Origin of the sequence: Arcicella sp. LKC2W (assembly GCF_034931005.1) — a bacterium.
In the GTDB taxonomy this organism is placed as follows: domain Bacteria; phylum Bacteroidota; class Bacteroidia; order Cytophagales; family Spirosomataceae; genus Arcicella.
On record NZ_JAYGIN010000003.1, the window covers coordinates 57,672 to 115,342 of the forward strand.

General features: G+C 35.1%; 48 protein-coding genes, 2 tRNA genes and 1 riboswitch (1 of these 51 only partly in view). Of the genes, 20 read left to right on the plus strand and 30 right to left on the minus strand.

What is annotated here, in order from left to right; translation table 11 throughout:
- On the plus strand, positions 1–1,465 hold the 3' portion of the coding sequence (locus VB796_RS03240) for a 3-hydroxyacyl-CoA dehydrogenase NAD-binding domain-containing protein (protein WP_323345072.1). Its footprint begins 689 nt before the window's first position; only the last 1,465 of its 2,154 coding nucleotides appear in the window; its start codon lies beyond the left edge, outside the window; the stop codon is at positions 1,463–1,465.
- Between the two features lie 50 nt (positions 1,466–1,515).
- On the opposite strand, the gene VB796_RS03245 is transcribed toward VB796_RS03240, so the two are convergent.
- A complete protein-coding gene (locus VB796_RS03245) occupies positions 1,516–2,391 on the minus strand; it encodes an Rpn family recombination-promoting nuclease/putative transposase (protein WP_323345073.1) in 876 nt (291 codons plus the stop codon).
- A 180-nt stretch (positions 2,392–2,571) separates the two neighbouring features.
- Here VB796_RS03245 and VB796_RS03250 point away from each other — a divergent pair, with 180 nt between their 5' ends.
- Positions 2,572–4,953 carry a S9 family peptidase gene (locus VB796_RS03250; RefSeq protein ID WP_323345074.1) on the plus strand — a complete coding sequence of 794 codons (2,382 nt, stop codon included), beginning with the start codon at positions 2,572–2,574 and terminating at the stop codon, positions 4,951–4,953.
- 65 nt (positions 4,954–5,018) lie between these two features.
- Here VB796_RS03250 and VB796_RS03255 read toward each other — a convergent pair whose 3' ends face one another.
- The 4 genes from VB796_RS03255 to VB796_RS03270 form a co-directional block, all read right to left on the minus strand.
- Complete coding sequence (locus VB796_RS03255; RefSeq protein ID WP_323345075.1) at positions 5,019–6,245, minus strand: porin; 1,227 nt, start codon at positions 6,243–6,245, stop codon at positions 5,019–5,021.
- A 106-nt stretch (positions 6,246–6,351) separates the two neighbouring features.
- Complete coding sequence (locus VB796_RS03260) at positions 6,352–7,806, minus strand: inorganic phosphate transporter (protein WP_323345076.1); 1,455 nt, start codon at positions 7,804–7,806, stop codon at positions 6,352–6,354.
- A 286-nt stretch (positions 7,807–8,092) separates the two neighbouring features.
- A complete protein-coding gene (locus VB796_RS03265) occupies positions 8,093–8,563 on the minus strand; it encodes a thioredoxin family protein (RefSeq protein WP_323345077.1) in 471 nt (156 codons plus the stop codon).
- Positions 8,564–8,739: 176 nt separating this feature from the next.
- On the minus strand, positions 8,740–10,977 hold the full coding sequence (locus tag VB796_RS03270) for a peptidoglycan-binding domain-containing protein (RefSeq protein WP_323345078.1): 2,238 nt from the start codon (positions 10,975–10,977) through the stop codon (positions 8,740–8,742).
- Positions 10,978–11,439: 462 nt separating this feature from the next.
- On the opposite strand from VB796_RS03270, the gene yihA reads away from it, so the two are divergent.
- The 3 genes from yihA to VB796_RS03285 all read left to right on the plus strand — a co-directional run bounded on the left by yihA (position 11,440) and on the right by VB796_RS03285 (position 13,897).
- Positions 11,440–12,036 (plus strand): ribosome biogenesis GTP-binding protein YihA/YsxC, encoded by a 597-nt coding sequence (gene yihA, locus VB796_RS03275; protein WP_323345079.1) that lies wholly within the window; start codon positions 11,440–11,442, stop codon positions 12,034–12,036.
- 191 nt (positions 12,037–12,227) lie between these two features.
- The gene (locus VB796_RS03280; RefSeq protein ID WP_323345080.1) at positions 12,228–12,671 is read left to right on the plus strand and encodes a DUF5606 domain-containing protein; all 444 of its coding nucleotides are present in this window, start codon (positions 12,228–12,230) and stop codon (positions 12,669–12,671) included.
- A 251-nt stretch (positions 12,672–12,922) separates the two neighbouring features.
- The gene (locus VB796_RS03285; protein ID WP_323345081.1) at positions 12,923–13,897 is read left to right on the plus strand and encodes an NADPH:quinone oxidoreductase family protein; all 975 of its coding nucleotides are present in this window, start codon (positions 12,923–12,925) and stop codon (positions 13,895–13,897) included.
- A 172-nt stretch (positions 13,898–14,069) separates the two neighbouring features.
- Here VB796_RS03285 and VB796_RS03290 read toward each other — a convergent pair whose 3' ends face one another.
- Together VB796_RS03290 and VB796_RS23770 are read right to left on the minus strand one after the other, a co-directional pair.
- On the minus strand, positions 14,070–14,675 hold the full coding sequence (locus VB796_RS03290; RefSeq protein WP_323345082.1) for a DUF4230 domain-containing protein: 606 nt from the start codon (positions 14,673–14,675) through the stop codon (positions 14,070–14,072).
- Positions 14,676–14,741: 66 nt separating this feature from the next.
- Positions 14,742–14,936, minus strand: coding sequence for a helix-turn-helix domain-containing protein (locus tag VB796_RS23770; protein ID WP_416233511.1), 195 nt, complete (start codon positions 14,934–14,936; stop codon positions 14,742–14,744).
- 399 nt (positions 14,937–15,335) lie between these two features.
- Here VB796_RS23770 and VB796_RS03295 point away from each other — a divergent pair, with 399 nt between their 5' ends.
- The 4 genes from VB796_RS03295 (at position 15,336) to VB796_RS03310 (ending at position 19,748) form a co-directional block, all read left to right on the plus strand.
- Entirely contained in the window at positions 15,336–15,866 is a 531-nt protein-coding gene (locus tag VB796_RS03295; RefSeq protein WP_323345083.1) for a hypothetical protein, read from the plus strand.
- Between the two features lie 228 nt (positions 15,867–16,094).
- Positions 16,095–16,556, plus strand: a complete 462-nt coding sequence (locus VB796_RS03300; RefSeq protein ID WP_323345084.1) for a hypothetical protein — start codon at positions 16,095–16,097, stop codon at positions 16,554–16,556.
- A complete protein-coding gene (locus VB796_RS03305) occupies positions 16,553–18,868 on the plus strand; it encodes a TonB-dependent receptor (RefSeq protein WP_323345085.1) in 2,316 nt (771 codons plus the stop codon). Before VB796_RS03300 ends, VB796_RS03305 begins: the two co-directional genes overlap by 4 nt.
- A gap of 4 nt (positions 18,869–18,872) precedes the next feature.
- Positions 18,873–19,748, plus strand: a complete 876-nt coding sequence (locus VB796_RS03310; protein ID WP_323345086.1) for a DUF4249 domain-containing protein — start codon at positions 18,873–18,875, stop codon at positions 19,746–19,748.
- 71 nt (positions 19,749–19,819) lie between these two features.
- Here VB796_RS03310 and hemA read toward each other — a convergent pair whose 3' ends face one another.
- The 7 genes from hemA to VB796_RS03345 all read right to left on the minus strand — a co-directional run bounded on the left by hemA (position 19,820) and on the right by VB796_RS03345 (position 29,825).
- Positions 19,820–21,097: a glutamyl-tRNA reductase gene (gene hemA, locus VB796_RS03315; RefSeq protein ID WP_323345087.1), complete on the minus strand. Its 1,278-nt coding sequence runs from the start codon at positions 21,095–21,097 to the stop codon at positions 19,820–19,822.
- Positions 21,098–21,562: 465 nt separating this feature from the next.
- Positions 21,563–22,396: a group 1 truncated hemoglobin gene (locus tag VB796_RS03320; RefSeq protein ID WP_323345088.1), complete on the minus strand. Its 834-nt coding sequence runs from the start codon at positions 22,394–22,396 to the stop codon at positions 21,563–21,565.
- 177 nt (positions 22,397–22,573) lie between these two features.
- Positions 22,574–22,999, minus strand: coding sequence for a hypothetical protein (locus VB796_RS03325; protein ID WP_323345089.1), 426 nt, complete (start codon positions 22,997–22,999; stop codon positions 22,574–22,576).
- Positions 23,000–23,143: 144 nt separating this feature from the next.
- Positions 23,144–25,603, minus strand: a complete 2,460-nt coding sequence (locus VB796_RS03330) for a TonB-dependent receptor (RefSeq protein ID WP_323345090.1) — start codon at positions 25,601–25,603, stop codon at positions 23,144–23,146.
- 72 nt (positions 25,604–25,675) lie between these two features.
- Positions 25,676–25,774: riboswitch (TPP riboswitch) on the minus strand.
- 103 nt (positions 25,775–25,877) lie between these two features.
- Entirely contained in the window at positions 25,878–26,561 is a 684-nt protein-coding gene (locus VB796_RS03335) for a response regulator transcription factor (protein WP_323345091.1), read from the minus strand.
- 148 nt (positions 26,562–26,709) lie between these two features.
- Entirely contained in the window at positions 26,710–27,939 is a 1,230-nt protein-coding gene (locus VB796_RS03340; RefSeq protein WP_323345092.1) for an ATP-binding protein, read from the minus strand.
- A gap of 146 nt (positions 27,940–28,085) precedes the next feature.
- Positions 28,086–29,825: a HAMP domain-containing sensor histidine kinase gene (locus tag VB796_RS03345; RefSeq protein ID WP_323345093.1), complete on the minus strand. Its 1,740-nt coding sequence runs from the start codon at positions 29,823–29,825 to the stop codon at positions 28,086–28,088.
- 290 nt (positions 29,826–30,115) lie between these two features.
- Here VB796_RS03345 and VB796_RS03350 point away from each other — a divergent pair, with 290 nt between their 5' ends.
- Positions 30,116–30,955, plus strand: coding sequence for a T9SS type A sorting domain-containing protein (locus tag VB796_RS03350; protein ID WP_323345094.1), 840 nt, complete (start codon positions 30,116–30,118; stop codon positions 30,953–30,955).
- Positions 30,956–31,036: 81 nt separating this feature from the next.
- Here VB796_RS03350 and VB796_RS03355 read toward each other — a convergent pair whose 3' ends face one another.
- Positions 31,037–31,756, minus strand: coding sequence for a DUF2490 domain-containing protein (locus VB796_RS03355; RefSeq protein ID WP_323345095.1), 720 nt, complete (start codon positions 31,754–31,756; stop codon positions 31,037–31,039).
- Positions 31,757–31,988: 232 nt separating this feature from the next.
- Here VB796_RS03355 and VB796_RS03360 point away from each other — a divergent pair.
- Positions 31,989–32,061 (plus strand) — tRNA-Gly (locus VB796_RS03360).
- A gap of 66 nt (positions 32,062–32,127) precedes the next feature.
- A tRNA-Leu gene (locus VB796_RS03365) sits at positions 32,128–32,214 on the plus strand.
- Positions 32,215–32,264: 50 nt separating this feature from the next.
- On the opposite strand, the gene VB796_RS03370 is transcribed toward VB796_RS03365, so the two are convergent.
- The 12 genes from VB796_RS03370 to VB796_RS03425 all read right to left on the minus strand — a co-directional run bounded on the left by VB796_RS03370 (position 32,265) and on the right by VB796_RS03425 (position 45,947).
- Positions 32,265–33,917 (minus strand): LlaJI family restriction endonuclease, encoded by a 1,653-nt coding sequence (locus VB796_RS03370; protein WP_323345096.1) that lies wholly within the window; start codon positions 33,915–33,917, stop codon positions 32,265–32,267.
- The gene (locus VB796_RS03375) at positions 33,914–35,737 is read right to left on the minus strand and encodes an McrB family protein (protein WP_323345097.1); all 1,824 of its coding nucleotides are present in this window, start codon (positions 35,735–35,737) and stop codon (positions 33,914–33,916) included. The genes VB796_RS03370 and VB796_RS03375 overlap by 4 nt, the downstream gene beginning before the upstream one ends.
- Positions 35,734–36,789: a DNA cytosine methyltransferase gene (locus VB796_RS03380; RefSeq protein ID WP_323345098.1), complete on the minus strand. Its 1,056-nt coding sequence runs from the start codon at positions 36,787–36,789 to the stop codon at positions 35,734–35,736. Before VB796_RS03380 ends, VB796_RS03375 begins: the two co-directional genes overlap by 4 nt.
- Positions 36,789–37,664, minus strand: a complete 876-nt coding sequence (locus VB796_RS03385; RefSeq protein ID WP_323345099.1) for a site-specific DNA-methyltransferase — start codon at positions 37,662–37,664, stop codon at positions 36,789–36,791. The genes VB796_RS03380 and VB796_RS03385 overlap by 1 nt, the downstream gene beginning before the upstream one ends.
- Positions 37,665–37,676: 12 nt before the next feature.
- On the minus strand, positions 37,677–38,015 hold the full coding sequence (locus VB796_RS03390; RefSeq protein WP_323345100.1) for a helix-turn-helix transcriptional regulator: 339 nt from the start codon (positions 38,013–38,015) through the stop codon (positions 37,677–37,679).
- A 171-nt stretch (positions 38,016–38,186) separates the two neighbouring features.
- Positions 38,187–38,435: an acyl carrier protein gene (locus VB796_RS03395; protein ID WP_323345101.1), complete on the minus strand. Its 249-nt coding sequence runs from the start codon at positions 38,433–38,435 to the stop codon at positions 38,187–38,189.
- Positions 38,436–38,605: 170 nt separating this feature from the next.
- The gene (locus VB796_RS03400) at positions 38,606–41,656 is read right to left on the minus strand and encodes an efflux RND transporter permease subunit (RefSeq protein WP_323345102.1); all 3,051 of its coding nucleotides are present in this window, start codon (positions 41,654–41,656) and stop codon (positions 38,606–38,608) included.
- Between the two features lie 21 nt (positions 41,657–41,677).
- Positions 41,678–42,718, minus strand: coding sequence for an efflux RND transporter periplasmic adaptor subunit (locus VB796_RS03405; RefSeq protein ID WP_323345103.1), 1,041 nt, complete (start codon positions 42,716–42,718; stop codon positions 41,678–41,680).
- A gap of 205 nt (positions 42,719–42,923) precedes the next feature.
- Positions 42,924–44,267: a TolC family protein gene (locus tag VB796_RS03410; protein ID WP_323345104.1), complete on the minus strand. Its 1,344-nt coding sequence runs from the start codon at positions 44,265–44,267 to the stop codon at positions 42,924–42,926.
- Positions 44,268–44,432: 165 nt separating this feature from the next.
- Positions 44,433–44,873 (minus strand): PaaI family thioesterase, encoded by a 441-nt coding sequence (locus VB796_RS03415; RefSeq protein WP_323345105.1) that lies wholly within the window; start codon positions 44,871–44,873, stop codon positions 44,433–44,435.
- Positions 44,866–45,480: a TetR/AcrR family transcriptional regulator gene (locus tag VB796_RS03420; RefSeq protein ID WP_323345106.1), complete on the minus strand. Its 615-nt coding sequence runs from the start codon at positions 45,478–45,480 to the stop codon at positions 44,866–44,868. The genes VB796_RS03415 and VB796_RS03420 overlap by 8 nt, the downstream gene beginning before the upstream one ends.
- 44 nt (positions 45,481–45,524) lie before the next feature.
- Positions 45,525–45,947 carry a DUF2147 domain-containing protein gene (locus VB796_RS03425; protein ID WP_323345107.1) on the minus strand — a complete coding sequence of 141 codons (423 nt, stop codon included), beginning with the start codon at positions 45,945–45,947 and terminating at the stop codon, positions 45,525–45,527.
- A gap of 361 nt (positions 45,948–46,308) precedes the next feature.
- Between VB796_RS03425 and VB796_RS03430 the strand changes: the two genes are divergently transcribed.
- Both VB796_RS03430 and VB796_RS03435 read left to right on the plus strand, forming a co-directional pair.
- Positions 46,309–47,070, plus strand: a complete 762-nt coding sequence (locus VB796_RS03430; RefSeq protein WP_323345108.1) for a phosphosulfolactate synthase — start codon at positions 46,309–46,311, stop codon at positions 47,068–47,070.
- Between the two features lie 282 nt (positions 47,071–47,352).
- Positions 47,353–47,994 carry a VTT domain-containing protein gene (locus VB796_RS03435; protein WP_323345109.1) on the plus strand — a complete coding sequence of 214 codons (642 nt, stop codon included), beginning with the start codon at positions 47,353–47,355 and terminating at the stop codon, positions 47,992–47,994.
- Between the two features lie 208 nt (positions 47,995–48,202).
- Here VB796_RS03435 and VB796_RS03440 read toward each other — a convergent pair whose 3' ends face one another.
- Positions 48,203–49,018: a phytanoyl-CoA dioxygenase family protein gene (locus VB796_RS03440; RefSeq protein WP_323345110.1), complete on the minus strand. Its 816-nt coding sequence runs from the start codon at positions 49,016–49,018 to the stop codon at positions 48,203–48,205.
- 531 nt (positions 49,019–49,549) lie between these two features.
- Complete coding sequence (locus VB796_RS03445; RefSeq protein ID WP_323345111.1) at positions 49,550–50,266, minus strand: phosphatase PAP2-related protein; 717 nt, start codon at positions 50,264–50,266, stop codon at positions 49,550–49,552.
- A gap of 129 nt (positions 50,267–50,395) precedes the next feature.
- Between VB796_RS03445 and msrA the strand changes: the two genes are divergently transcribed.
- From msrA to VB796_RS03465, 4 genes are all read left to right on the plus strand, one after another.
- Positions 50,396–51,061 carry a peptide-methionine (S)-S-oxide reductase MsrA gene (gene msrA / locus VB796_RS03450; protein ID WP_323345112.1) on the plus strand — a complete coding sequence of 222 codons (666 nt, stop codon included), beginning with the start codon at positions 50,396–50,398 and terminating at the stop codon, positions 51,059–51,061.
- Between the two features lie 245 nt (positions 51,062–51,306).
- Positions 51,307–51,861 (plus strand): sigma-70 family RNA polymerase sigma factor, encoded by a 555-nt coding sequence (locus VB796_RS03455; protein ID WP_323345113.1) that lies wholly within the window; start codon positions 51,307–51,309, stop codon positions 51,859–51,861.
- Between the two features lie 54 nt (positions 51,862–51,915).
- The gene (locus VB796_RS03460) at positions 51,916–52,572 is read left to right on the plus strand and encodes a peroxiredoxin-like family protein (RefSeq protein WP_323345114.1); all 657 of its coding nucleotides are present in this window, start codon (positions 51,916–51,918) and stop codon (positions 52,570–52,572) included.
- A gap of 183 nt (positions 52,573–52,755) precedes the next feature.
- The gene (locus VB796_RS03465; RefSeq protein WP_323345115.1) at positions 52,756–54,891 is read left to right on the plus strand and encodes a protein-disulfide reductase DsbD family protein; all 2,136 of its coding nucleotides are present in this window, start codon (positions 52,756–52,758) and stop codon (positions 54,889–54,891) included.
- A gap of 153 nt (positions 54,892–55,044) precedes the next feature.
- Here VB796_RS03465 and VB796_RS03470 read toward each other — a convergent pair whose 3' ends face one another.
- Positions 55,045–55,155, minus strand: coding sequence for a T9SS type A sorting domain-containing protein (locus VB796_RS03470; protein WP_323345116.1), 111 nt, complete (start codon positions 55,153–55,155; stop codon positions 55,045–55,047).
- Positions 55,156–55,212: 57 nt separating this feature from the next.
- Here VB796_RS03470 and VB796_RS03475 point away from each other — a divergent pair, with 57 nt between their 5' ends.
- Both VB796_RS03475 and VB796_RS03480 read left to right on the plus strand, forming a co-directional pair.
- A complete protein-coding gene (locus tag VB796_RS03475) occupies positions 55,213–56,049 on the plus strand; it encodes a TdeIII family type II restriction endonuclease (RefSeq protein ID WP_323345117.1) in 837 nt (278 codons plus the stop codon).
- A gap of 7 nt (positions 56,050–56,056) precedes the next feature.
- Entirely contained in the window at positions 56,057–57,613 is a 1,557-nt protein-coding gene (locus VB796_RS03480) for a DNA (cytosine-5-)-methyltransferase (protein WP_323345118.1), read from the plus strand.
- Positions 57,614–57,671 lie beyond the last annotated feature (58 nt).

The following is a 57,671-nucleotide window of genomic DNA, read 5'->3' on the forward strand; positions in this document are numbered from 1 at the left end:
TATTTTAACGCCCAAAGGTTTACAATTAATGATGGGTGGAACAGCCATGACTTTGGGCAAAACGCAAGGAAATTACCCTTCGCCAATTGCCATTATGTCTTGCGTTTACGAGGGACTTTTGGTGAATATTGATAGAGGAATTGAAATTGAAGCCCGTTATTTTGTGAAAGTTGCCAATTCATCCGTTGCCAAAAACCTAATTCGAACTATGTTTTTTGGTTTGAATGAAGTCAATAAAGGTGTTGGTCGCCCGAAAGGAATTGACAAAACTGATGTCAAAAAAATAGGTATTTTAGGTGCGGGAATGATGGGAGCGGGTATCGCCTACGTATCGGCAATGGCAGGAATTCAAGTCGTGTTGAAAGACGTGTCAATGGAAGCCGCCGAGAAAGGAAAAGCCTATTCAAAAGGAATTTTGGATAAAGCGATTTCGAGAGGGAAAATGGATTCCTTGAAAGCGGAAGGCGTTTTGAATTTAATAAAACCAACCGATAATTATGCCGATATTGAAGGAGCAGATTTAATCATCGAAGCCGTTTTTGAGAATCGTGAATTGAAAGCAACGGTAACTAAAGATTCCGAACCATTATTGGCTTCGGGTGGTGTTTTTGGTTCAAATACTTCTACTTTACCGATTACAGGCTTGGCAAAAGCTTCGGCAAAACCTGAGAATTTTATCGGAATTCACTTCTTTTCGCCCGTTGATAAAATGCAATTGGTAGAAATCATCATGGGTAAAGAAACCTCTGATTATGCTTTAGCGGTGGCAATGGATTACGTAAAGAAAATTCGTAAAACGCCAATTGTGGTGAATGATTCGAGAGGATTTTATACTTCACGAGTGTTTGGAACTTATACTTCGGAAGGTATTGAATTATTGAAAGACGGCGTAAATCCAGTGGTAATTGAGAACGTAGCCAAACAAATTGGAATGCCCGTTGGACCTTTAGCGGTTTCGGACGAAGTGGCTTTGGATTTAGCCTACAAAATTTCGGGTTCAGCCGTAAAAGATGGCGTACTTTCAGAAACTGACACAACCTATCAAGTAAGCAAACAATTTACCGAAATGGGGCGTTTGGGAAAAAAAGCCAAAGCAGGTTTTTATGAATATCCAGAAGGAGGTAAAAAGCATCTTTGGAGTGGATTAGCTGAACTTTTCCCCGTAAAAGAAGAGCAAATTGTTACCAATGACATCAAGCAAAGATTACTATATCGTCAGGTTTTAGAAACCGTGAAGTGTGTAGAAGAAGGCGTAATTCGTACCAATTTAGATGCCGATTTAGGTTCAATCTTCGCTTGGGGATTCCCTCCATATTTAGGCGGAACGCTTTCATTTGTGGACACAGTAGGGATAAAAACCTTCGTTTCAGAATGTGATAGATTAGCCGATACTTATGGCGAACGTTTTAAACCGACCGCAAAATTGCGGGAGATGGCGGAAGCTGGGGTTGGGTTTTATGTGTAGGGGTTAAATGGAAAAGGCGAGTCGTGAGGCTCGCCTTTCCTTTTAGCTCTTTATTTTGGGGAATTAATTTCTAGTTGTACTGTATTGACAAAATCAACTGATGTTCCACTAAAATTTGCAATATCCTCGATTGAAAACTGCTTACTTGCAAGCATTTTTTTCACAGTTTCATATTTGATTCTTAATTCCGCTTCTTCAATTTTCTTTTTCTCATTCTTAACTGCCAAAGCATTTGCTGAAATAATCATTTCATAGTTCAATCGCTGTTCGGGAGTCATCGCTTTTTTGTCTAATTCTTGAATAGCTACATTCAGCCATTCTTCATTCCAAAACATTGGAAATTGCGTTTGCTCAGTAATTGTATGTAAATTTTTCATGGTAAAAATCAATTTATCCAAGTCTGTTTTTATCTCAGCTAATGGCGTATCGAATTTAGCTAATTCTACAGTAACGAACGTCATTTGGTCGTCAATTAGTTCCCCTTTTTCATTTCTTAAAACGGCAACGTTATGATAATCAAAGATATGTGAAAAAATGTCATTTGCTAAAATACCTATACAGTAAATTTTCTGTAAGCCTTCAAAGGTATATTTTCCTTTCTTAACAAGCGTATTAAAACGATAAAGTGCGTAAAATTTCATTCGCTGAATAAACTCAGGGTATTCACTCAATTGCATTTCAACGATAAAATGATTGTCGTTTTCATCGGTACAAGCTAAGTCATAAATACCGCTTCGACTATCCAAAGTTATGGCGGTCATTTCATTTTTGATAAATTCAATTTCTCTAATAGCTACGGGTGATTTTATCAAAGCTTGCAACGCTTTTTTCAAAAAAGTGGTATCACTTTCGTTGCCAAAAGTCGCTTTAAATCCGTAGTCTGAAAGAATAGAAATAAATCTTTCATTGTCATTGTAGAGTTCCATGATGTAAATTGTATGTTTTGATTTTGATAGAACAAAATTGTTATTGAAACCAAGTTTGTAGCTTAGTTGATTTCCCTCAAAGATATGACTTCATTTGAATGTCTTGCCAATCAAATCACTCTTTCTGCGTATATTTAAAGGCAAGTTCACAAGAACTTGCCTTTTTAATTGACCAAATCCATGAAAAAAACACTACTAACACTTCTAACAAACGTCATCATTTTTACGCTTTCTGCTCAACAACTTTCCGTTGAGCAAATTATGCAAGACCCTAAATTTACGGTGGGTGCTTTGCCTTCAAATATCTTTTGGGCGGAGGATTCTAAAACGGTTTATTTTAGTTGGAATCCCGATAAAAATAAAGCTGATTCACTTTATGGGGCTTCGGTGGCTGAGAAAAAACCGTTTAAGATTTCGCCACAAACTCGTAGAGCTTTGCCGTCAATTAACGGAAATTATTCGGCTGATTTTAGTAAAAAAGTTTATGCTAAAAACGGTGATTTATTCTTATTAGATTGCCGTACAATGGCAATTCGTCAACTTACGAATACGATTGAAAATGAGTCTAATCCAAATTTTAATGGTAAGGACGATAAAATCATTTTTACGAAAGGTAGTAACCTTTTTAGCTTCACGATTAGCAATGGTGAAGTTGACCAATTAACTAATTTTCAGACTGGAACGAAGAAACCAGAACCGAAATTGAGCGAGCAAGAAAAATGGCAAAAGCAAGACCAATTAAGTCTTTTTGAAGTCTTGAAAGAAAGAGCCGATAAGAAAAAAGAAGGTGATAAAATCCAGAAAGCTGATTTGCCAAAACGTGCCAAAGAGATTTTCGTAGAAGATAAATCGGTGGATGCCCAAACGCTTAGTCCCGATGAAAAATACATTACCTATCGTTTAGTAAAATCTGTAACGGGAGCAAAAACGGCAATCGTACCCAATTATGTAACTGAATCGGGTTTTACCGAAGATATTCCTGCTCGTACAAAGGTTGGTGCGGCTCAAACGGCTTATGAATTTTGGGTTTATGACATCAAAAAAGACACTTCGTTACAGGTTTCCATTAAAGATATTGAAGGAATTTACGACGAACCTGATTATTTGAAGGATTACGTTAAAAAATCGCTTGTGGTAAAAAGAGATACTGTAAAGAAAAAGCCAGAGCCAAGAAAGGTGATTTTTAGCAATGTCGTTTGGTCGGAAGATGGGAAATATTGTGTTTTGGTTGTGAAAAGTCAGGATAATAAAGACCGTTGGATTATGCGTCTCGACCCTGCTACACGTAAGTTGCAAACCATAGACCGCCAGCGTGATGAAGCTTGGATTGGTGGACCTGGCATTGGTTTTGGCGGCAATGCAGGAACTTTGGGTTTCTTGGGAGATAATCAAACGCTTTATTTTCAGTCGGAAGTGGATGGCTATTCTCATCTTTACACGTTTAATTTGGCAACCTCCGTTCGTAAACAATTAACTAAAGGAAAATTTGAAGTTCAGTCGGTGCAATTATCTCGTGACAAGCAAAATTTTTATATTACAACGAATGAAATTCACCCTGGAGAACAACATTTTTATCGTTTGGCAGTGGCAGGAGGAACACCAATACGTTTAACTAAAATGGTGGGTTCAAATCAAGTGGTTTTGTCCCCAGATGAAACCAAATTGGCTTATTTGAATTCATATTCAACTCGTCCTTGGGAGGTATTCATTCAAGAAAATGAAGTAAATGCAACCGCTACGCAAGTAACAAAATCACAAAGCCGCCAATTTAAGGAATACAAATGGCGTGAACCCGAAATTATCACTTTCAAAGCTGAAGATGGACAAACCGTTTATGCTCGTTTATATGCTTCAAAAACGGGTGAAAAAGGTAAGAAACCTGCGGTAGTTTTTGTACACGGGGCGGGTTATTTGCAAAACGTACATAAATGGTGGAGTCAGTATTTTAGAGAATATATGTTCCATAATATGTTGGTGGATAATGGCTATACCGTTTTGGACATTGATTATCGTGCTTCGGCGGGTTACGGGCGTGATTGGAGAACGGGAATTTATCGTTTTATGGGTGGAAAAGACCTTTCTGACCACGTGGACGGAGCAAAATATTTGGTAGAAACTCAAGGTATCGACCCTAAGAAAATCGGTATTTATGGTGGCTCTTACGGTGGATTCATTACGCTGATGGCAATGTTTACCAAACCAGATGTTTTTGCGGCGGGTGCAGCTCTTCGTCCTGTTACGGATTGGGCGGCGTATAATCACCCATATACCGCTAATATTTTGAACGAACCACAAACCGATTCAATTGCTTATCATAGAAGTTCACCGATTTATCACGCTGAAGGTTTGAAAGGAAATCTGTTGATTTGTCACGGAATGGTGGATGTAAATGTGCATTATCAAGATGTAGTTCGACTTTCTCAGCGACTTATTGAGCTTAGAAAAGATAATTGGGAATTGGCTTCGTACCCGATGGAAGACCACGGTTTTGTAGAACCAACTTCGTGGATGGATGAATATAAGCGGATTTTTAAGTTGTTTGAAACTACTTTGAAGAAGTAAATTAGTAGATTTTCAGATTGATAAATAAACATTAGCGTTTATTTATCAATCTGAAATAATTATCATTAAAAATTGAATTGTGCCTGCAAACGTAATAAATTTCCTGTCTGATTATTGATTGGTAAAGCTGCATCTTCAAAAGTTCTGTCAGAAGTGGTATAAATGGCGGTCAATTCAAAAAAGTCTTTTAATTGCCATTCTGCCCCGATTTCTAAATCTTTCACAATATATCTTCTTGCATCAATTTCGTGTTTTTTTCCTCCATTATAGTACTGATATTTTACAAATGGTGTAATATGATTTTCACCAACCTTCTTTCTGTACATAAGTTGTGCATATCCTCCATTCAGGCTTTTTATTTCCGTTTTCATCGTTGTTGGATTAAACTCTGGCCCTTCACCAATATTGTATTCTGCCTGAAAACCAAATGGCTGTGGATAAATTACGAGAGAACCTGCCATACGACGGTCAATATATTGGGTTTCGGTAGCTTTATTTTTTGTCGCCGTTTTTTCAATCACAAATTTACCTGTATATGCTTGCACCGAAGTTTCAATAATTTGCCCTGATTTCAGTTTGAATGGGTAAGTAATTCTTGAAACGATATGAGGTTCATTATTTAATTCAGCTTTGTTGGCATTTTGCCCATTATAAGCACCAAAAGCAAATACACCATAATCTCCACTTCCTTTTAAGCCAGAATTTACTAAATATTTGAAACGCTCACGGATTTCAGCAGGAGCGTAATAGAAAAATACTCCTAAATCACGTTCATTTGATACTGGGCTATTTGTTCCATCGGCACGGTCAAGTGCAAGACGATTTTGTGAAGATTGCATATTTTCAAAGCCATAAGGAACTTTACTTTGTCCAAAACGAAGACGATACTCCTTTTTAGTATCCAAAGCTAAGTCAAAATAAGCATCACGGATTTGAAAACTGTGTTGAAATGAGTTGCTAACGTTTGAAGCAAAGTCGGGTTGAATGTAAATATACAAACGGTCTGAAATATCTCCTGAAAAAACTAAACGACCACGACGCATGAAAAAACCACCGTTTTCTCCCCAAGACTTATCGCATTGTTCACATTTGAGTTTTTCATTTGTTTCTAACAAACGATTGTATCTTATTTGGGCATAACCTCTCAACGAGATTTTATCATACCATTTCTTTGAAGGTTGAACCTCTTTTTTTTCTTCTTTTTTAGGTTCTGAGATTGGATTTTGGCAAAAAGTAGTTAGGCTAATGGCACAGATAGCCATTAGACATGAAAGTCCCTTGAAAGTGGTCATTGTTTTTAGATTTTCTATATTGGTAGTTGGTACTAAAAGTTGTATTAAGTCTCAAGTATTAAAAAATTATATTTTTCTTAATACTTGAGACTTAATACTTGAAATATTATCCCAAAAGAGTACGGAATAAATAGAATAAAGTAGCTGATAATAAGATGGTTACAGGTAAAGTTAATACCCATGCCATTACGATATTTTTAACGGTACCACCTTGTAAGTTTTTGATACCTTTTGAAGCAACCATTGAACCCGCAATACCCGAAGACAATACGTGAGTTGTTGAAACTGGCCATTTATAAGCCGTTGCCAAACCGATAGTAATTGAAGCAACTAACTCTGCAGAAGCACCTTGAGCATAAGAAAGGTGTTGCTTTCCGATTTTCTCACCAACGGTTACAACAATACGCTTCCAGCCAATCATTGTTCCTAAACCTAATGAAAGTGCAATCATCCACATAACCCAGTTTGGTGCAAAATCAGTCAATGAAGAAAGACCATTGTTTGCATTTCCGAAGGTAAAGAATGGAGGTTTTTCACCAGCAGTGGCTTTTTTCAAGGCTTTTTTGTCATCAGCACTTAAAGTAACAGCATCGCTTTCCATTAATTTTTTCGAGTGCTTATTGATATTTAAAACGTCTTTACGAATTTCTAACTTCGTTTCAACCGTTAAATTTTTAGCATTTAACGTTTTATCTGCAAAAATAACATTTAAGCCTTTTACGCCTTTCATTACTTTAGCATAACTTTCTTTTTCAGTTGATGATAATTGATTAGTATCAATTTTAGCAACAATTGATTGAACCACACCTACTTCACCTTGCAATTTGAATGGGTCAACATTTGTATTGATAGCAAAATAACTTGGTAAAAATGCAATCAATACTAACATTACCAAACCAATACCTTTTTGTCCGTCGTTACGTCCATGAAAAAAGCTAACTAAGGTACAAGTAGTAAACAAAATCGCTCTAATCCAGAATGGAGGAGGAGTATCTTTTTTAGGTTCTTTAAAAATCTCTTTGTTAGCAATTGATTTTTTCAAGATATACATGAATACAATGGCAACTGCAAAACCAAATAATGGAGAAAGCAAAAGAGCTTGACCAATTTCAGTAGCTTTATCCCAGTTTACTGTCGAAAGTCCTTTATTGTTTTCTGGTAAAAGAGCGTATCCCACACCAATACCGATGATTGAACCAATCAATGTGTGTGATGAAGAAGCAGGAATACCGAAATACCATGTTCCTAAGTTCCAGATAATTGCAGAAAGCAACATTGAGAAGGCAAGAGCCATGGCATGATAAACATTGGGGTCTATCAGTAACTCTGTGGGCAGTAAGCCAATAATTGACATGGTAACTCCTACGCCACCTGTTAATAAACCCAAGAAGTTCATAAAACCAGACCAAACAACAGCTTGAGTCGGTTTCAATGAGTTGGTATAAATAACAGTTGCTACGGCATTGGCAGTATCATGAAAACCATTCACGAATTCAAAGGCACACGCCAAAAACAAGCATAAAAAAAGGAGGATGAACAAAGATGTGTCGAGTCCGAACATTGTGGTTTTAGTTAGAAAAATTGAAAATGATATAATCTATGTTAAGCTGAAAATAGTCAAAAGTATTACTTTAACTATCTTCTTTTATTATCATCTTCAAGATTAGAATTATTCATATTGGTATATATGCCACAAAAGTAGATAGACTTTTTGAGTTCAATATTACTAAATTGTTAAATTTCATTTTTCAAGAAAAAAACCTTGAAAATGAGCCAATTAATTGGATTTTTTGTAGAAAATCGGTGATAATAAAAAAGGTCTTTCAAGCAACTTGAAAGACCTTTTTTTATAAACTCGTTATTAAAGCATCAAAATTTTCTTCTTTTTTGAATATTCCCTTTCGTTTACTGGGATTCATTTCTAAAATCTTGATGAAATATTCAGGAGGATAAAACCCCTTTAGTCTTCCAATTGTTTTACCATTATAGTCTAAAAATAATGTTGTTGGAAACTGAGATACTTTATATTTATCAGCGATTGTAATGCCTTCCAATTCTTCCACATCAACTTTATAGGCAAAATATTTCAGACTAATTATTGACGCTATTAATTCATCAGAATATGTTTCTTTATCCATTTTTATACAAGGCCCACACCAACTGGCTGAAAAGTCTAAAATGATAGGTTTTTTTAATCTCTTCGCTTCCTGCAATAGGTCTTTGTAGCTTCCTGTAAAGAAAGATGTTGATAGAATGTCTTGAGCATTTGCTTTCGATGACAATATCAATAAAAAGATTATTAAAAACTGCTTTATCATATCTGAGTGTGTCGTAAGTAGTTTGCAAGATACGTTAGACAATAATCAAGCCATGATTTTTTTCTTAAAAACTGCTTTAAAAATTTTATAGGGTATTAATAAAACAGTTCTATTATTCATCAAAAAAGCCCAGAGAAGTATTCTCTGGGCTTTTTTAAATATTATTCAACAGTGAATTACATTACACCTAATGCTTTCAAAGTTTCAATGCTTAAAGCATTTCCTGTTGCCAAATTGTTATCTTTTTGGAATTGTAAGATAGCTGCTTTAGTTCTTACTCCAATGATATCATCAATTGGACCTGGGTCATATCCTTTAGCTTTTAATGCTCTTTGGATTTGGATGATTTTCTCTGTAGTTAATTTTTGCTCACAAAGAACTTCAACCCAGTCAGCATAAGAGTTACCAGATACTTGAGCCGTTGTAGTATATGAACCATATTCAGCAGGAATAGTAGTCTCAGCAGTTCTTGCAGCAGATTTAACAACAGTTTTAGTAATTGTTTTGTATTCTGCAGGAATTTCAACCTCACGAGTAGCAGCAGCATTTGCTACAACTTGACGAGTACGAGTTCCATATTGTGCAGGAGTCTCAACAACTTTTGTAGTTGCAGGAGAAACCAATACTTGTTTTGTACGAGTAGCAAACTGAGCAGGTACTTCAATAGTACGAGTTGTTGCAGGAGTTGCAACAATTTGCTTAGTTACAGTTTGATAACAACTTGCACCAGCAGCTAATTTACCAGCACCAACACCAGTACCGTTTCCGTCACCAGGAACAGCACAAGGAGTAGGAACGTCTAATAAACGAACTGTTGCAGGAGTAGCCACTACTTGTTTAGTACGAGTAGCATATTGAGCAGGAATAACTTGTTCTTTTACTTCAGCATCTTTTACCAAAACTTGCTTAGTAATTGTAGCATATTCAGCAGGAATAGCTGTTTCACGAGAAGAAGCAGCTTTCGCCAATACAGTTCTTGTGATAGTTCTATATTCAGCAGGAATGTCTTTTTCTACAATACGTGCAGGTTGGTCAACAACTTCACGAGTGATTGTTTCGTATTGAGCAGCAATAGCAGTTGAAGTAGCGAATGCAGCATTTCCGCCAGCATTAGCACTTGTTGGTGCAACAAGCACTTGTTTAGTGAATGTTGTATATTCAGCAGGAATAGCTACTTCACGTACAGATGCAGGAGTTGCTACAACTTGCTTAGTGATAGTTTGGTATTGAGCAGGAGTTTTAACTTCCTTAGTTCCAGCAGGAACTTTCAATACTTGTTTTGTAATAGTTTTGTATTCAGCAGGAACTGTTACTAAACAAAGGATACGACAGTCGTCTGGATTAGCAGATAAACAACCTGGGTCAGCCTTACCTCTTTCGTATTTAGTATATTCGTCACGAATTTTAATTCTTTCTGTTACTGTTTCGTAAGTAGGAAGAGTTGTTACCAAAGTAGTTGTAGCTTCTTTCAATAACATTTGTTCAGTTACTGTTTTGTAAGTAGCAGGAACAACTTCTAAACGCTTAGAAGCTTCTTTTACTAATACTTGTTCTGAAACAGCTTTATAACCAAATTGCTGTGCTGCTAAAGTAGTAGCTGCTTCTTTTACTAAGCGTTGCTCTGTAACTTTTTTGAAAGTACCAGGAATAACGGTTAACACTTTAGAAGCTTCTTTTACTAAAACTTGCTCAGAAGCAGTTCTGTATTCAGCAGGAATCGTTTCAACACGTGAATAAGCCGCTTTAACCATATATTGTTCTGTTTCAGTTTTGTAAACTGCAGGAATAACAGTATAAGTTTTTGATGCTGCTTTAGAAACGTATTGTTCTGTTTCAGATTTTAATACTGCTGGAACAACTTCTTGTTTTTTACATGGGCTACCTGTTACCACAGAACCGTCAGTACCAACAAATGCTTTACGTGCATTATCCCAAGAACCTGCTAAAAATGAACCTGTTGGACAACCACCCATGAAGATATTTTCCGTAACAGTTTTATAAACCGCAGGAACAACTTCTAAACGCTTAGATGCTTCTTTTACTAAATAGCTCTCAGTTTCAGTTTTGTAAACTGCAGGAATAACTGTAACTGTTTTACCAGCTTCTTTCACCAATACTTGCTCAGAAACTGTTTTATAAGCTGCTGGAATAACTTCCAAACGCTTAGATGCTTCTTTCACAAGAACAGATTGTGTTTCAGTACCCATTGTTGCAGGAATAACGGCAAGCGTTTTACCAGCTTCTTTAGCTACGTACTGCTCAGTTTTAGTGGTAAACTGTGCAGGCTTCAAACATTTTGCATAGCATTTGCCGTTAACTGCGTTAGGCGGCAGGTCATTTTGGGCGATAGCCACCGTGCTGACCAAACTGAGTGTGACTGCTGTATAAAGCAGCGAATAGTTAAGTTTCTTCATTGTTGTTGTTAGAAAAAATAAATCAGGTGTTTAAGGGGTTTGATTTAATTGACAAATATATACGGGGTTTTGGTAAAATGCAAAGTAATAACTCATACCTTATAAGAGGGATGCTCATCATGTTTAAAACGTATAAAACGAGATAAAGTAACATTAATCATATAAAAGTATTCAATGCTCCATTTTAAGGCGGGGAGCTTAAGTAAGGAAACTCTGTTGCAGAGTGTAGAGAGCGGAAGTGATATAAATCTTACGTAAATTTGCAGATGTTTTACAAACATTGCAAATATTTCTGCAAAAATGAAATTGTTTTTTGCATTTTTTTTCAAGTTTATATTGATAGATTATCATTTGTTAATCAATATAATCCGTTTAGATAAACTTTTTCTTATTAATCAACACATTAGGAGCATCTTTTTGAGTATTTTCAAGCAGATTTTCCACTAAATTCCCGTAGAACTGATGAAAATTTCAGAAGCAATTTTTTTACAGAGTAATACCGATTATCAGAAATGTCCAAAGCCTGATAAACCTGAATATGCCTTTATTGGTCGCTCTAATGTAGGTAAATCATCCCTCATTAATTCGATTCTTCAGAAAAGAGATTTGGCAAAAACTTCACAAACACCAGGAAAAACGCAGCTTATCAACCATTTTCAGATTGATAAAAAATGGTATCTCGTAGATTTACCAGGTTATGGTTATGCAAAAGTTAGCAAGGTTGACCGTGAAAAGTTTGAGAGAATGATTCATGAATATCTGGAAAATCGTGAAAACTTGATTTATACCTTTGTGCTTGTGGACGTGCGTCATGAACCACAAAAATTAGACCTTGAGTTTATCAATACTTTGGGAGAAAAAGGAATTCCTTTCTGTATCGTTTTTACTAAAGCTGATAAATTATCGAAAACAGCAGTTGACAAAAACGTGGAGGCTTATCAGCAAATAATGTTGGAAACGTGGGAGGAAATGCCACAATTTTTTGTAACCTCCTCCGTTAATGGGAGTGGTCGAAAAGAAATCTTGGATACAATAGATAACTTAAATAAGGAGTTTTAGCGAAGTGATGAGTTGATGGAGGTATATAACTTGGTGAGTAATAAGTTTTGAAACATATAAATTTATTAACAATCTCCCATTTTCTTTGTAAAGATTTAACGAGTATTTTTGTAAAAATTATCAATAGAAATAAAAACGTGATTTTGATTATGCCATTAATGTAATTATCATTTATCACTTAATAGAAACACATGGAATTATTAAAAGAAGTTGCCAATATTTCAGGGCAAAGTGGATTGTATAGAATTTTGAAGCCTACTCGTACAGGTGTAATTGTTGAGAGTTTGGACGGAAAGAAAGCTCGTTCGGTAGTCGGAGCAAATGCTCGTGTATCGGTTTTGAAAGACATTTCGGTTTATATGGCTAATCACCAAGATAATGCGATTCCTTTGGGAGATATTTTCTTGGCAATTAGAGAAAAACACGGCGAAAAAGTAGAAATTAACGTCAAAAACTCAACAGATGCAGATTTGTTCGATTTCTTAGATTCAGTTGCTCCAGATTTTGACCGTGAAAAAGTATTTGCTTCAGACGTGAAAAAAATGATTAACTGGTATAATATTCTTTCGACGAATATGCCAGAGGTTTTTGCAACTCCTGTGGAAGTTGAAACAGAAAAGCCAGCAGAAGCTTAATTTAGATATTAATTGATAGAGAATAGATATTGATTCTCTTGGCAAAAAGGTTCGGTGAAATACTTTTCATCGAACCTTTTTTATTTGGTCATTTCTATTCCTATATTCACTCAATCATTCAATAGACTTCCTGCAAAAGTGTTTTAAGTCGTAAAACAACATCTTTTCGGCTACAAATAGCGAAAATATACCATTTTTCAATCATAAAACACTTTCGCAGGAAGTCTAATCCAAAATCACTCAATAATTATATGAAAGCTGTTCTTTGTAAAACGTATGGTTTGCCAGAAGCCCTTGTGGTTGAGGAAGTTAATTCTCTTGTTGCCTCAAAAGGTAAGGTGGTTGTTAGCGTAAAAGCCTGCGGTGTTAATTTCCCAGATACTTTAATCATTCAAGGGAAATATCAAATAAAACCGCCGTTGCCATTTTCACCAGGAGGCGAAGTTTCGGGAATAGTAAAGGAAGTAGGAGAGGGCGTTTCTCATTTGAAAGTTGGTGATAAAGTGTTTTCATTGACTGGTTTTGGAGGATTTGCCGAAGAAGTAGAAGCTGATGCTCAGAAAACATTACCGATGCCCGAAGGAATGGATTTTATCACGGCTTCTTCTGTTATGTACACTTACGGAACATCTTATCACGCTCTGAAAAATCGAGCAGAATTAAAGGCTGGTGAAACACTTTTGGTTTTGGGTGCTGCTGGCGGCGTTGGTTTGGCGGCAGTAGAATTGGGAAAAATCATGGGAGCAAAAGTAATTGCGGCGGTCTCGACAGATGAAAAATTGGAACTTTGCAAACAATACGGAGCGTCGGAAGTAATCAATTATTCGACGGAAGATTTACGAGAACGCATCAAAGAAATTACGGGTGGAAAAGGCGTAGATGTTGTTTACGACCCCGTTGGAGGTAAATATACCGAACCAGCTTTTCGTTCAATTGCTTGGAAAGGACGTTATTTAGTGATTGGTTTTGCAGCGGGCGACATTCCAAGTTTACCTTTGAATTTGCCATTACTGAAAGGTGCATCAATCGTTGGTGTATTTTGGGGAGCATTTGCCGCTAATGAACCTAAACAAAGTATGCAAAACTTCAAGGAACTTTTGGGTTTTATTGCTGAAGGAAATCTAAAGCCTCACATCCACGCCCAATACACACTTGAACAAGCATCAGAGGCATTAAATGAGATTTTAAACAGAAAAGTAATGGGGAAAGTGGTTGTGGTAATTTAAGTAACACAGACTTCAGTCTGTCTCATGTATGATTATAGACTTTAGTCTGTCTCGTGTATGATTATAGACTTCAGTCTGTCTCATGTATGATTATAGACTTTAGTCTGTCTCGTGTATGATTATAGACTTCAGTCTGTCTCGTGTATGATTACAGACTAAAGTCTGTGTTACTCTATCGCAATTCCCATTTACTATCTTTCATAGCATATCGAAGAATCACTTTTTTCTTAGAAACATTTTCCAAAAAAGGTTTTAAAACTTGTTCCGCAGATTTTTTCGTCTGTTCCAAAATGCCCATTGATTGGGCATTTTGTGCTATCTCACTTTCTGCTTTTTGAAAAGCATTATCTACCAATTTTGCTTCATCCAAAAACGCATATTCTGTATCATAAACCCTTGATTTTGAGTGGTCTATTTTATAATTACAGATTTCTGGTTCGGGTAAATGAATAACTAAAGTATCGCCATTTTCGGCAATATCTGATACCTTAATTTTAGTCAAATCTAAACAACCCGTTGCTTCGCCCGAAACAATTAAAAGCACTTTGGCATCGGGCAGTAAATCTTTCTTGATTTTACTTTCTACGACATCTCTAAAATTGTATTTGACCAACTCCAATTTCCCCATCGACGAAATTTGTTGCAACAACACATTGTGCGAAACCTCCACTTCCCCACTGCTAAATGGATTTTTGAAATCTTTCAGTTTTTCCCATGCAAAAATGGCAAGAAATACAACCAAGAAAAGGGGAATTAAACGAATAAGTCTACGAAGCATAAGATTGATTAAATATGCTCAAAGGTATATAATAGTCAAAGACAAATGGCAAAAGTCATTAAAAAATCAGGTTATAAAGTAGGAAAATTGTTTATCCAATGAATTTGCAATTTTTACGAGTTCAGGAACAGTTACGACTGCCTTATCACTTTCAATTTTTGATAAATGAGATTGAGAAATACCGATTAGATAAGCGAGATAACATTGTTTATACCCTTTTTCTTGACGAGTTTTTTTGACAATAGAACCTTGAAATTTCATAGATCTTAGAAGTTGTTTTTTTATAGAACATAGTTATAAGTTTAGTTATTAGTGGAAAAAATATTGTAACACGGATATAACGTAGCGAATTATAGTCAGTGTGGCAAGTGCTACAAAAGCGGGAAGCACGGCAAAAATATAATTTTATTTTTTTTAATACAATTAACAAACGGTTTTTTAAGTATTTCTTGGAATATTCTATATGGAATATTTTTTATGATTTTAAATTTTGTAGTGCTACAAAAACCGTAAACCTTTGCAAAATTAAGCCCATTCTAAGTTTGGCGACCAGATGGGGCTTAAAGGTCAAATTTCTAACAATTAAACCCAATGCAAAGGTAATGAAAAAAACATTACAACGTTTGGGCATGGTGACAGTGGGACTGTCAGAAGAGATTAATGTCTTCAAGAGTAATGGGCGGACAATCATGGTATTATTCTGAATATAGCGATGCAATTTTCCTTAACGGAATTACAGATGGTAATGGTTGGTCAGGCTTTGAAGGTTGGCTTATGGGAGACCCTGAAATAGAGGTTTATACATACGTAATGAATAATCAAGGTCAAGTTTATGGCTCAGGTAATTCCTATCACGATATCAATGATGATGGAGCTTGGGCTTATACTCAAATGGATCACCCCTACACATCATTTGATGTAGACCAATACCCTCAAGTCTATATGGCTTTTTGGGAAAATGATGGCATTGGAGATTCAGATGAGCAATCAACTCAAACAGTAGCTGGAGGAGTCACTTATAAGGTTTATAATGGCGATGATTATATAGGAGCAAAATGGATGAATAGAATTTCTTACCCAGGCTGGTGGTGGCAAGGGAAGGGTTATGTTCACAAATTATCGCCCAATGAAGATGTAAATAATAAGTTTTTTATCAAAGTAAGTGGCTTTACGGGGCGCACGGACAAGTAATTACGGAACTATCTACAATTTGCCGCAGAATAAAATTAGACCACAGATTGTACTGATTCAACTGATTTACACGGATAAATTTAAAGAAAAATCAGTGTAAATCTGTTTTATCTGTTCTATCCGTGGGCTAATTTTGTCTTGCGACAAATAGTAGATAATTCCGAGTAATTATCTAAATTATAGCCTTTTCATAAGTTCATGGAAAGGCTATTTTAACTCAATGAAATCATGAAAAAAACACTTTCAATCTTATTCCTAATTTTTCTTTTCACCGCTTGTAAAACAGATGAAGAGAAGGATGCTGAACGGTTCATCGGAATGTTTGGCAAAAGTACATGGAACATTAAAAAGATTGTTTACTACAATGACGATGCTTACAGTACAATTGATTCGACTATAAATTTTCAAAATTCAAATATTTATTTTTCCGAAGTTTGTCTTCCAAATAGTAGAATTTGTGAAGGTACACAAACTATCTATGGACAAACAGCCAAATTACAGTACGACCCTAAAAGTTATGCATATGACAGACAGGTATTATTTTCTACGTATGACCCCACAATAAAACCAATCTTTACACTGCAAGGTACATATGATGTCGAAGAATTGGATACCAATAAACGAATATTTAGTGGCATTGTAAAGGCATATGAAAAAAATAAATGGGCGAAAATCTACCTCGAAAAATGAAGAAAACCTTCCTCCTCTTAACCTTAATATTCCTAAATACACCTTCGTTTGCTCAAACCCTCAGTGGATTTATTCGTGAACAAAAGAGTGGAGAATCCTTGCGTGATGTAAGCGTGTCTGTGAACAATACTCGAATTGGCACGACTTCCAATCAATATGGTTTTTACTCAATCAAATTGGAAGGAAATCGTGAGCAAGAAATCGTTTTTTCACGGGTTGGGTATAAATCTTTTACGCAAAAAATTATTCTTCAAAAAAATCAAACCCTCAATATTGATTTAGAGCCTGCTGTTACTTTACTCGAAGAAGTTGCTGTTTTATCCGAAAAACAAGCCAAAGAATCTGAAAAAATAGAGATGAGCAAAATCTCTATTCCGATGCAACAGTTCAAGGAAGTTTCCGTAATCTTGGGAGAAAAAGACGTTATCAAAACGCTTCAATTACTACCAGGTGTTCAGAAAGGAAATGAAGGAACAACGGGCTTATACGTGCGTGGAGGTAGTCCTGACCAAAATTTAATGATTTTAGATGATGCCGTAGTATATAATGCCAATCATCTTTTTGGGTTCTTTTCAACTTTCAATAACGATGCTCTCAAAAGTGTCGAATTAACAAAAGGGGGCTTTCCTGCTCATTTTGGAGGTCGTATTTCTTCGGTTCTCGAAATGCAGATGAAAGAAGGAAGTCGAGATAAATTTCATGGCGAAGGCAGTATTGGTTTTATCAGTAGCAAACTTACCATCGAAGGACCAATAAAGTTCAAAAAACCTGTTTCGTATCTTATCTCTGCCCGACGTACTTATGCCGACCTCATCGTTCCAAGTAGTAGTTTCCCAAGTCTTTATTTTTATGACTTAAACGCAAAAATTAATACCGAACTTAGTTCCAAAGACCGTTTATATCTCAGCACTTATTTAGGGCGAGATGTTTCTGCTATTACGGATAAAAATGATAAATCAGAAGATGGTTTTGGATGGGGAAATACTACGGCAACACTACGCTGGAATCGGTTGATTTCGGAAAAAATATTCGTAAATACTTCTCTCATTTTTAGTCAGTATAAATTCAGAGTTTATAACCAAAAGCCAACACCACAAGGCGATTATTTATTAGAATATTCTTCTAAAATTCGTGATTTTACTTTCAAAACAGACTTTGATGCTTTTGTAAGTCCTAATTTCTCCATAAAATTTGGCGGAATTATCACCCAGCATTTATTTGCTCCGAATGCTTACGTTCTAAAAAATCCGGAAAAAGATACTTCGGGCGTAAGAGCTAATGAAATTAAGGCTTTGGAGGGAGCAATTTATCTTGAAAATTCATGGAAAATATCTTCTAAATTCAATACTAATTTTGGGTTAAGAGAAAGTACGTTTATCGTTGGAGAACGTACTTATACCAATCTTGAACCCCGTTTTACTGCCTCATTCCTTCCATCTGAAAATTGGGCAATCAAGGCTTCTTATACGCAGATGAATCAATATATCCACCTCCTTTCAAATTCTGGTTTGGGTCTTCCAACTGATTTATGGGTGCCTTCTACGGAGAAAATTGCTCCTCAAAAAGCACAACAAGTGGCTTTGGGCATTGTCAGAGATTTACCGAAGTCAAATATGTCTTTGAGTGTAGAAGGATATTACAAAGAAATGGATAATATTTTGGGATATAAACAAGGAGCAAATTTCTTAGTATTAGATTTTGGAGCAAATCCAAATCGTGTTAATTCGGTTGATTGGCAGGAAAATGTAACCTCTGGAAAAGGAAAGGCTTATGGAATGGAAGTTTTTTTACAGAAAAAATACGGACGACTTTCTGGATGGATGGGCTATACACTTTCATGGATAAAACATCAATTCCCAGAATTAAATAATGGACAAGAATTTTACCCAAAATATGACCGCCGACATGATTTTTCGTTCGTAGGAATTTACAAATTACGTCCAAAAACCACGCTTTCCGTTACGTGGGTGTATGGAACTGGCAACAACATAACCATCCCAATTGGTACTCATTATGCCTCAAAGCACAGTTTTGGGGATGTTTATGGTAATTCAGCAATAAGAGTAGAACAATTAGGGGAGCAAAATAATTATCGGGCTGCTCCCTATCATAGATTAGACGTTGGTTTTAGATTTTTTAAGAAAAAGAAAAAAATTGAAAGAACTTGGGAAGTCAGTGCCTATAATCTCTACAATCGCATAAATCCCTTTTATTATGAAAGTAGAGCGGTGAGTGGTTCTTCTGATTATCAATTATACCGTCAGGGGCTTTTCCCGATTGTGCCTTCGGTGAGTTATCATTTTAAATTTTGATGCTGTGAAAAAGATACTTTTTATTCTTTCTATTTCTACTTTAGTGATGTCCTGCGATGCTCTTTCGACGATTGAAGAGCGTGAGGTGTTTTCCGTTAAAACTCCTTGTGTTGAGATATTTCTTTGTCCACAAGATACTGTTATCACTGCCAAAGTTTGGGGGACAAATCCAACCGTTGGCACAGGCTCAAAAATTAGTAATCCCATCGTAAGTAATGCGACTATTATTCTTACCAATGAACTGAATCAACGTCTTGAACTGAAATGGAATAAAGGGCTTTTAAATTACTCAGCTTCGGCAAAAGGCTTTGATGTGATTGAGGGTAAACGATATGAAATGAAACTAACGACACCCGAAGGAGATAATTTGACAGCATTTTGCATAATTCCACAACAAATTGATAAACAAGGGATTAGTTTAGTAAAAACGAAAGTAGAGCCATCTCCATTTAGTGATGGAACAGAGTATTTTATTCAATGGAAGGATTTTCCAAATCAGAAAAATTATTATTCAGTATTTGTATTAAGCTATTTTGAAACCTTGTCTCCTAAAGAAATTAGATTAGAAGGAGACGGTGCGATTTACGGAATTGAAGATGACAAAGTTAAAAATGGTGAAGTGATAACGCCCCAATCTTTGCAACTAAGAGATAAACAATTGGGTTCAAACGGACCGTATCAATATGTTCGATATCAGACTTTATTGGTTTGTCACACAGATGAAAATTATGCAAAATTTCATAAATCTTTAGAAGAAATTAAGCGAAATAATGACAATCCTTTTGCAGAACCTTCAAGGCTTTATTCCAATGTGAAAGGAGGATTTGGCGTTTTTGCGGGATATAACCGAACAGAATATAAAGTTGATAAATTACTTTGAAATTTAATCAGGAATAAACATTCAACCATTAGTAAAAAAGTCCTTCAAATCAATTTTGAAGGACTTTTTTACTAATGAACATAAGCACTATTTGCTTGTTTTTCTAAATCGAATAATTCTGTAATTATATCTACCAATTGGTCAGCATCGCCACGTTTGCAGGCGGCTTTTAGATTCAACACGGGCGATTTCATGATTTTTTGAACAATGCCCATCGTGATTTTCTCAATTCTTTCTGATTCTTCGGGCGATAAGTTTTTCAAATGACGAGCAATTTCTTCTTTTCTGATTTGCTCTAATGAATTTTTGAGTTTGTTGATAGTTGGAGAAACAACCATTTCTCTTGACCAATCATTAAAGGCAACAATCGCCTCGTCGATAATTCTTTCAACGTCTGGAATGGACGCTAAACGAATGCGTAAAGCTTCGTCGGCACGCTCACGAAGGCTATCAACGTTATATACTAATGCTCCCGCAACTTCCTCTACGTTATCTTCTACACTTCTCGGAACAGATAAATCAATAAAATATTTGAAAGTAAGAATGCCGATTTTCTCCATTAATTCTTTCGTAATCAATGGTTTATCAATCATTACTGATGAAATAATTACGTCTGCTCTTCTAATTTCATTTTCTAATTCAATAAAATCGGCAATTCTAAAATTATTTCCTTTAGCAATATCTTCCGCTTTTGCTCTGGTACGATTCATGACCGTAATTTCAGCAAATTCTTTGTCAGCAATATTATGACAAACATCAATACCAATTTCTCCTAAACCTAAAATTAAAACTTTTGGATTGTTGATGTTTTGTGTAACTTCTTCGGTAAGAGCAACGGCAGCATAAGAAGTAGATGCGGCTCCGTCACGGAAGGAAGTTTCTTGAGCAACTCTCTTGTTTGAGAAGAAAATCGTGTGCATCAAACGGTGAAGGAATGGGCCAGCCATGTTCAAATCAGCCGAAAATTGATACGAATGTTTGATTTGGTTTGGAATCTGTAAATCTCCAACTACTTGTGAATGTAAACCAGTTGCTACTTCAAAAAGGTGCTTAACGGCATCTGCTTGAAGGTTGAATTGTTGGAAATGTACAAAATATGATTCAGTGTCAATAATACCTTTGTAGGTAAGTAATGCTTTGATTACGTCTGCTGTAATATCTTGCTCAGAAGTGTAATAAACTTCGGTACGATTGCAGGTTGAAACAACCAAACACTCTTGGATTCCAAATAAGTCCTTGATTTTCAGAGAAAAGTCTTTTATTTCTCCTTCCGTTAAAGTGACTTGTTCACGAACTGCCAATGGAGCAGATTTATATGATAGACTAAACGCTTTGAATATATTTTGCATGATTCTTTACGATTCCGATTCAATAATGACAATTAATTTTACGCTTGTAAATTGTTAAATCATTGAAAATTAAACAATTATGGTTTGGCACAGTTCCAAATTCATATAAATTGTTTGGACTGCAAAATTACAACAAGAACGAATATTTTTAGGGGAAATGATAGGTAATTTTTAAGGTAGTTTTCTAATTTAGAATAGGTATAAATAGTTAGTTTTATGTTGATGAAAATGTAATTCTCGAAAGTAGTATCTCTTAAAATAGTACAATATGACAAAAGTCAGTTTATTGGTTGATTTGTTACGGGTTATTGGTGAATAGGTTAATTGTATTATTGATTATTGGGGAATAAATGTTTGTAAGTGTTTAATTGATAGGCAATTAAAATTTTATAACCGAAATAGTTAATCAAAATGAGCTTTCTCAAATACCAATAACCAATTCCCCAATAACCAATCAACCAATAATTATTGCCCTACAATATCAGCTCTCATGCCACCTAATGCGGTTAATAACTGAATTTTAGTTCTTGATTCAACCTTGAATTTCACTAAAGAGGCCTGTAAATCTTCCACTAAAGCATTGAATTGAGCATCTGTAATTTTCATGCCTTTGTGAGCCGTTTTCATGTCAAGACCTGAATATTTTTCTGGACCTCCAGAAGCTTGTCCAACTTGATTGACAAGGTTCAGTTTCAGACGATTCAAGCGAGCTGGGTCAGCAGCAGCAGCAGCAAAAAATGCGTTAATACGTGAATCAGCGGCAACTTTACCGATAAAGTCGTCAATGACAGCAGTGATTGCTCCATTGCCACCCAAACGAGCATAAAGCGTTGTTGGTCCTTCCACGATGTCAGCTTTCATACCAGCCAAAGCAGTTAATAATTCAGTTTTCTCTGTTGTTGGAACTTTGAATTTGTCTAAAGCTAATGACAAATCTTCTACCAAAGCATTAAAATGAGATTCTTCAATTCCCATTCCTTTGTGAGAAGTTTTCATGTCTAAACCTGTGTATTTCTCTGTTCCACCCGTTGCCATACCCACCTGATTAATAAGATTGTTACGCAACTTAGTCAAACGAGCAGGGTCAGCTGCAGCATCAGCAAAAAATGCGTTGATACGTGCGTCGCCCGCTACGTTAGCAATAAATTGGTCAATTACTGCCGAAATAGCAGGATTTCCACCTAAGCGTGCATAAAGAGTTGGCGTTGGAGTAACGGCTGTTTCCTCTTTTTTGCAAGATGTAAACAATAACGTTCCTGCCATGAGGAACGCTCCACATAGTTGCATTGATTTTTTCATGTTATGATAAGAAAATTAATTACAAACTTGAATAAGCCCGTTCTATCCAAATTTGCGATGATTTTAAAACTCGGGCAAAGTTTTTAGCGTCAAAAAGTAATTTCAGAAGTAAACTTTAAGGCAAAATTTTATAACGCTGAGGAGTAAATGCTATTAATAGGATTTGTTGCCCATTACTCATCTAAAACAAAGAGCCTTTTTTGTATTGATGATAAAATCAATATATTCAGAAGGAACGGGGCATTGTGGCCCTTTAAATGCTGTGAAATCGACTTTTTTAGCTTCAAATTTTTCTGCTTCCACAGCTTTCTGTAATTCGCTTTCAGATGTTTCATCGGCGTGATAAGTAATACTGATGGTTTTTCCTTGTGGATTAATCGTTGAAGCGGTTATTCCTTTATTATCAGCAAGATTTTTAGCAATCTGTAAACTGTCTTCCGTTGAAACGTCATTATTAAGTGTGAAAACCCTTAATTCTATGGGCTTTAAGTTAAGTTTGTCCGATAGAGAAGGCTCTTCCCAGTTGGCATAAACAACCAAAGCGATGAAAAAAGACAATACGGTATAAGTTGAAATTTTCAGAATTTTTTTTATCCTTTCCATGATGTTAATAATGTATTTTTAAACTAATAATCAAACATATCTACGACATAGGATATATTTTGGATTGCGAGCTAACAAAAAAAGGCTCAAGTAATTAAACTTGAGCCTTAAAATTTAAGCTAAATAATTAGAGGTATTAATTCTTTAGAATTTCAGATTCACCCCAAACATCACATTTGTACCTGCTTGTGGATAATAATAATTCTCTGTAATTGTCTGTTTGTCATAAATATAACTATAAGAATATCCGTTAGATTCGTACAAAGTATTGAAGAGATTATTCACCAAGAAACTGAAATTTACCTCTTTCAATGTTTTTCCTTTTACGGTATAAATGGCTCTTAAATCGTTGGTGAAATAAGCGTTCAATTTACGCTTGTCGTCGGTGGTATTATCTAAATATTGTTTCCCAACGTATTTTGATAAAAAGCCAAATTCTAAGTTTTTAACAGGCGTAAATAAAACTTGTGAACCCAAAATTGTACTCGGTGAAAAGGCAATATTTGTTTCTGCAAATTGATTTACACCGTCGGCATCGCCATCATAATTAGGCACAATTTCCGTAAAATTCTTGATTTTATTGTTTGAAAATGTAGCATTTGCATTGATTTTCAAGGTTTTGATAACTTGAACGCCTGCTTCAATTTCAATACCCATGCGGTAACTTTCGGGTACATTTATTCTGATAGCTTCACCAACATCATTTACTTTTCCTGTTAAAACCAATTGGTTTTTGTAGTTCATCATGTAACCATTTACAGATAATGCAACGTTCGATAATTGAGTTTTGTAACCAATTTCCCAATCGTTAAGCGTTTCAGCTTGTGGATATTTAGGAGCATTATCTACAAAATCTTGGCGACTTGGTTCTTTATTCCCAACACTAAATGACCCAAAAACGGTTGATGAATTATTCAATTGATAGGTTAACCCAAATTTTGGATTGAAGAAAGAGTAATCCACCTGTTGTGTAATATCTTGGAGTTTGCTGGCAATTCCCTTCATGCTATAATTGACGGTACGAACCTGTAAATCAGCAAAGGCATTTAAGTTTTCAGCAAGTGCATAATTGATTTTTCCGTATAAATTAAAATCTTTCTTGATTGAATTATTCTCATACCAACGTTGTCCCAATGGAATATTTTGAGCATATTTTGCCCAAATAATTTCGCCAAAATGGTCGCCATCATATTGATTATAACCACCGCCAAAAGTCGCTGAAATTTTGTTGTTTCCTTGATATTCCAACGAGAACGTTGTGCCATAAAAATCATTATCTAACCATTTTCTACGAATTAAATCTGTCTTTTTAATAGTTTCTGTTCCGTTCACGATGTTTGGTAAACCGTAGTTCGAAAACTTATCTTCTTCTTTATATTCTTCATAATAACCAGCCCCTTTTGTGTAGTGAAAGTTAAGGTTGAAAGTCCAATTTGAAGCCAAAACGTGCGAAGAAAGCAATTGGTAGTGGTCTTGCTGATAATTATCCGTTTGGTTTGGATAAGTATAATAGTTCATTTTGCGATTCACTAATAAATCACTTTCTGACAAACCATACCAAGATTGATACGTTTTTTCTTTACCCGAAAATACATTTAAACGCACAAAAGATTTTTTGCCAAAATAAGCACCCGAAAGGTAAAATGATTTCAAATCAGACGATGCACGGTCAATGTAACCGTCAGAAACCAATTTCGATAAACGTCCATCAACGGTAAATTTTCCATTCAATAAGCCAGAGCCAACCATAATTGTACTTTTACGAGTTTTGAATGAGCCAATCGAGTTATTAATTTCTGCGTAAGGGTCTTTTCTGAATTCGTTAGTTGAAAGATTGACCGTTGCCCCAAAAGCACCTGCTCCGTTGGTAGAAGTTCCTACGCCACGCTGAATTTGTACCGAGTTTGTCGAACTTGCCAAGTCTGGCATATTTACCCAATAAGTTCCTTGAGACTCAGAATCGTTAATCGGAATACCATTAATCGTTACATTGATACGAGTTGCGTCCGTTCCACGAATACGAATACCTGTGTAACCCACGCCCGCACCAGCATCAGAAGTAGTGACCAACGATGGCGTGAAGTTCAATAATTGTGGAATATCTTGCCCTAAATTTTGCTTTTGGAGATATTCTTTGCTGATGTCAGAATATGCCATTGCCGAATTTGCATTGGCACGAGTAGCATTTACAACTACTTCGTCAGCCTCGAAAGTTGATTTTTGAAGCGAAAAGTTAAACGTTTCATCTTTCTGTAAATCAATAGTTTTTGAAATTTTCGAAAATCCTAAATAGCTGATTTTTAGAACGTATGAGCCTTTTTTGAGATTTTTCAACGTATAAATTCCTTGCTGATTGGTGGCAGTTCCTCTCGATGTATTCTCTAAAATTACGTTAGCAGAAACAAGTGGCTTTCCTGTTTCAGCATCGGTGATTTTTCCAGAAATGGAAACTTGAGCGAATGCACAGTTTACAGTGAGCAGTAAACAGCAAACAGTAAGAAAAAATAGATTTGCGATTGATAAACAACGGCAAAAAATAGAAGATAAGTAGTTGTTAGCCAGTGATTGTTCACTGTTTACTGCTAACTGATTACTGTTTTTCATTGCTTGAATTTGAGTTCAAGACAGGCAAAGGAGTCAAATCCAGTCAGATTTAACATACAAAAAACCATTAATTTTGTGATTGAACAAAATTCCCTTCGACAGCATTATACTGCATCAGGTTCAATGGGTATAATCTCAGCCCGTTGTTATGAGGCACCCCTTTTTGTGATTGTGGTACAAAGGTATGTTGTAAAAATGGAAATTCAAGGAAAAACATGATTTCCATAATTTACAAACGATATTTTCAGTCGATGCAGAAGTATCAGGATATATACTAAACCATTAATTTAAAGCCTTCGCCATGAACATTAACTATTTGAATTTCAGGCTCTTCTTTTAGGAATTTGCGAAGTTTAGTAATGTAAACATCCATACTTCGGGCATTGAAATAGGTATCGTCCCCCCAAACCATTTTTAGGGCAAAGCTACGGCTTACGGAGTTGCCCATATTTTCGCAAAGGAGCTTTAATAATTGCGATTCTTTGACAGTTAATTTCTGGGATTCGTCATGGTGTATGAGCGTTTGTTTTTCAGAATCAAAGACAAAACCTCTGATTTTGAAGCTCGTAACTTTCTCATTTTGTAGTTCTTCCTTCTGACTTCTTCGTAAAACTGCTTGCAAACGAGCCAATAATTCTTCCATCGAAAACGGTTTTGTCATATAATCATCCGCCCCCAATTTAAAACCTTGAAGTGTGTCTTCTTTCATAGCTTTAGCCGTCAGAAAGATAATAGGCGTATCTCGGTCTGACATTCTTACTTCTTTTGCCAATGTAAAACCGTCTTTTTTGGGCATCATTACGTCAAAAATACAAAGGTCATAAGGTTGTTGGACGAACTTCGTGAGGGCTTCGTCGCCGTCTTTTGCCAAAGTGGTTTCGTAACCTTTGATGGTCAAATATTCTTGCAATAATGTTCCCAAATTTGGGTCGTCTTCGGCGAGTAGAATCTTAGTCATTTTGTTAAATTTGGTTTGATTTTTAATATATTTTACGGAACTATCTACAATTTGTCGCAGAATAAAATTAGCCCACAGCTTGTACTGATTCAACGGATTTACACGGATAAATTTAAAGAAAAATCAGTGTAAATCTGTTTTATCTGTTCTATCCGTGGTCTAATTTTGTCTTGCGACAAATAGTAGATAATTCCGATATTTTATTTAAAAGCCCTAAATCTGCCAAATTCACCATAATTTCTCCCAAATTACAAACCTTCCATTCTGGACGAGTGAAATAGTTTCCTCCTTCCGTAGTAATTACAAAATTATGTTCGGTTTTTAAATCGTTTAATGCTTCGGTTGTACCTCTGGTTAAGGAATTAGCGGATGATAATTTGATTTCAATGGATACCACGGGTGTAATGCCTTTTACTAATACCAAATCCATTTCAGCTTGATTGGAAGTTCGGTAAAAATAGGGTTTTATGGAACTATGCAATGCGTTACAAATTTGCTCAATCACGTAGCCTTCCCACGAGTGTCCGATGAGTTTATTTCTCAACAAAGAATCATAGTCAAAAACGTTAGACAAATAATGTAAATTTCCCGAATCACGATAATACAATTTAGGACTTTTAACGACTCTTTTACTGATATTTACGAACCAAGGCTGCAATCTACGAATCAAAAATGCTTGCTCTAAAACGTCAAGGGTTTGGGTAATTATTTTTACATTGACGTTTAATGAATTGGCTAAATCGCTATAAGTCAAGGTTGAACCATGAACTCCCGTAAGCATAAGCATGAGATTATAAAGCAAAGTCGGGCTAAGGCTCAGTCCGAGATTAACCAAATCTCTTGTGATGTATGTCTTGATAAAATTCTCTTGCCACAAAGCCCAAATGTCATCATCGGGAGCTAATAAAGCATCTGGGAAACCACCTCTGAACCAATGTTTTTTAAGGTCAATATCTGATGAAATTATTTCCGAAAACTGCAGCGGTGGCAATTCTAAATAAGCAATTCTGCCCGCTAACGTTTCGGCACTATTTGCCAAAAAAGTAGGCGATGCTGAACCCAATAAAATAAACCTACCAGCCACTCGGTTTTCGTCAATTAGAGAACGAAGCAAGGGGAATAATTCAAGCATCAATTGTACTTCGTCAATGATAACGGTTTTGTCTTGATATTGAGATAAAAACCATTCTGGATTCTCCTTCAATTGAGCCATGACTCTGGGTGACTCCAAATCAAAATAAACACAAGGTTTATCCAAAACAGGCTCTAAGTTTTTGACCAAAGTAGTCTTTCCTACTTGTCTCGCCCCCACAATTCCAACGGCTGGGAAATGTTTAATGAGTTTTTCTATTTGAGCTTTTTGACTTCTCTCAATCATGGTTTTTGAAATTAATCATGCAATTTATGATTTTTTGTATAGAATTGCATGATTAATTTCAAATACGATAAAACGAATCAATTATTGAGGAAACTTACTCACTCCAATTTGCCATTGGGTTTGGTTTTGCGTTTTTAACGCATAATTTACACAGGCAACACCACCTCAAACTCACTTCCTTCGCCCAATTTACTTTGCACATTAATTTTCCCATGATGTTCTTCCACCATCTTTTTTACGTAACTCAATCCTAAGCCGAAGCCTTTTACGTCGTGGACATTGCCCGTAGGTACACGGTAGAATTTCTCGAAAATTTGCTTGATAGAATCCTTTGCCATACCAATTCCTTTATCGCTTACTTTGATAGAAAGACCCTTTTCGGTGTCTTCCGTCGTGATTTTGATGATTGGTTTTTCGGGCGAATACTTATTGGCATTATCCAAAAGGTTAAAAAGGATATTGGTTAAATGCACTTCATCCGCTTGAATTTCTACGTTTTCTGCCTGTAAATCTACGTCAATTATTCCTTCTCGAAGTTCAATTTGGGGACTAATATTTTCCAAAACTCGCTCAATAATTTGATGCACATTTACCGTGCCTAATTTCAATTGAACCTCTCCACGTTCCATTTGGGCAGTTTGCAAAACCTTTTCAACTTGCGAGCCAAGTCGTTTGTTTTCATCTTGAATAATGCCTAAATAACGTTTAAATATCGTTGGACTTGCCGCAACGGATTCATCGCCAAGCATTTGAGTTGCCAATGAAATGGTAGAAATTGGCGTTTTAAACTCATGCGTCATGTTATTGATGAAGTCATTTTTAATATCTGCCAATTGCTTTTGCTTCAAAATTGTGCTAACCGCTACATAAAAACAACCCAAAACGACCAAAATCAAGAGTAATGAAGTAGCGTACATCATCCAAATATTGCGAATAATGTAACGGTCTTGATTGGGGAAATACACCCTTAAATAGTTCTCTGAATTACTATAATCGTTCGGGAAAAGACTGACAGTGTAAGTATCTTTATCATTTTTTAAACCCGTCATTTTATATTTCATCGACGAGGCATAATGTAAGTAAGTCGGATTTTCTAAGCTACTAATTCCATACTCAAATGGAATTTCAATGCCCTTCATTTTGATTTCGTATTTCAACAAAGAATCCAAAATCTGATAATTGATTCTATCGTAAATACTTCGTTTGGTAAACAGGAAATCGTTAAAAACTTCCTTCGCCATTTCAGCCTTATTTTTTACTTTTTGGGCCGTTTCTTCAAATTGTTGGTGGCGGTCAATGTGTGGACTACGCTTAATTTTCTTCTTTTTAGCCGCTAATTCTTGATAACGTTTCACCGAATCATCAACCATCATATTATGGCGTTGAATGGCTTCTCCAAAAATATCATCCAATTGCTTCTGTCCACTCATTAGGCTTAGAACATCTTCATCTTTTAAGTCAATAGAAAACTCTTGATGCTCTCTGATTTCACCATTTGGCAGAATTTCTACGCCTTTTGAAACTAAAATATCCGATGGAAATTGCTTCTCAGTCATTTTGCCCAAATTCATCGCAACACTTGGATTTTTCGAAGCAATTGATTGGGGTTTATTTTGCTTGGCTTTTACACTTTCTATGGCAGGCTTTGAAATCGCCAATAATTGCTTTTTGTTTTCTTCTGAAGCTATTTTTCGTTGCATAAAATAGTACATCTCTTGTTGAGATAATTTCCTGACAACCTGTTGCATAGCATCACGTACGTCACTCCCAAACTGGTCATTTTTTGAGCGTACCGTAAAGCCAAGCCAATACATTTGAAAGGCAATCAAGCCTAATAATGCAAAGGTCATCAAAGCAATGATATATCGTATTTTCTGTTTGGTCATTTTATAATTAGGGGTTAGGTGTTTGGTTTTAGGGGTTAGTTTTTGACGAAATAATTTCTAACTGACACCTAATACCAAAAACCTAATACCTTTTCTGCAACATTCTAAAATTTTTTGTGTCTATAATTCGTCAGTAAAATTAATGTAAAAAATACCTCTTGTATGCTCTTTAACATCTTTTAACAGTAGATAAAGAATTGATATTGAGGATGCTTCGTTTCTTTGCTGAATAAGTAGCACAGGAATATTTTCTGTGAATTAAACGAATAATATTTTAACCAAATATACCAATGAAAAAAATAATCATATCCGCTTTATTACTCACTTTGGGAGTGTCGGCAATGGCACAAAAAAACGTTTCTCAAAATATTGAAGAAAAAAACGGGCAACTTAAAATCCATATTGAGTCGTCGGAAAATGGTAAAAAAGAGATTTTCGACCGTAGTTATAATGTTGAAGGAATGAGTGCCGACGAAAAAGATAAACTCATCAATCATATTTCAGATTCGCTTTTAACAGCTTCTGGAAATGGCGAACGCAAACATATCAGAATCAAAATTAATAAAGATGGAGAAGGGGCAGGGATGAGGTCAGAAAATGATGATGACCGTCCATTTTCACACAATGCTCCACAAGGCACGAAGAAAAAAAGAGTAGAAATCTATAAAGATGGCAAAAGAATTCAAAAAGATTTGGATGGCGATAATGAAGATATGACTATTTTCTTCAAAGATTTTGGCAATGATATGGAAAAAAGATTTAAAGATTTTGACCACAAAAAGCTTTTAGGCTCGCTTGAGCCAATGGTAAAAGATTTTAAGTTTAAGTTTGATGGAGACATGAAAGATTTTGATTTTATGAATGAGTCAAAAACAGTAAAAGCCCTCAAAATATATCCAAATAAGCCATTTGATAGTAAATTAAACCTTAAATTCTTTGCCCCACAAAAAGGTGATGTGAATGTAATCGTCACTGATATTAATGGAAAAGAAGTAGGTTCGCAAAAAATCAAAGATTTTCAAGGAGACTTTATGGGACAAGTTGATTTGAAGAAAAACGTAAAAGGCACAATGTTCGTAACAGTAACACAAGGAGAAGACGGAACCGCTAAGAGAGTGGTTATTGAGTAGTGTATTTAGTGAATGGAAGGTTGAGTGAATATCGGACAAACTAATCACTAAATCACTCAATCTCTCATTCATTAAATAGACTTAGAGCTTAAAAATAAAATGTGTTTGTAAAATATTCTCTTCATCAAATTCTACCAAAGAAGCCCTTTGCCGATGATTCCACATATAACCTACTTCGGTCGTAAAATGGGGTGAAAAATTATGATTATAGGCAAAATACAACTGATTCTGACTAAAAGAATTGGCAGGTAAATGCGGAGGAATATTATAAAGAGGTTCTTCACTGACAAAAATAGTATTGTTCCCATTCCAATTATATCTCATCTGCAAACGCAAGCGAACTCGCCCCTGTTCGTCTCCCCAAGTGTCATCAACCCTTTTAAAAATACGATACTCATAACCAAATCGAGAACGAAAATTCCACTTGTCACTTAAATTTTTTGACCATTCTGTAAAAAAAGAAGGTCTGAGTTCACTTCTGGCGACAGAGCTTAAATCTTTTACCTTTCCATATAGAGGATAGGTATGCAAAAAAAATGGAGCAAATGAAAAGGTTAAATTATGATATTTATAAAAAGTAGCAAAACGGTATCCCTCCATTAATTTCAATGAAAAAGGGCTCATTGAGGAAGATAAAAAATCATTTTGACGACGAATGTGGACATCGCCAACGAACTCCCAATGGTTATTGATTTTTTTTTGAACTACAATTCTGTTCCAAGAAGAAAAATGAGTGTATTCTTGGGCATAACAATTAGTAAACAAAAAAATAAGTAAGATAGCAGTTAGAAATTTGTACATAAAAATGTTTTATATAATTGTAAAACTATCTAAAAACACCTTTAAAACCTATCTTTCCTCCTTTTGCGGAAGGGTATTTGAAAATATTTTAAAATTTATTGGTTGTTATAAACAAAACATAATCAGGTATTTATGAGTATATTTACAAATTTTCTTCATTTTTTTTTCAATAAATACTTGCATACAAAAAATGAAAGCACTAATTTTGTACCACAATTCACCAGAACAATATGCGAAAGTAGCTCAGCTGGTAGAGCGCAACCTTGCCAAGGTTGAGGTCGCCGGTTCGAACCCGGTCTTTCGCTCAGCTTAAATGAAGCACCTTTAGGTGCTTTTTAAGTTTAAGATGAAGGGCTTCGGCTCAGATTCATGCCAGGGTGGTGGAACTGGTAGACACGCAGGACTTAAAATCCTGTGAACGTAAGTTCGTACGGGTTCGATTCCCGTCCCCGGTACCATTATCCGAAAGGAGCAAATATCAATTGATGTTTGCTCCTTTTTGTTTTTATTAACTAATTTGATACTTCGAAATCTCCCCTCTTACAATTTCTAACTTTTCGTTATCATTACCTTTTTCAAAAGCCAATAGAAGTCTATCTTCCCAACCCGAAGGACGGTACATTTTTCCTGATAAAAATCTAAAGTTCTTTACGACAAAGTCTTCTAAATTTCCTTCTGGTTTTATGGTATAGAAATTATATTTCTTATCTAAAAACTCCACAATTTTCTTACGAAATAAACTTCTGGCAGAACCTTTGAATTTATCTCTTTGTGATTGATTATTGGCTATATAGGCGTTAAGTACAAACAAGAAATTGATATTATAGGTCTGTAAAATGAGCGTATCTCTATCAAAAAGCCTATCCTTGAAATGATTATTTTGTTTGAAATCACTTTTGTATTTTAAGCCTTCTTTCTGAAAATCTAAGCTATCATTAAGCACCGCACTGATAAAAAAATTTGGCGTGATATTATACCCCTCCGTCAGTTCGTCACGGTAGCGAATATTATTCTCTAAAGCCCCTTTTTCATTCAATACGTCAATGTTGTACTGAATTACATTCTTTGCGTAGGTATATTGCTTGGCAATGGCATTTTGACCTGTCGTGGTCGTGTCTTTGTAATATTTACTATCTCCAATATGGTAAATTTGGTCTTGGCTCGTCAATAAATCTTGATAAGGGTAAATATGGTCAATCTCTTTGCCGTCTTTGTGATTTTTGAGGTGTGAAGGTAAATTTGGCTCTGATAAAAGCGTATCAATCATGTCTTCAAAAACGATATTGAAGTCTCGAACCAAAACGATTTCTTTGTGATGTTTTTTACTCTTTATTTTATCTTGAAGAAGGAAATAAGCATACAATAAATCCCATAATTTCAATAATTTATCCGAAAAGTATTTGTATTTTATTTGCTTCAAAATCACCATTCCACACTTCATTAGGTTTTCTAAATCTCTGCCTTTGTAGGGTGTAAATAGTTGGTTTGTAGCGATTTGAAAATAATATTTTTTATTAAAATAGCTTAGCACCGAAGATAAAATTACTAATAACTCTTCATCATAATTAATCGTTTTTTGCTTTGTAAGTGTGTCCACATACACGGGCGAACCATTTTGTAGCGTTGGCATTTTCTTGGCAATGGTTTTGTGCCAACTTACTTGCTGATTTTGGGCTGAATTAGTCTTTTTAATGAAGGTAAACAGAGCCTGATTTTCACGATTGAAGCGGATAATACTCTGGATTAAATCCAATTCCGTCACATCTTTTTCTCCCAACGTTGAAATGACATTGGCTAAGTCACTACTTTCGGTAATAGTATTAGCTTGCTGACGTTTTTGAAACTGGCGAATTGCTAAATAATGCCATGTGGTGATGCTGAAAAGAAAGTCTAATTTCTTCTCTTTTCGCAAGGATTCTCGAATATCTGGATTATGGCTTAAATCAAAAATATCTTCGGGGCTATATTTCCCGAATACCTGATTATTTTCAATAAAAACCTTCGGTAAAATCATGACGGGTTCGTTCATATCGGGTTCAAAATAGTAACCGATATAATTAACCTTACAACGCTGATTTTGAAGGGGAACGTAATATCGTTCGCTCAGAATGGGCGAAATTAAAGATAAGTCGTAGGCGTATTCTTCGATGATGATTTTCATTGAATAGGTTTTAGTAGATAATTCATGAACCCTTTTAGTTTTATAAGTCCTTCACTTTCAAAGAGTTCATTAAAAGTGAAGTCTGTTTCATTTCCGTCTGAATTTTTGTATTTGAAAATACTATCGGCTGATTGGTGTTCGTCTTTGAAAATCTCTGACCATAAATAGAACATTACTTTGTTTTGGAATTGGGATAAGGAAATGGTATTGTCATCATCAACAGACACAAAATAAACACCTATCTTTTTATCTTCTGATTTGGTAATTTCCTTGATTTTTTCGTTTACATTTTCAATAAATGAACGCCAAGAATATTGCGTTTCATCATCAAAGACAATCTTAATTTCATTGGCTTTTCCATTAAATTCAATCGGTACGTATTGCCAATCCCAACGACGTTTGAAGGCTGCATCCATTGGGAAAAGCGACTGGTCAGAGGTATTCATTGTGGCGTAAATCAGTAAATTATGTGGTAAAACCAGTTCTTCAGAATTTTCTAAACCCTGCGATGCTAAATAATTAGCCAAATCTGCATTAGCATCAATAGGATAACATGAATAGCCGTCTGGATTACGGTCAAGGCATTGGAATAAATCCCCGAAGATTTGAGCACAATTACCCCGATTTATTTCTTCAATTGCCAAGAGGTAATTCTTATCTGGGTTTAGGTACGCCTGCACGTAAGCTTTCGTAAATGCCTGTGGGACAAACTGATAGGTGATTTTGTCGTCTTTCATCACGGGTTTGTAGCCACCCACGAAGGAATGATAATCTGTATCGGGATGAAAAGTAGTACGGATAACTTTTAAATCGTTTTCATCTGCAAAATTTTGCATTGCCGTTGATTTTCCCGTACCTGGCGAACCGAAGTAGATTTTTTGTTTTGGGGTTAGGTTGGTTGATGTGGTTGTGGGATTGGGTTTTTCAGAAATATTATCTTCAAAAATTGTAATTCTTCGTGGAATTAAATCTAATGTTGTTCCTACTTTTAGTAAATGATTTTCTAATTCTTCTTGTGATAATTTTCCTTCAAAACCTGCTTTCCCTTCTCTGATATATCTGTGTAAGTCTTTGTTAATAAATGATTTGAATATTCTAAATGGACCAACTGGTTCGTGAAAATCTTTTTCAATAACAGTATTTCCATCTACTAATATTTCATAAATTCCTTCTTGTTGAAAATATAATTCATCCCCTCCCTCTTTTCTAATTTTGAATTTTGTTTCTTCTGTCAGTATGGTTAGGAAATACTTAATTTTATCAAGAATATATTTGTTCTCATTAAAATCTGTCTCACCCGTAATCCAGTTCCAAAGAATGTTTTTTACATTATCTGATAATTTATCCTCATCATCTGCTAACACCAAGTGAAGCAAATCAAGATTGGTTGAAAAACTTAGCATTTTTTCATACCTCCCACCTCCTGTACGTTCTTTTGTTGCTGGATAATCTGCTACAAAATCAATGGTACAAAATTTTAAAAATAACTGTAATGAAACTTGTAAGGCTTCTAATTGAGCTGTAAACAGAGGATTTTTATTAATTTCTTCTACAATATTTACCTTTTGTGTAGTTGCATTAGTATTAAGATTTTGGAGAGTAAAAAAGCGTGCGACTTTATTTTTAATATCATCTTTTATTTTAGTAACTCCCGTAATAGAATTTTCTTGATTATAGGCAATATTTGATTTACGATTATTTACTTCGTACAGTACAAATGAAAGTGCAATTAATGCTTTCATTTCTGGTAATGAAGATTTTATACCTTGTCTAAGATTAAGGTCTTCTCTATATTTTGTTGCATTAGGGTAAAGTTTCATTTCGATTGTTTTAATATTGTTGAAATCCTATTTGCTATTTCGAAAGCCATTAATGGAGGCACAGCGTTACCTACCTGTTTCATTTGAGACGATTTATTACCTGTGAAAATAAAATTATCATCGAAAGATTGTATTCTTGCTGCTTCTCTTACAGTTAAGCATCTATTTAGAATCGGGTGAGTGAATAAACCAGAAGAAGGAGTATCAAATCTTGTAGTAATTGTAGCTGCTGGTTCATCTTCTTTCAATCTTGACCAAGTACCGCTATAAATTGATTTTGTACGATGTTCTTGTGGTAAAACTTCTTTTCCCATACCTTTTGGGATTAAAGAAAGACGTTCTAATGCAATTTTTGAGTGTTTTGTTGCAAAGTGGTTATAAATTCCCTTAGACTTATTCCGCATCAGTTTTTGATAATCTGACTGCGGTTTTCCGTCATATTCATAGAAATCTTTACCTTCACCTGATTGAATAAAAGGCAAATCATAAATAGCATCTTTTACAGATGTTCTTTTGTCATTTGTCAAAGGTAGTTCTATATCAAGTTTGCCAAATTGTCCTAAAAAAAAAGCTCTTTTGCGTTGTTGAGGAACACCAAAATTGACAGAATTTAAAACCTTATTTGTTACTTCGTATCCTAAATTATTAAACTCTTCTATTATTTGATTCTTGAAAAAACCATCAGAAGTTGTGGTAATATTTGGTACATTTTCAAGTAAGAAAAATCTTGGACGAGCTAATTTAACAACTTCAATAAAATATTTAAACATGAAATTCCTGTCATCGTCAATATTCATTCTTTTTCCCTTTTGAGAAAATCCCTGACAAGGAGGACCACCGATAACTACATCTGCTTGTTCTAAATAAGGTAGCCAATCAGCTATATTTACGTCTCTAATATCTTCTGTTATTACTTTTGTATTTCTATGATTAAATTTATAGGCTTCTGCTATTTCTTTATCATATTCATTGGCAAGTATTATTTCAAATCCTGCTTTAATAAAACCTTGCGATAATCCTCCGACTCCAGCAAACAAATCAATTACTTTCATTATAACTTATGCGAGTTTAATATTCTACTTTTAGCAATTTCATAGTATTTTTCTTCTAAATCAATACCAATGAAATTACGCTCCAATAATTCACAACTTACTCCTGTTGAACCACTTCCCATAAAAGGGTCAATAATTACATCTCCTTTATTGGATAAAATATTGACAAAATGATTAATAAGTTTTACGGGTTTTTGAGTGGGATGCTTTCCCATTTTTTTTTCTCCCGCAGGTGTAATAGACGACTGCACGTAATCATGAATTACTTTCCCATTGTTATTAAATGTTCCAGTAGTGCCTTCATTTATAAAATATAGCCAACATTCCGTTGAATTAACAAAGTGTAAATTCATGTTTCGTGGCATTGGATTCGTCTTATGCCAAACACCAACTGTTTTATAATAGAATTTATATTTTTGAGCTAATTGTATAATTGATTCAACTTTAATCAAAGACATGAACATAAGCATTGAACCTTTTTTCTTTAAAACTCTATTACTTTCAGAAAAAAAATCTTCCATACTTTTATACCATTCATCATAAGGTAAATCATCCCAACCTGAATACGCAAAGTGATTGTCTCTCATTTTTACAAGATTAGTATTTCTATCGTGCATAAATTCTCCAAGATTATAAGGAGGGTCTGTAATCATTAAATCCACAGAGTTTGTTTCAACTGCTTTCATTAAAGAAACACAATCACCATTTCCTAATTTGCAGTATTTTCCAACATTTTCAAATTCTTTAATCTGATTTTCTTTTGGTAATACTTTAACAATCGGTAATTTCTTTTGGAGAGACAAATTATATTCAGGAAACACAGCTAATTGTGGTTCTTCTAATACATCAGAATCAACATTCATTAAATAACTCATATTTTCCATAATTTAAAACTCCAAAACCCCTTGTACAGTGTTTTTAGAGCGAATGTATTTGATTTTTTCTTCGGCAACTCTAAGCACTTGCTCAGAGATGGGTTCTTGAGCTAATTGATACGCCACACGGTCGGAGAGGAATGCTAAACGTAATTCTTCAGTGTTCAACCCGAAGAGTTCCGCTAATTTTTCGATGTGTTCACGGTTCGGATGACGGAGATTTTTCTCCATCTTCGAGAGTGTGCTGGTATCCACATCCAAAACCGCCGCTACTTTTCGCAAAGGCAGGTTTTTCTCCTCACGGCAATGTCGTATCAATTCCCCAAAAGTTTCATGCTGTATTATTTGCATTGTTGGAGTGTTTGGAAATATTATTTTGGACTAATTTTGTCAAAAATAAATAAAGGTATATTCACACGCAAATTTTTGAGCAAATATTTAGATTTTGGGGATATAACCCACACAAAAAAAGGCTTAGACAATCTGTCTAAGCCTTGAACCCTCTACCACTAAAATGTATTCTTATGCTTCTACGGCTATCAAATTGGCTTCTATCAATTCTGATAGTTGTCTGATAGTTTGAACTTTATCTATTTCGTTGTCTGGCAAAGTGATGCCATAGGTATTTTCTAAATAAACTACTACCTCTAAAAATTCCAATGAGTTCATTCCCAAGTCTGCGTAGAAACGTTTTTGGGGTGCGATTAATCTCGGATTAATATAAAAATTCCGTGATAAAAATTGAGTCAAAGTGCTTGTATTGAATTTCATTGTGCTGAGGAGTTTAATGTTTTTGACGATATTTCTTTATTAAACGAGTATTATTAAAATTTAGTGCCATTAAAACGGTAATTTTTTACTGCAATGAATAAATATGCCTCAAACAGATATTAGAAAACGAAAATTAAGAATATTTAACTTTTCTAAGATTCAGTTAATTCCTAATGCCTGTTTATTGTTGGGGGCAAAAGTTTATACATTACGGGTGTAACCAATCTGGCTAACAAAGTTGAACTGGTTATACCGCCAATTAACACAATGGCTAAGGGCGAATACAAATCTGAGTATTCTATTACCAAAGGAATTAATCCTCCGATGGCTGTAAATGAAGTTAACAAAATTGGAACGAAACGAATTTCTCCTGCTTGATGGATGGCTTCGTCGAGTTCCATGCCTTCTTCACGTAATTGATTGGTAAAATCTACGAGTAGGAGGGAGTTTTTAATCTCTATTCCTATCAGTGCAATAAAACCGATGACTGAGGTAAAGCCAAGTGTTTCGCCTGCAATGAGGAGTCCTAAAATTGCTCCAACAATTCCCAAAGGAATCACAGAAAGTACGATGAGGGTCGATTTGAAATTGCCAAACTCAAGAATCAAAATGGCTATCATACCGAAGACAGTTATCAAGATGATTACCCCTATGCCTCCAAAAGATTTTTCTGCATTTTCTGCTTCGCCCGCTACTTTGTACGAAAATCCCTTCGGAAATTTAAACGCATTTAACTTTTTAATGACTTCTTGATTGACTTGTGAGGTATTGAAACCCGATTTCAAGAAAGCCGCAACGGTTACATATCGTTCTTTATTGTAATGTCTGATTTGGGTAGGCGAGGTTTCAAACTTAATTTCAACCAATTGTTTTAACGGAATTGCCGTTCCCAAAACATTATTGACGTACAAATTAGAAAATACACTAAAATCTTGTTTTATATTGCTTCGTGGTATTGAAACATTTATATTATAATCATCGGTTTGTCCATCTTCTCTGAAAGTTCCTACATTTAAACCCGCAATTCCCAAACGAACCATACGGTCAATATCAGAAGTATTTACGCCTAAAAGACCTGCTTTTTCTTTGTTGACAATTACTCTAAAATCGGTTGGTTGTACTTTGAGTGGGTTATCAATGTAAATTGTACCAGTTTGGTTCGCTAATATTTTTTCAATTTGTCCTGCCACAATTCTTAAACTATCCAGATTATCCCCGAAGATTCTGTATGCTAAAGGGGCTTCTAATGGAGGACCTTGTTCAAAGTCTTTTACCTCGATTTTAGCATTTGGATAATTGAGCAATCTCCCCCTGAGTTGGTCGATAATATCCTTTTTCTCTTGTGTTTCCATGTCTTCCAAGAGAACAAATAGTTGAGCAAAATTTTCAGTCTCAGGAGCTCCAATTACGTTGTAATAAACTCGTGGATTACTTCTTCCGATATTTGACGCAATGTTTTTGATTTCGGGTACTTTCTTTAATTCTTCTTCTGCAAAACGGACAACTTTATCGGTTGTTTGCAAATTTGTTCCTACGGGCGTACTGATGTTCACAAGAAACATTGGTTTTTCGGAAGTAGGGAAAAGTGAGAATCCTAAAAAGAGTTTTGCGATAAACATTACGCCGAAAAATACGCCCAAAGCTACTGTTAAAGTTGTTTTTGGATGTTTTAAGCACCAGTCCATTAAACGTCCATAAGTGGCTGAAATTAGTTTTTTCAAAGCTCTTAAAATAAAATTCCCTTCTGGATTTTCATGGTTTTTTAAGATAACACTTGATAAAAATGGAACGATGGTCAATGCCACAACCATTGAAGCCAAAACCGTAACGCTTACTGCCATTGGCAAACTTCTAATGAATTTTCCTGCGGCTTCGGGTAAATTGGCAACGGGCAAAAAGGCAAAAATCAAAAGTACAGTACAACCAATTACCGCCAAACTGATTTGTTTAGTAGCATCAATCGCAGCTTGTTTGCGTGGTATGCCCATGCGTAGGAAACGCTCAATGTTTTCCACAACTACAATGGAGTCATCTACTAAAATTCCTAATGCCACAATCATTCCTACGATTGAAAGTTGATTAATGGTAAAGCCTAAAATGTATAAAAGTGAAAGTCCGATGGCTAATGAAAGCGGTATGGAAATCATCACTACCAAACTTGCTCGTGAACCCAATGGTAGTAACGTAATGAGAACCAGCAAGATAGCAATTCCGAAATCTTTAGCAAAACGAGCTAAACGCTTTTGAACGGATTCGGCTTGGTCAAAAACTTTTACCAAATCCACAGATGGAGGAAGTGTCTTTTTGAATTCTTCAACCACAGGGTCGGCTTGTGACCGAACTTTGATGATATTTTGCCCAAATTTCTGACAAGCCGTTACAAATACGCTTCGATGTCCGTTCAAACGGGTTTTGTGCGTTTCGTCTTCGTAGTCGTATTTTACTTCTGCAATGTCTTTCAGATTGACAATTTTTGTACCGTTGGTAAAAACAATTGTATTTTTGATTTCATCAAGATTTTTATAATTACCAGAAGTTTTGACGTTAAATTTTTTGGTAGCAAGATTGACCGAACCGCCTGGAATATTGACACTTTCGGACTGAATTGCTCCCAAAACTCGATTTAGCGGAATTTTATCTTGGGCTAATTTGTCTAAATTGAGTTCTACCGAAATTTTACGTTTAGGAAATCCCCATGATTTGATATTTTTCAGAGCAGGTACTTTTTCTAAACGATTTTCTAAATCATCGGCGTATTTTTCTAATTTATTGTACGGTAAATTTTCCGAAACTAAAGCAAATTGATAAATATTTACGCCATCGGGTTGGTAGCGTTCGATACGAATATCCAGAATGTCAGCGGGTAATTCCTTCCGCACGGCGTTCATTTCACGCACAATTTCCTGATATTTTTCCTCTGGGTCAGACGAAAAATCATACTCAACTTGGAAGACTGCCGCACCGTCCACGATGGTACTTCTCACCCTGTCCATGTTGTCTAATTCATTGAGCCTTTTCTCAACAACATCCGCCACGAGTTCTTCTACGTCTTTGGGTGAGGCACCTGGATAAATGACGGTAACGCCAAATTGGGGCGAAGCAAATTCGGGGTCTTCGCCACGTGGCATATTAAACAAGGAGAAAATACCAATAGATAATATGCCCAAAAACACGACGAGCGTGAATTGATAGTTTTTTACTGAGAATTCAGAGATTTTCATAATGATTTTTGAAAACAATTTTTATTTTACCACCTTCACTTTGCTACCTTCAACCAAATACGCTGAACCATCTGTTATTATTTGTGAAACTCCTGATAATCCACTCATAATGAAGGCTTTGGTGTTATCTACACCAGCTAATTGAACGATTAGTTTTCGGGCTTTCCCATTTTCAACAACATATACAGAGGCTTCGTCTCCATTACCTTCCACGAGGGCTTCAATCGGAATTGTTGTATGTTTTTGAATAACTGAGGGCATAATTTGAGCATTACCGAAAAGACCAGTTGCCATTTTTTTGCCTTGTGTATTCAATTTCAATTCAGCTTGATACAAACCCGAACTTAGGTCTGCCCCTTGTGAAAGATTGGAGACTGTGGCGGTAAAAATTTGTTCAGGAAAAGCGTCTAATTTTACGGTGGCACGGTCACCCATACGTAAGCGTGTCCAGTCTTTATCCGCCACACCTACCTTGATAACCCAGTCGTTAGCACCCGAAGCATTCATGAAAAATACGGATGTGCCTGGCCCTGCTAATTCGCCTTCATTCATCAATTTCTTGACAATCACGCCATTATTAGAAGCATAAATTTTGGAATACCCTTGGTTGTAGGAAGCAATCTCAAGCGATTGCTTCGCTACGCTTAGGGCGGTGGTTAGGTTTTGTACTTGCTCTAAAGTGGCTACCGAATCACGGTAAAGGTTGGTAACTCGTTTTAAGTCACGTTCTGCTTTTTGCACACTTTCGCTGGCTTGTTGCACCTGAGCGTTGATTTCTGTAAGATTTAAGGTTGCCAATAATTGACCTTTTTTAACGTTTTGTCCTTCTTTTACAAAGATTTTCTCAATGATTCCACCCGTTTTGAAAGAAAGATGAGCTTCTTGTAATGACCCAACTAACCCCGAAGTTTTGATGGCTTCGGTTGAGTTGGCGTGTGATACATCTACCAATTTCACGGCAATGATATCGTCTTCAACTAAAGCTTTTTTGACTTCCTTTTTCTTTCCACAACTTGCTAATAGTGAAAGAATTAGGAATAATGGTATGAATATTTTTTTCATGTTTAAAGTATTTTATGATTGAAAAATATTGGCTATTGGCACGCAGATGACGCAGATGCCTGCGGCAACGCAGATTTTCACAGATTTTTAAAAATTGACACTTATTTATTCGATTAAACATTTCATTGAATTTTCAGAATAAAAATCTGCGAAAATCTGCGTTACGAAGTATCTGCGTTATCTGCGTGCCATCACGATTGTATATTTATAATTGAAAACTCGCCTTCGCACGCTCCAATTCTACCCATTTTGTCCAGACATCAAACAGAGAAATGGATTGTTGTAATTGAGCCGTTGTTATTTGGGTTTGGGCATCCAACAACTCAATAAAGTTCAAATTTCCTTCCTTGTATCTTCGCATCATATCACGATAATATCTTTCTGATGTTGAAACCTGCGATGCTTTCGATTCATAAATTTCTTTGGCTGAATTCAAGGAGTTTTTTGCCATTTCTGCTTGTAAATCTAACTGGTTTCTCACTTGTTGCATTTGAGCATCTAATGAGGCGATTTCCATTTCAGACTGTTTGATTTTCAGTTGATTACGTCCAAAAGAATATACAGGTAAGTCAAATGAAACTCCTAATAAAACGAAAGCATTGGGCGAAATGAAGTTTTTGTCAGCACCAGCAATTTGGGCAAAACGTCCTTGCGAACCTACGTCTAAAGATGCTCCGATTTTCCATTTTTTATATGACTGATTAAGTCCCAAAATCTGGCGGTTAATTTCAATACCTGTCTTGATTTTGTCTAATTCTTCTCGATGACCGTCGGCTAAGTCAAATTTTAAGCCTTCTTTTCCCAAACTATCAAGGGTTATTTTCTCCGAAAAATCACGATTGAGTAGAAAATTAAAATAAGCAGCCGCATTTTTTTGATTTCCTCTGGCAGCATCAATCTCGGCATCGAATTTTGAAATTTCGTTGCGAGTACGTACTAAAACCGTTGGATTTGCCGAGCCGTTTTTGATAAGACTTTCATTTACTCTTTCAGATTCTCGTAAAAGTTTAAGCGTGTTTTGGTAGATTTTAAGAGCCTCCGTAGCTTTCAGATAATTGATATACGCCAATTTTATATCTTTTACTAATTCACGCTTATAGACTTGAATTTCAGTTTGTTGTAAAGAGATTTGCTCATTTTTTATCGCTTGATTATACTTCAATTCAGCGTTGAGCAGTGGCATTGTTGTCTTTACACGCATATCATAAAAATCTTTCGGAACTAATTGCTCTGAGGTATTTTGAATTTGCGGAAAAGCATTGGTTTGTGTCAAAGCATTGAGCGTTGTGTAAACTGGATTTACCAAGTCTCCGACTGGAATTTCAATTTTTCGACCACCTTGTGCTGTTGAAAGTGTAGTATTAAAATTGATATTTGGCTTAAATAATGTTTTTGCTTCATTTAGAGCAAAAACAGCTTTTTGTAACTGAAAACTTTGTTGCTTTAAGGTTTGACTATTTTTTAAACCCTCTTGAACATAATTGTTTAGGATGTCGGATTGCCCAAAACTCCCAAACCCCATTAATAGAAAAATCAATATCTTTTTCATAAACATAAATTAATTACTGAACAGTGTTTAGTGTTAGGGTATTTTTTTAGGTATGAGTTATTTGGTAGTAGGTATGGGGTAGAAGTTATGAGGTAAAAATTTGCAAAAGCACAATTTCTTGACCTAATAACTACTACCTACTATCTACGACCTAATATCTCATACCTACTTAATTACGTTGCTTGTTGCTACCAAATTGGTAGTGCATTTGGCAATAATTTGCCCTGTTTCGTTGCGGATTTCACCTTCAGCATGAGCAATTTTTTTGCCCATTCTTACAATGTTAGATTTTACCGTTAGTTTTTCATTTGGCTTTGCCGCAAACAAAAAATCAACACTCAAATTGACCGTTGAATAGAAAATTTGGCTTCCCATTGAGAAAACAGTCATACCAATTACATCATCTAAAATGCTCGTGGCAACGCCTCCGTGAAGTATATGAGCAGGATTACACATATCTGTACGCACGATAAACTCTACCGTTAGGGAACCTTCTTCCACGATAGTCAACGTTCCATTTAACCAACGTCCAAAAGGAGAAGGGCTAACTTCTGAGGCACTTTTGCCAATATTATTTTTGAAAAACTCTAAAGCTGGATTATTCATTTTTTAATAATTGTATCATTTGGTCAACCGAATTTCTCATTAATTCATCTACATCACCTTCTCCAAATTTTTGAAAACGATTTCTAATTTTCAGGGAGACTAATCCGTGCATGAATGACCAAATAGACATGGCTGCGATGTGTAAGTCGGTGATTCTGATAGCATTAGTGTCAATACATCTTTGGATAGTTTCAAACAATAACATAAAGCATTGATGCCCGCAAGCCCAAATGTCAGATTCTTTGATGCTTTCCATCGGAGCATTTTGAATAAACATCAAATCGTACATTTCGGGGTTTTGAAAGGCAAATTTCATATAAGCAAAACCTCTGGTACGCAACTCTTCAATTGGGTCAGTGATGCCTTCAATAGCGTTTGTCATTTCAAGAATTAACTTTTCAAAACCTGTTTCATGGACAGCGAAGAAAAGCTCATTTTTGTCTTTAAAATACAAATATATCGTTGCAGGACTATACTCAATGCGGTCAGCAATGGCACGAATTGAAGCCTTCTCGAAGCCCTCTTCGATAAAAATTTGTTGGGCGGTTTCCAGAATTTTCAACCGCATTTCTTGTTTGTCCCTTTCTTTTCTTTCTATTATACCCATCTGATACTATTTGAGAAAATATTCTCTCAAATTTTCATTAAAAATTACTTAACTTTTGTCCAAACCGTGGTTCGACCCAAAAGGGAAATGCCTATAAATCCTCTGATTTCGAGTTCGTTAGCACTTTTTATTTTCATTGTACAAGAATATGTTTTACCATTGTTTGGGTCATAGATTGTACCATTTTCCCAAGATTTTCCAGTAAAATCAAAGCCCTTTAATATCACAGAACCCACAATGTTTTGCTCTCTTAGTTTAGCATCAGGGTTATGCGTGTCTTTTTTTGACCCATCTTTCCCAGAGCTAACTTTCCCAAAATATTTTTCTCCTTGTTTATAGATTAATACTTTTCCATCTTTACTTTCTGCCAACCATTCTCCTAAAATGGCATCTTTACTAACAGACTGAGCATGACCTACATGAGCGTATGCAAGTGCAAGAATTAATAACGCAAATAGTTTTTTCATAATTGAGATTATTTAATTAAAACGTTGTAAATTTACTGAACAGTGTTTAGTTGAACAACTTTTGAAGGTTTTTTTTTATAATTCTAAGAAAAGTTATTTTTACAAAAGCAGTAAGTGCCTGATTGATAGTTGATTAAATAGTTGTGGTATTAAATTAACACAAACTGCCCATAGAATAGGTTGTGGAATAAAAAGGTTATAAGTAATTTTACATTCTATTATCTGTTATCAGGCATAAATTATACGTTGATAGATACATAATTATTTCTACCTAATGTGTTAATTGATAGAGATTTTAGATGTTCATCAACAAATATATTAAATAACCGATAACTGACAACCAATAAAGATAACGAAGAATATGAATTATCCACTTAACCAAATACCCGAGAGACCATCAAAGCCACGCCAAAAAGGATATACTATGGTGATGGATAAAGGATTAAGTATCAGACAAGTAGAGGACTTTTTAGAAACCAGTGCCGAATATACTGACATTGTAAAATTAGGCTGGGCAACTTCTTTTGTTACGCCCAACTTGAAAGAGAAATTGGCAGTTTACAAGTCAGCAGGGATTCCTGTATATTTTGGAGGTACGCTATTTGAAGCCTTTATCGTAAGAAATCAGTTTGATGAATATCGCCGTGTTTTAGACCAATTCGGTATGGAATACGCAGAAGTTTCAGATGGTTCTTTGGAAATGGAACAAGATGATAAGTGTGAGTATATCAGGACTTTAGCTAAACAAGTGACAGTTCTTTCAGAGGTTGGGTCAAAAGATGAAACCAAAATTATTCCTCCTTATAAGTGGATTAAATTAATGAAAGTTGAATTAGAAGCTGGAGCTTGGAAGGTAATCGGTGAAGCTCGTGAGGGTGGAAACGTTGGTCTTTTCCGTGCATCGGGCGAAGTTCGTCAGGGTTTGGTAGAAGAAATTTTAACTGAAATTCCAGAAGATAAAATTATTTGGGAAGCTCCACAAAAAGCACAACAAGTATGGTTTGTGAAATTGGTAGGTGCTAACGTAAACGTTGGAAATATCGCTCCGCACGAAGTTATCTCTTTAGAAACCATTCGTTTAGGTTTAAGAGGCGATACTTTTTCTCATTTCTTAGATAAATAAAAAAACAGTGAACAGTCGGGCGGCGAACCGCTATCAGTCAACAGTTATCAGAAGGTGGTGTAATCATAATTTCTGATAACTGTTTTTTCTTGTCATTATCTAACTAAGTAATTGATAGTGAGTAATTGACAATTAAGACACTGAATAAACAGTTAATTGCAATAAATGAAACCGTTGATTTTTTATAGCGATTGCTTATGATGAAGAAGTTCTGATAATTGTTTACTGATAACTGATAATTGTTTACTGATAACTAATAATTGTTAACTGATAACTGAAAAAATGGAAATTATTAATTTCGTCTTACAACTTTTAAAAGACCCTTTAGCCGCACTTTCGCAATTTATTGCAGAGCATGGCACTTTAACTTATGCACTTCTTTTCTTAATCGTTTTTGTAGAGACTGGGCTTATCGTGATGCCTCTTCTTCCTGGAGATTCACTTTTATTTGCCGTAGGTGTTTTGGCATCAACTACGGGGAAAATTGAACTCACTTTTGTTATTCCTTTATTAATTGCTGCGGCTTTATTGGGAGACAATGTGAATTATTTTGTAGGGAAATTCTTCAGTGATTTTATAAAATCGAAAGAGAAAATATTATTCTTGAAACGTAGCCATATCGAAGAAACAGAAGCATTTTATGAAAAACACGGTGGGCAAGCGGTTATTATGGCTCGTTTTGTGCCAATCGTGAGAACTGTTGCTCCTTTTGTGGCTGGTGCTGGTAGCATGACTTATTCAAAATATATTACTTTTTGTATTCTCGGAGCAATTTTGTGGGTAACTGGTATTACTTCTTTAGGATATTTTTTGGGTACTAACGACTGGGTAAAGCATAACTTTGAAAAAGTAGTTTTAGGCATTGTAGCCGTTTCTGTTTTACCAATGATTATTGGTTTTGCTAAAGCGAAATTTAGTAAGTAAGTTTTATTTAGAGAATAAATTTTCAGAGAATAGAGTTTAGATAACAGATTATAGAGTGTAATTCGATTTCAATATTTATAATCTGAACATTTTTTCTTAATCCTTATAACATAAAAAAGGCTTCAAAATTTAATTTTGAAGCCTTTTTTATCTAAACTCTATTCTCTAAACTCTATTCTCTGTTATCTAAACTCTATTCTCTAATAACCTATTTCTGAACAACTTTTGCAAATCTGTGATAGAAAGGCGTTTTGCTGTTTTCGTTTTTCGGCATGAATTTACCCGTGATAATAGGTACATACATTACACGACGACGAGATTTTTCTCCCATGTTTGGAGAAACCTCAACACGGTGCCATAAACGTCCATCATGAACAGTTAAATCACCTGCATCAATTTCAAAACCAACCTCACGAGCATCGGCACTGTGGTCAACGAATTGTTTTTTACCAAACAATAATTTGAATACACTCTGGTTTTGTGTTCCTGGTAATACTCTTAAGCCACCGTTTGATGTTGGGCAAGTATCCAAGTGAATACCAACGTTTAACATCGGAAGGATTTTTTGTCCCAAGAACAAATCACGTGGGCTGTCTGTGTGCCATCCCATTTGTGTAAACTTGCTATTTGGCGAGTTTACGTAGTGATTGAAAACTAAGCCATCTTTTTCGTCTTCGCTGATGCGTCCGTCGTAAGGTGCTAATAATTCAACCAATAATTGTAAGCGTGGGTCTTTCAAAAATTCACCTAAAAAGGTACTATACTTGTTAGTAAAGCACATTCTTTGAATCATTTTATTACCCTGTGGGTCTTTCCCAAATTTTAAGGGAATTCCGTTTATTTTTTCAATGCCCTCATCCAACCATTTCTTTTCGATTTTACTTAACTCGTCAATAAATGTTTTTATGGTATCGGCGTTGATGAAATTTTTGAATTGAATTACTCCGTACTGACGGAAATAATCTTTTTGCTCTTGCGTTAGAGCCTCTCCGAATTGGAAGGTTTTGTACTCGAACTTTACCATGTGTTTACCCTTAATTTAAAGTGGTTTACAAGAACTTTTTAGATTTGAAAACCTGTGATTTTTTGACTATTTGAAAATGATAATATTCGGGAAGCGAATGGTCGCATTTTCAAATTAAATAATTTTCAAATTGACAAACTTCTCGCTACAAAAACTAATCTTATATCTGTGAAATTAGCCTTGTAAAAAATTGTACAAAAGGAAGTTTTACTATTTTTAGACTTCTTCGATAAACTTAGTTGGGCAGAACTAAATTTACTTTCTTAACAAAATCAAAAAACAGTGTTTAAGTTTTTGATAAAACGATGCAAATTAATGCAATGTAATTGAATTGTAATTTATTTGTTAGAAAATTGTTAATTAATCTTGAAAAGTTTATGCGATTTTCCGTTTTTTTACAATGCCTAAATTCTTGTGTTTTTACATCATTTCATGAACTCGACAAAATTACTCAGGATTTGTATAAACTTGTTCTTTCATTAACATAAAATAAGACCTTTCGTCATATTTGTACTTAAATAATGTTGAAGTTTATTTTGCTCCTAAAATAAATACAGTCTGCAAAACAACATAAAACCCAAACATGATAGCACAAGTTAACTGCCATTTCTTATCAACGATTTGACGAGCAATTAGGTATGAAAGATAGGTGAAAAAGAATGCTCCCAATACATCAATGGTATAATGAACGTGTTGAATTAATAATAAAAATGCTAATATAAAAGTTGCAATAGCTGCAATTAATTTTTCATAAGGTTTTTCGACAAAAAGCCAAATCATGACCATTGTAGAAGTATGCCCCGAAAAGAATAAATCTTTGGTGATGGGTTCTGAATCTCCATAAATCAATAACTCCGCAAAGGTGTCATGAAGGATTACTAAATCTTGGTGAGGATTGAGTGGTACTAAATAAATGGTCGTCATTCGGAAAACCGTTTCGATGACGAAAGTTAGGGCAAAAAGTAAAAAAAGTTGTGGATGTTTTAGAATGCGTAGAAGCATATAAATTAATAATCCATAAATAATAGCAAAAATTGGTGTAGAAACATCAACGGCTGGAATGTTTGTTAAGATATAATCGTTAAGTACAGTACCTTGACGTTGTTGGATATTTCTAAAATATGTTGGGAACTGCAATGCCCCCGACACAAAGACTGCAATGGCTGTGAGTAATTTTGGGGTGAATCCAGAATAGGATAAAGAATCATTCCAACGTTGTAAAGCGGTTGGTATATAACTTTTTGACATATTTTGTGGTTTTGTGTTAGGTGTGGTTGAATGAATTGTGAATCCTTTATTCCGATAAATCACTAATTCATAATTCACTCAATCACAAATAGACAGCAAAATTACATCAACTTTTAAATGTTATCAACAATGAAGACAAAAATTAATGCACTAATTCTTGGAATAATTACATTGTTTACAAGTGTTTCGTGTGGTCAAAAGACTGAAAATCAGAAAATTAAGAATAAAATGAACGAAGAAAAAGTCAATCTTACAGGTACTGAAATGGTTACTTTTGGTGCTGGATGTTTTTGGTGTACCGAAGCCGTTTTCCAAGAAGTTTCGGGCGTTGTTAAAGTAGAATCTGGATACGCTAATGGTACGGTCGCCAATCCAACATATAGAGAAGTTTGTACAGGAAATACGGGTCATGCTGAGGTTGTACAGGTAACTTACGACCCTAAAAAAGTGTCATTTGATACTATTTTGGAGATTTTTTGGAAAACCCATGACCCCACAACGCTAAACCGTCAGGGTGGAGATGAAGGAACGCAATATCGTTCTGGTGTTTATTATTCTAACGAAGCCCAAAAAACATCGGCTGAAGCTTGGAAAGCAAAATTAAATGCTGAACACGTTTTCCCTAATCCGATTGTTACAGAAATTTTACCGTTGAAAAATTATTACCCTGCTGAAGATTATCACCAAGATTATTATGCCTTAAACGGTCATAATCCTTATTGTCAGGTAGTTATTCGTCCAAAATTAGAGAAATTGAATAAAGTGTTTAAAGAGAAATTGAAGAAAGATATTTAAGAAACGGAACTACAATGGGTTTGCTACAAGACAATAGATAGCCCACAGAGTGAACGGGTTATACTGATTATTCTTTATTTTATCTGACTGTGCGTCACAGACTGTGTGTCCCAGTGTAAATCTGTAAAATCTGTTCAATCTGTGGTCTAAATTTGTCTGCGACAAATAGTTTAAAGTTCCGTTAATAAATAAGGGTGATATTTTGAAATGATTGGTATTAAAGCCAAATCATTCAATTTAAAATCATGTTTACAGAAGAAAACGACATATTGTTGAAAATAAGAAAAGAGGAAAATGCAGCTTTTGATTTGCTGTATAAATTCTATTTTCCATCAATTGCTTACTATATTCAACATAATTCAGGCAATACGGCAGATGCAGAAGATGTATTTCAAGAAGCAATCATTGTTTTGCTTCAAAAATCGAAAGAGCCACATTTTATGCTTACGGCTTCTTTGAAGACATATTTGTTTGCCATTGCTAAAAACATTTGGTTGAAAAAGTTAAGAACCAACCATTTGGTATATCAAGCAAGTATTGAAGATTTGGAGGAATGCGATTTTTGTGAATTGGAGGATTTTGAAGAGAGGATTTCTTTGGGAGAGAAAATTTCAGCATTGATGTTCCGATTGTCAGTAAGTTGTCAACGAATATTAAGATTGTCATTTTGGTTTGGCGATTCCATAGAAACAATAATGGAAAAGGTAGGCTATAAAAATAAACATTCAGCCAGTAGTCAGAAAAATAAATGTTTAGATAAAATGCGTGAACTTTCGGAAGAAAACCTATCATTAAAGTGATATTTTGAAGAACCTGATATTAATGTTTGTAAATAAATTTTAAAATATTAAATCATGGAAAACACAAAGAAAATTACTCGCAAATCACAGACATTAAGAAAAACGCTTTTTGCTATTTTAGGTGGAATAGGCTTACTTTTTGGTTATTTGTTTATTGAAGCAAATGCCAATGTTCCGACAAAATTGGAAGTTAATCAATCAATACCTGATTTTACAGCGACAGACGTTACTGGAAAAACAGTTAGTAATACCACTTTAAAAGGGAAAAAAGCCATTGTTGTTTTTGAACGCTTTGTGGGCTGTCCTGTTTGTAATGCTCATGTGCATCAACTCATGCAGGAATACAAAAAAATGAAAGAAAAAGGAATTGAATTGATAGTAATTTATGAATCATCAAATGAAAACTTGATGAAATATGCGACTACCGAAGAAATTCCGTTTACACTTATCGCCGACCCCAATGGAACATTGTATGATACTTTTGGTGTTACAAAATCAATGGCAAAAGTGCTAAAAGGGTTTGTATTTAAGGGAGGAAAAACCGCTGCCAATGAAGGCGAAAAGGCTTACAGGGGGAAGTATGAAATGGATGGCTCAAAGAGTAGATTAACGGCAGAGTTTTTGATAAATACTGATGGAACAATTGCCAATGCTCATTATGCACAATATTTGAATGATAATTTGTCGATGGAAGTGATTAAAAACTTCTGATAAAGCTCCCATTTCCTTCAATCTGCGTCAGATGTTTGCAAAATTGGACTACTTATTTTGTAAACCTTTTAAATACAGTAACATATTATTAAATTTGTAACTAATACTTTACATTAGTGTTTTACGTTTACTTTTACGGAAATCGGACTAACCATTGATTATTTCCTTACAACCCATCTTCAAATGAAAAAGATATTTTTTAGTTTCATTACCCTTCTAATTTTCTCAATAGGTGTCAATGCTCAGAAAGTTACACCCGCAAAATGGTCATGGGCATTTTCAAAACCAAATCCTGCCGTTGGTGAAACTGTTGATATTATTTTTACCCTAAAAATGAACAAATCTTGGCATCACTACGCTTCTGATTTTAGTCCGAGTGTTGGTCCAATTGTTTCAACGATTAAATTAAAAACTAATGATTCTTTTGAGGCTGTTGGTGGTTTAAAATCAATTAAGTCGATAAAAAAACACGACGATATTTTTGACGGAGATGTTGCTTATTTTGAAGGAAAAGGCGAAATGCGTCAGTCAGTTAAGATTTTAAAGGAAAATCCAGTCATTGAAGGAACGTATGACGGGCAGGTTTGTTCGGACGTAACAGGGCAGTGTGTCCCCGTAAAAGGAGCTTTTAAAGTAGAAGCAAAATCAGGTGCGACAACAGACGCATCTGCAAAAAAAAAAACTGAAGACGAATTAAAAGTTGAAGCCGATAAGGTTTCGACAGACAATACAGAACCAACTCAACAGGAGGAGAAAATTGTTCCAACCACTGCGGTAACTGAAAATGTTGCTGATAGTGCAAAGGAATCAGTTTCTGCTCCTGTTGCTGTTTCAGACACATCCGTATCAGTTTCAGCGACTGAATCTACCGAAGAAAAACCCGAAGAAGAATCAATTTTAACCTTTTTCTTGATTGCTTTGGGCGTTGGTTTAGCCACTTGTTTGACTCCCTGCGTATATCCATTAATTCCGATGACGGTTAGTTTTTTCATCAAACAAAAAAATGGCGTTGGAAAAGCATTCCTTTACGGAGCTTCAATTATTGGAATTTATGTTTTGTTTGGAACGGTAATCGCTGGAACTTTAGGACAAGCCGCTCCCAATTTTATCAGTACACACTGGATTCCAAATTTATTGTTTTTTGCAATTTTTATCATTTTTGGCTTATCATTTTTGGGTTTATTTGAAATTCAATTACCCTCAAATTTTGTCAATAATGTAGATGCACAGTCAGACAGAGGCGGTTTCATCGGTATTTTCTTCATGGCATTTACCTTGGCTTTGGTGTCGTTTTCATGTACAGGACCATTTGTGGGAACATTATTAGGTTTAGGAGCATCGGGTAAATTTGTAAAACCAATTATCGGAATGTTCGGCTTTGGTTTGGGTTTAGCTTCGCCGTTTGTATTGTTAGCCTTATCGCCTTCATTGTTAAAGAAAATCCCGAAATCAGGTGGTTGGATGAATACCATTAAAGTGTTTTTCGGTTTCTTAGAATTAGCTTTAGCTCTTAAATTTTTCAGTACCGTTGACCAAACTTACCACTGGAGAATTTTAGACAGAGAAATTTTCTTGGCGATTTGGATTGCTACATTTACTTTGATGGGTTTACATTTATTGGGTAAATTCTTGATGCCACACGACGATAAAGTAGAGAAATTGAGCGTTGGTAGATTAGTGGTTGCTTTGTCGGTATTCTCATTTGTGGTTTATTTAATTCCAGGGTTATTTGGAGCTCCATTGAAAGCCCTTTCTGGACTTTTACCTCCAACTGAAACGCAAGATTTTGTGTTGACCAGAAGTTCAGGAGAAGTAGCTGAAAGTTCAAATCCAGATTTTCCTAAAACGATAAAATATAGTTCATTTTTGAAATTGCCACACGGAATTCAAGGTTTCTTTGACTATAAAGATGCCGTAGCGTATGCTCAGAAAGTGAATAAGCCGATTTTTATTGATTTCACGGGACACGGTTGTGTGAATTGTAGAAAAATGGAAGCCAGCGTGTGGTCTGACCCAGAAGTGTTGAAGCGACTCAAAAATGATTACGTTGTGGTTGCGTTATACGTAGATGATAAAACGGAATTGCCAAAGAGTGAGTGGTTTACGTCAAAAGATGATGGTTTAGAAAAAACAACCCTCGGCGACCAAAACCTTGATTTTGAAATTACGCATTTCAACGCCAATGCACAACCTTATTATTGTTTGGTGAATCCAAATGTTTACCCAAAGCCGATGCTTTTACCCCGTGCTTTTGACCAAGATATTAAGAAATTCATTGAGTTTTTAGATGCGGGTAAAGCAAAGTTTGAAGGGAAGTAGGGTTTAGGTTTTGTCATTAGTGGTTAGGTTTTAGTTGTTTGAACGCTACTAAAATCTAACCACTAATTGTTTTAAATGTGTCTTCAAAAAATGAGTCCAGAATTTAGAGGAGGCATTCCCGTTTCCCCATTTTCTAATAACTAATCACTACACTTAAAACTTCACCACTTTCCGAGTTACTGATTTTTCACCTGCTTTGAGTTTTAAGAAATATGTTCCTGCTTTCAAAGTTGAAAAGTCAATTATTGCCTCATGCGACTGCATACTTGGGCATCATCAATCTTTTGCTTAACTTTATTAAGTTTCAACAAAATCAACACCATGAATAAACAAGAGAGAGTGGCATTGGCTATTAAAGGGGTAGTATCAAAAATGATGGATAGAGTAATGGAAAACGTTTTAGTAAACGACCCGTTTGTCAAAGAAAAACACCATGCAAGCAAGCCACTTTACGCCGCATTAGTTCCTGATGAAATATTTAAAGGGTCACATTTTGAAAGACGTTTTGTAACTCCTTTTGGTGGTGTATGGGAAAAGTTAGCCCAAGTGGTAGCCATTGAAGCACATGGGAGTTGCTCTATGGGACATACCATAATTGGAAATGTTGGAGCGGAAAGTTTGAGGCGAATACAAGAAGTTTTGAATAAATTGGAGCATAATGTCAAAGGGAAAGACAAGGCTAAACCAGATTGGAAAACTGAGCTTGAATATATAAAACAAGGTGGTGGTGAGCCTATTTCTGTGAGTGTGACCTGCGATATTTTTATTCATAATGAAATGACTGATGTTAGGTATGCTTTTGAACTAAAAGCACCTTTACCAAATAGTGACCAAACAAAAGTTAGTAAAGAAAAAATGTTCAAATTGCTTGCAATGAACCCTCCACAAGTGGATTATGCCTTTTATGCCTTAGCTTACAATCCTTATGGAAGAAAAGAAGACTATAAATGGGGTTTTCCTCTAAGATGGTTTAATATGCAGAAAGATGAATCTGTCTTGATAGGAGACGAATTTTGGGAATTGATAGGAGGAAAAGGAACTTACAGTAACTTTATTAAAGAAGTGAATTTTCTTGGAAAAGAATACAGAGAACGTATTTACAGAGAATTTTTACAAATAGAACCACCTGTAAATTTTGAAGATAATTTACTCAAATAACAACGATATGAATAATAATAGCCGATTTACTTTTATTGACCTTTTTTCAGGAATTGGTGGATTTAAAATGGCTTTGAGTAATCTTGGAGGGCATTGTGTGAATTTTAGTGAAATAAATAAAGATGCCATTAACACCTATTGCATAAATTTTGATGAAGATTCTGAGAATAATTTAGGTGATATTACAAAGGTTAAAGAGTTACCTAAGCATGATTTATTGACGGGTGGAGTTCCTTGTCAGAGTTGGTCAATTGCAGGGAAGAATCTTGGTTTTGATGATGATAGAGGACAACTCTGGAATGATACTATTTATCTATTGAACCAATCTAAACCCAAAGCATTTATTTTTGAAAATGTGAAGGGGTTGATTGACCCAAGAAATAAAGAAGCACTTTCTTATATTTTGAAGCGTATCGAAGAAGCAGGTTATTTTGCAAATTATTATTTAATTAATTCTTATGATTACGGCGTTCCTCAGAATAGAATGAGAATTTATATCATAGGTTTTAGATATAAAGAGTTTGCTGATAAATTTCGTTTACCAAAACCTTTAAGTAAAAAAATAAAACTAAAAGATATTCTGACAGATTTTGAGTCAAATCTCATTCTGAAAGAACACGTTTTTCAAACAAATTTATTTGGAGAAACTATCATTCCAAAGAATATGAGTTTGTCGAGTAGTAACGGACTCAATGATTATTTTTTGTTTAATGATTTACGAAATGGGCATTCTACTATTCATTCTTGGGATATTTTGGATACGACAGAAAGACAAAAAGAAATCTGTTATTTACTTTTGAAAAATAGGAGGAAAAGTAATTATGGAAGTTTAGATGGTAATCCTTTATCTATATTTCATTTTCAAGGTTTAGATAGAACAATTACACAAGATGAGTTAAATGATTTGGTAGAAATAAATATCCTAAAAGCTGAGAATTACGCTTTTATTGTTAATGATTATAATGCTCATGATTTATCAGAAGATGAAATTTTAGTATTGAATTGTAATCAAGATAATATTTTAGTGATTGATAAGTTGAAAACTAATCGAACCTTAAAAGTTAAAAATATATCTATTTCAAAAACTATAAAATTATTAGAAGAGAAGAAAATTATTAGTTGTGATGAAGTAAGATACGATTTTAAAAATACTAAAATAAGTACAGGATTATACGGAATTAACAGAGTTTTTCTACCAAGCTCTAATATTTTCCCGACTTTAGTTGCAAGTGATACCAATGATTTTGTAACATTAAAAGAAATAGAAGCTAAAAGCGAAGATGATTATAAAAAACAATTTTTAAAGGAAATCTATCAAAAAGGCGATTACAGAAGAATTACAAAAGAAGAAGCCTGTTTAATTCAAGGATTTCCCAAAGACTATATTCTGCCTGAAAATAGAGCAAGATGGATGAAATTATTGGGCAATAGTGTTTCTGTTCCAGTGATTGAAGTATTAGCAAAAGCTATTATTGATACAGGAGTTTTTGATGAAGAAAATAGTATTGCTTCATTGCCACATAAAGGGGCATTGGAAGAAATGGTTTGCGAAAATAAAGGGTAGCCACAAAATAGGCAGAAGGCAATAATTGCGTAGAGTTTTTTCATTTGTGTGGAATGTG

Bases quoted from the DNA above. Each gene is read 5' to 3' on its own strand.
- VB796_RS03335 (WP_323345091.1), bottom strand. From the start codon at position 26,561: ATGACTAAGATTCTACTCGCCGAAGACGACCCAAATTTGGGAACATTA.
- VB796_RS03280 (WP_323345080.1), top strand. From the start codon at position 12,228: ATGGAATTATTAAAAGAAGTTGCCAATATTTCAGGGCAAAGTGGATTG.
- VB796_RS03305 (WP_323345085.1), top strand. From the start codon at position 16,553: ATGAAGAAAACCTTCCTCCTCTTAACCTTAATATTCCTAAATACACCT.
- VB796_RS23770 (WP_416233511.1), bottom strand. From the start codon at position 14,936: ATGAAATTTCAAGGTTCTATTGTCAAAAAAACTCGTCAAGAAAAAGGG.
- VB796_RS03245 (WP_323345073.1), bottom strand. From the start codon at position 2,391: ATGGAACTCTACAATGACAATGAAAGATTTATTTCTATTCTTTCAGAC.
- VB796_RS03480 (WP_323345118.1), top strand. From the start codon at position 56,057: ATGAATAATAATAGCCGATTTACTTTTATTGACCTTTTTTCAGGAATT.
- VB796_RS03350 (WP_323345094.1), top strand. From the start codon at position 30,116: ATGAAAAAAATAATCATATCCGCTTTATTACTCACTTTGGGAGTGTCG.
- VB796_RS03410 (WP_323345104.1), bottom strand. From the start codon at position 44,267: ATGAAAAAGATATTGATTTTTCTATTAATGGGGTTTGGGAGTTTTGGG.
- VB796_RS03380 (WP_323345098.1), bottom strand. From the start codon at position 36,789: ATGAAAGTAATTGATTTGTTTGCTGGAGTCGGAGGATTATCGCAAGGT.
- VB796_RS03250 (WP_323345074.1), top strand. From the start codon at position 2,572: ATGAAAAAAACACTACTAACACTTCTAACAAACGTCATCATTTTTACG.
- yihA (WP_323345079.1), top strand. From the start codon at position 11,440: ATGAAAATTTCAGAAGCAATTTTTTTACAGAGTAATACCGATTATCAG.
- VB796_RS03295 (WP_323345083.1), top strand. From the start codon at position 15,336: ATGTCTTCAAGAGTAATGGGCGGACAATCATGGTATTATTCTGAATAT.
- VB796_RS03440 (WP_323345110.1), bottom strand. From the start codon at position 49,018: ATGGTAAAGTTCGAGTACAAAACCTTCCAATTCGGAGAGGCTCTAACG.
- VB796_RS03445 (WP_323345111.1), bottom strand. From the start codon at position 50,266: ATGTCAAAAAGTTATATACCAACCGCTTTACAACGTTGGAATGATTCT.
- VB796_RS03270 (WP_323345078.1), bottom strand. From the start codon at position 10,977: ATGAAGAAACTTAACTATTCGCTGCTTTATACAGCAGTCACACTCAGT.
- VB796_RS03265 (WP_323345077.1), bottom strand. From the start codon at position 8,563: ATGATAAAGCAGTTTTTAATAATCTTTTTATTGATATTGTCATCGAAA.
- VB796_RS03430 (WP_323345108.1), top strand. From the start codon at position 46,309: ATGAATTATCCACTTAACCAAATACCCGAGAGACCATCAAAGCCACGC.
- VB796_RS03285 (WP_323345081.1), top strand. From the start codon at position 12,923: ATGAAAGCTGTTCTTTGTAAAACGTATGGTTTGCCAGAAGCCCTTGTG.
- VB796_RS03420 (WP_323345106.1), bottom strand. From the start codon at position 45,480: ATGGGTATAATAGAAAGAAAAGAAAGGGACAAACAAGAAATGCGGTTG.
- VB796_RS03375 (WP_323345097.1), bottom strand. From the start codon at position 35,737: ATGAAACTTTACCCTAATGCAACAAAATATAGAGAAGACCTTAATCTT.
- VB796_RS03260 (WP_323345076.1), bottom strand. From the start codon at position 7,806: ATGTTCGGACTCGACACATCTTTGTTCATCCTCCTTTTTTTATGCTTG.
- VB796_RS03465 (WP_323345115.1), top strand. From the start codon at position 52,756: ATGAAAAAGATATTTTTTAGTTTCATTACCCTTCTAATTTTCTCAATA.
- VB796_RS03395 (WP_323345101.1), bottom strand. From the start codon at position 38,435: ATGAAATTCAATACAAGCACTTTGACTCAATTTTTATCACGGAATTTT.
- VB796_RS03470 (WP_323345116.1), bottom strand. From the start codon at position 55,155: ATGCAGTCGCATGAGGCAATAATTGACTTTTCAACTTTGAAAGCAGGA.
- VB796_RS03385 (WP_323345099.1), bottom strand. From the start codon at position 37,664: ATGAGTTATTTAATGAATGTTGATTCTGATGTATTAGAAGAACCACAA.
- VB796_RS03290 (WP_323345082.1), bottom strand. From the start codon at position 14,675: ATGCTTCGTAGACTTATTCGTTTAATTCCCCTTTTCTTGGTTGTATTT.
- VB796_RS03320 (WP_323345088.1), bottom strand. From the start codon at position 22,396: ATGAAAAAATCAATGCAACTATGTGGAGCGTTCCTCATGGCAGGAACG.
- VB796_RS03415 (WP_323345105.1), bottom strand. From the start codon at position 44,873: ATGAATAATCCAGCTTTAGAGTTTTTCAAAAATAATATTGGCAAAAGT.
- hemA (WP_323345087.1), bottom strand. From the start codon at position 21,097: ATGCAAAATATATTCAAAGCGTTTAGTCTATCATATAAATCTGCTCCA.
- VB796_RS03390 (WP_323345100.1), bottom strand. From the start codon at position 38,015: ATGCAAATAATACAGCATGAAACTTTTGGGGAATTGATACGACATTGC.
- VB796_RS03300 (WP_323345084.1), top strand. From the start codon at position 16,095: ATGAAAAAAACACTTTCAATCTTATTCCTAATTTTTCTTTTCACCGCT.
- VB796_RS03355 (WP_323345095.1), bottom strand. From the start codon at position 31,756: ATGTACAAATTTCTAACTGCTATCTTACTTATTTTTTTGTTTACTAAT.
- VB796_RS03400 (WP_323345102.1), bottom strand. From the start codon at position 41,656: ATGAAAATCTCTGAATTCTCAGTAAAAAACTATCAATTCACGCTCGTC.
- VB796_RS03425 (WP_323345107.1), bottom strand. From the start codon at position 45,947: ATGAAAAAACTATTTGCGTTATTAATTCTTGCACTTGCATACGCTCAT.
- VB796_RS03345 (WP_323345093.1), bottom strand. From the start codon at position 29,825: ATGACCAAACAGAAAATACGATATATCATTGCTTTGATGACCTTTGCA.
- VB796_RS03455 (WP_323345113.1), top strand. From the start codon at position 51,307: ATGTTTACAGAAGAAAACGACATATTGTTGAAAATAAGAAAAGAGGAA.
- VB796_RS03460 (WP_323345114.1), top strand. From the start codon at position 51,916: ATGGAAAACACAAAGAAAATTACTCGCAAATCACAGACATTAAGAAAA.
- VB796_RS03435 (WP_323345109.1), top strand. From the start codon at position 47,353: ATGGAAATTATTAATTTCGTCTTACAACTTTTAAAAGACCCTTTAGCC.
- VB796_RS03475 (WP_323345117.1), top strand. From the start codon at position 55,213: ATGAATAAACAAGAGAGAGTGGCATTGGCTATTAAAGGGGTAGTATCA.
- VB796_RS03405 (WP_323345103.1), bottom strand. From the start codon at position 42,718: ATGAAAAAAATATTCATACCATTATTCCTAATTCTTTCACTATTAGCA.
- VB796_RS03330 (WP_323345090.1), bottom strand. From the start codon at position 25,603: ATGAAAAACAGTAATCAGTTAGCAGTAAACAGTGAACAATCACTGGCT.
- msrA (WP_323345112.1), top strand. From the start codon at position 50,396: ATGAAGACAAAAATTAATGCACTAATTCTTGGAATAATTACATTGTTT.
- VB796_RS03370 (WP_323345096.1), bottom strand. From the start codon at position 33,917: ATGAAAATCATCATCGAAGAATACGCCTACGACTTATCTTTAATTTCG.
- VB796_RS03255 (WP_323345075.1), bottom strand. From the start codon at position 6,245: ATGACCACTTTCAAGGGACTTTCATGTCTAATGGCTATCTGTGCCATT.
- VB796_RS03340 (WP_323345092.1), bottom strand. From the start codon at position 27,939: ATGATTGAGAGAAGTCAAAAAGCTCAAATAGAAAAACTCATTAAACAT.
- VB796_RS03325 (WP_323345089.1), bottom strand. From the start codon at position 22,999: ATGGAAAGGATAAAAAAAATTCTGAAAATTTCAACTTATACCGTATTG.